At 66.3% G+C, this 57671-nt stretch carries 53 protein-coding genes and 1 pseudogene (1 of these 54 running past the window's edge); 22 read left to right on the top strand and 32 right to left on the bottom strand.

From position 1 onward, the window contains the following. Together GM1_RS10310 and GM1_RS10305 are read right to left on the bottom strand one after the other, a co-directional pair. A protein-coding gene (locus GM1_RS10310) for a PadR family transcriptional regulator (protein WP_008378562.1) crosses the window boundary here: on the bottom strand, positions 1-301 show its 5' end (the start). The gene continues 410 nt to the left of window position 1, outside the view; 301 of the gene's 711 nt are visible here — the first part of the coding sequence; it begins with the start codon at positions 299-301; its stop codon lies beyond the left edge, outside the window. Between the two features lie 151 nt (positions 302-452). Beyond that, positions 453-2063, bottom strand: a complete 1611-nt coding sequence (locus GM1_RS10305) for a flavin-containing monooxygenase (RefSeq protein ID WP_008378561.1) — start codon at positions 2061-2063, stop codon at positions 453-455. Between the two features lie 200 nt (positions 2064-2263). On the opposite strand from GM1_RS10305, the gene GM1_RS10300 reads away from it, so the two are divergent. The 6 genes and pseudogenes from GM1_RS10300 to GM1_RS10275 all read left to right on the top strand — a co-directional run bounded on the left by GM1_RS10300 (position 2264) and on the right by GM1_RS10275 (position 5787). Next, a complete protein-coding gene (locus GM1_RS10300) occupies positions 2264-3817 on the top strand; it encodes an FAD-binding protein (RefSeq protein ID WP_008378560.1) in 1554 nt (517 codons plus the stop codon). Then, positions 3814-4032 (top strand): annotated as a pseudogene (locus GM1_RS10295) (FAD-dependent oxidoreductase); the annotation flags it as partial. The gene GM1_RS10300 and the pseudogene GM1_RS10295, both read left to right, overlap by 4 nt. Positions 4033-4078: 46 nt before the next feature. Then, a complete protein-coding gene (locus tag GM1_RS10290; protein ID WP_174316872.1) occupies positions 4079-4228 on the top strand; it encodes a hypothetical protein in 150 nt (49 codons plus the stop codon). A 26-nt stretch (positions 4229-4254) separates the two neighbouring features. Continuing rightward, positions 4255-4623: an SgcJ/EcaC family oxidoreductase gene (locus GM1_RS10285; RefSeq protein WP_008378558.1), complete on the top strand. Its 369-nt coding sequence runs from the start codon at positions 4255-4257 to the stop codon at positions 4621-4623. 18 nt (positions 4624-4641) lie between these two features. Beyond that, a complete protein-coding gene (locus GM1_RS10280) occupies positions 4642-4899 on the top strand; it encodes a hypothetical protein (RefSeq protein WP_008378557.1) in 258 nt (85 codons plus the stop codon). 30 nt (positions 4900-4929) lie between these two features. Then, positions 4930-5787, top strand: a complete 858-nt coding sequence (locus tag GM1_RS10275) for an alpha/beta fold hydrolase (RefSeq protein WP_008378556.1) — start codon at positions 4930-4932, stop codon at positions 5785-5787. Positions 5788-5895: 108 nt separating this feature from the next. On the opposite strand, the gene GM1_RS10270 is transcribed toward GM1_RS10275, so the two are convergent. The 5 genes from GM1_RS10270 to GM1_RS10250 all read right to left on the bottom strand — a co-directional run bounded on the left by GM1_RS10270 (position 5896) and on the right by GM1_RS10250 (position 10725). Next, positions 5896-6729: a mycofactocin-coupled SDR family oxidoreductase gene (locus GM1_RS10270; RefSeq protein ID WP_008378555.1), complete on the bottom strand. Its 834-nt coding sequence runs from the start codon at positions 6727-6729 to the stop codon at positions 5896-5898. A 1-nt stretch (position 6730) separates the two neighbouring features. Then, complete coding sequence (locus GM1_RS10265; RefSeq protein ID WP_040519825.1) at positions 6731-7543, bottom strand: mycofactocin-coupled SDR family oxidoreductase; 813 nt, start codon at positions 7541-7543, stop codon at positions 6731-6733. 66 nt (positions 7544-7609) lie between these two features. After that, positions 7610-8557, bottom strand: coding sequence for an alpha/beta hydrolase (locus GM1_RS10260; protein ID WP_008378552.1), 948 nt, complete (start codon positions 8555-8557; stop codon positions 7610-7612). Between the two features lie 78 nt (positions 8558-8635). Continuing rightward, complete coding sequence (locus GM1_RS10255; RefSeq protein ID WP_157435939.1) at positions 8636-9628, bottom strand: hypothetical protein; 993 nt, start codon at positions 9626-9628, stop codon at positions 8636-8638. Positions 9629-9672: 44 nt separating this feature from the next. After that, positions 9673-10725, bottom strand: a complete 1053-nt coding sequence (locus GM1_RS10250; protein WP_008378550.1) for an alpha/beta hydrolase — start codon at positions 10723-10725, stop codon at positions 9673-9675. A gap of 180 nt (positions 10726-10905) precedes the next feature. On the opposite strand from GM1_RS10250, the gene GM1_RS10245 reads away from it, so the two are divergent. Then, entirely contained in the window at positions 10906-12438 is a 1533-nt protein-coding gene (locus tag GM1_RS10245) for an acyltransferase (RefSeq protein ID WP_008378549.1), read from the top strand. Positions 12439-12608: 170 nt separating this feature from the next. Then, entirely contained in the window at positions 12609-14117 is a 1509-nt protein-coding gene (locus GM1_RS10240) for an HNH endonuclease signature motif containing protein (protein WP_008378548.1), read from the top strand. Between the two features lie 52 nt (positions 14118-14169). Here the strand turns inward: GM1_RS10240 and GM1_RS10235 are convergent, their stop codons facing one another. The 4 genes from GM1_RS10235 to GM1_RS10220 form a co-directional block, all read right to left on the bottom strand. Beyond that, the gene (locus GM1_RS10235) at positions 14170-15048 is read right to left on the bottom strand and encodes an SGNH/GDSL hydrolase family protein (protein ID WP_075052080.1); all 879 of its coding nucleotides are present in this window, start codon (positions 15046-15048) and stop codon (positions 14170-14172) included. Positions 15049-15184: 136 nt separating this feature from the next. Beyond that, positions 15185-16108: a hypothetical protein gene (locus GM1_RS10230; RefSeq protein ID WP_040519824.1), complete on the bottom strand. Its 924-nt coding sequence runs from the start codon at positions 16106-16108 to the stop codon at positions 15185-15187. 192 nt (positions 16109-16300) lie between these two features. Continuing rightward, the gene (locus tag GM1_RS10225) at positions 16301-17374 is read right to left on the bottom strand and encodes a hypothetical protein (RefSeq protein WP_157435935.1); all 1074 of its coding nucleotides are present in this window, start codon (positions 17372-17374) and stop codon (positions 16301-16303) included. A 79-nt stretch (positions 17375-17453) separates the two neighbouring features. After that, positions 17454-20000, bottom strand: a complete 2547-nt coding sequence (locus tag GM1_RS10220; protein WP_008378542.1) for an ATP-dependent Clp protease ATP-binding subunit — start codon at positions 19998-20000, stop codon at positions 17454-17456. Positions 20001-20321: 321 nt separating this feature from the next. On the opposite strand from GM1_RS10220, the gene GM1_RS10215 reads away from it, so the two are divergent. Genes GM1_RS10215 through GM1_RS10205 form a run of 3 tightly spaced genes read left to right on the top strand, consistent with a single transcriptional unit; the run spans position 20322 to position 23842 of the window. Beyond that, entirely contained in the window at positions 20322-21881 is a 1560-nt protein-coding gene (locus GM1_RS10215; RefSeq protein ID WP_008378541.1) for an LVIVD repeat-containing protein, read from the top strand. Between the two features lie 11 nt (positions 21882-21892). Beyond that, positions 21893-22534 carry a DUF305 domain-containing protein gene (locus GM1_RS10210; protein ID WP_244874762.1) on the top strand — a complete coding sequence of 214 codons (642 nt, stop codon included), beginning with the start codon at positions 21893-21895 and terminating at the stop codon, positions 22532-22534. 12 nt (positions 22535-22546) lie between these two features. Next, positions 22547-23842, top strand: a complete 1296-nt coding sequence (locus GM1_RS10205; protein ID WP_008378539.1) for an outer membrane protein assembly factor BamB family protein — start codon at positions 22547-22549, stop codon at positions 23840-23842. Positions 23843-23847: 5 nt separating this feature from the next. Here the strand turns inward: GM1_RS10205 and GM1_RS10200 are convergent, their stop codons facing one another. Continuing rightward, on the bottom strand, positions 23848-24705 hold the full coding sequence (locus GM1_RS10200) for an NAD(P)H-binding protein (protein WP_008378538.1): 858 nt from the start codon (positions 24703-24705) through the stop codon (positions 23848-23850). 127 nt (positions 24706-24832) lie between these two features. On the opposite strand from GM1_RS10200, the gene GM1_RS10195 reads away from it, so the two are divergent. Further along, a complete protein-coding gene (locus GM1_RS10195) occupies positions 24833-25234 on the top strand; it encodes a winged helix-turn-helix transcriptional regulator (protein WP_008378537.1) in 402 nt (133 codons plus the stop codon). 1 nt (position 25235) lies between these two features. Here GM1_RS10195 and GM1_RS10190 read toward each other — a convergent pair whose 3' ends face one another. Beyond that, positions 25236-25892 (bottom strand): helix-turn-helix transcriptional regulator, encoded by a 657-nt coding sequence (locus tag GM1_RS10190; RefSeq protein ID WP_040519823.1) that lies wholly within the window; start codon positions 25890-25892, stop codon positions 25236-25238. Positions 25893-26093: 201 nt separating this feature from the next. Between GM1_RS10190 and GM1_RS10185 the strand changes: the two genes are divergently transcribed. Continuing rightward, a complete protein-coding gene (locus GM1_RS10185; protein ID WP_008378535.1) occupies positions 26094-26426 on the top strand; it encodes a hypothetical protein in 333 nt (110 codons plus the stop codon). A gap of 3 nt (positions 26427-26429) precedes the next feature. Continuing rightward, a complete protein-coding gene (locus GM1_RS10180; protein ID WP_008378533.1) occupies positions 26430-26627 on the top strand; it encodes a CsbD family protein in 198 nt (65 codons plus the stop codon). A gap of 53 nt (positions 26628-26680) precedes the next feature. Here GM1_RS10180 and GM1_RS10175 read toward each other — a convergent pair whose 3' ends face one another. From GM1_RS10175 to GM1_RS10160, 4 genes are all read right to left on the bottom strand, one after another. Beyond that, the gene (locus GM1_RS10175; RefSeq protein ID WP_008378532.1) at positions 26681-27985 is read right to left on the bottom strand and encodes a M18 family aminopeptidase; all 1305 of its coding nucleotides are present in this window, start codon (positions 27983-27985) and stop codon (positions 26681-26683) included. Continuing rightward, positions 27985-28665, bottom strand: coding sequence for a phosphoribosylformylglycinamidine synthase subunit PurQ (gene purQ / locus GM1_RS10170; RefSeq protein ID WP_008378530.1), 681 nt, complete (start codon positions 28663-28665; stop codon positions 27985-27987). Before purQ ends, GM1_RS10175 begins: the two co-directional genes overlap by 1 nt. 2 nt (positions 28666-28667) lie before the next feature. Continuing rightward, positions 28668-28907, bottom strand: coding sequence for a phosphoribosylformylglycinamidine synthase subunit PurS (gene purS, locus GM1_RS10165; RefSeq protein ID WP_008378528.1), 240 nt, complete (start codon positions 28905-28907; stop codon positions 28668-28670). Positions 28908-28990: 83 nt separating this feature from the next. Continuing rightward, positions 28991-29476 carry a glutathione peroxidase gene (locus GM1_RS10160; RefSeq protein ID WP_040519822.1) on the bottom strand — a complete coding sequence of 162 codons (486 nt, stop codon included), beginning with the start codon at positions 29474-29476 and terminating at the stop codon, positions 28991-28993. A gap of 80 nt (positions 29477-29556) precedes the next feature. Between GM1_RS10160 and GM1_RS10155 the strand changes: the two genes are divergently transcribed. The 4 genes from GM1_RS10155 to GM1_RS10140 all read left to right on the top strand — a co-directional run bounded on the left by GM1_RS10155 (position 29557) and on the right by GM1_RS10140 (position 35622). Then, positions 29557-30030: a MarR family winged helix-turn-helix transcriptional regulator gene (locus tag GM1_RS10155; RefSeq protein WP_008378522.1), complete on the top strand. Its 474-nt coding sequence runs from the start codon at positions 29557-29559 to the stop codon at positions 30028-30030. Continuing rightward, positions 30027-31586 (top strand): DHA2 family efflux MFS transporter permease subunit, encoded by a 1560-nt coding sequence (locus tag GM1_RS10150; protein WP_008378518.1) that lies wholly within the window; start codon positions 30027-30029, stop codon positions 31584-31586. The genes GM1_RS10155 and GM1_RS10150 overlap by 4 nt, the downstream gene beginning before the upstream one ends. A gap of 153 nt (positions 31587-31739) precedes the next feature. Beyond that, positions 31740-33116 carry a 3' terminal RNA ribose 2'-O-methyltransferase Hen1 gene (locus tag GM1_RS10145; protein ID WP_008378517.1) on the top strand — a complete coding sequence of 459 codons (1377 nt, stop codon included), beginning with the start codon at positions 31740-31742 and terminating at the stop codon, positions 33114-33116. After that, a complete protein-coding gene (locus GM1_RS10140; RefSeq protein WP_008378516.1) occupies positions 33109-35622 on the top strand; it encodes a polynucleotide kinase-phosphatase in 2514 nt (837 codons plus the stop codon). The genes GM1_RS10145 and GM1_RS10140 overlap by 8 nt, the downstream gene beginning before the upstream one ends. 61 nt (positions 35623-35683) lie before the next feature. Here GM1_RS10140 and GM1_RS10135 read toward each other — a convergent pair whose 3' ends face one another. From GM1_RS10135 to GM1_RS22285, 5 genes are all read right to left on the bottom strand, one after another. Next, positions 35684-37813: a S9 family peptidase gene (locus GM1_RS10135; RefSeq protein ID WP_008378515.1), complete on the bottom strand. Its 2130-nt coding sequence runs from the start codon at positions 37811-37813 to the stop codon at positions 35684-35686. Beyond that, on the bottom strand, positions 37806-38702 hold the full coding sequence (locus tag GM1_RS10130; protein WP_008378514.1) for a phosphoribosylaminoimidazolesuccinocarboxamide synthase: 897 nt from the start codon (positions 38700-38702) through the stop codon (positions 37806-37808). Before GM1_RS10130 ends, GM1_RS10135 begins: the two co-directional genes overlap by 8 nt. Positions 38703-38746: 44 nt before the next feature. Continuing rightward, entirely contained in the window at positions 38747-40174 is a 1428-nt protein-coding gene (purB, locus tag GM1_RS10125; protein WP_008378508.1) for an adenylosuccinate lyase, read from the bottom strand. Between the two features lie 42 nt (positions 40175-40216). Continuing rightward, positions 40217-40432, bottom strand: a complete 216-nt coding sequence (locus tag GM1_RS10120) for a hypothetical protein (RefSeq protein ID WP_008378507.1) — start codon at positions 40430-40432, stop codon at positions 40217-40219. Positions 40433-40726: 294 nt separating this feature from the next. Next, positions 40727-41125 (bottom strand): hypothetical protein, encoded by a 399-nt coding sequence (locus GM1_RS22285; RefSeq protein WP_157435933.1) that lies wholly within the window; start codon positions 41123-41125, stop codon positions 40727-40729. On the opposite strand from GM1_RS22285, the gene GM1_RS10110 reads away from it, so the two are divergent. The 3 genes from GM1_RS10110 to GM1_RS10105 are packed head-to-tail and all read left to right on the top strand — an operon-like array spanning position 41124 to position 43873. Continuing rightward, a complete protein-coding gene (locus GM1_RS10110; RefSeq protein WP_157435931.1) occupies positions 41124-42827 on the top strand; it encodes a helix-turn-helix transcriptional regulator in 1704 nt (567 codons plus the stop codon). The two genes, GM1_RS22285 and GM1_RS10110, sit on opposite strands and share 2 nt — an antisense overlap. Before the next feature lie 16 nt (positions 42828-42843). Next, positions 42844-42963 carry a DUF8730 family Cys-rich protein gene (locus GM1_RS23360; RefSeq protein ID WP_502907666.1) on the top strand — a complete coding sequence of 40 codons (120 nt, stop codon included), beginning with the start codon at positions 42844-42846 and terminating at the stop codon, positions 42961-42963. Between the two features lies 1 nt (position 42964). Next, complete coding sequence (locus tag GM1_RS10105) at positions 42965-43873, top strand: alpha/beta hydrolase-fold protein (RefSeq protein WP_008378500.1); 909 nt, start codon at positions 42965-42967, stop codon at positions 43871-43873. A 5-nt stretch (positions 43874-43878) separates the two neighbouring features. Here the strand turns inward: GM1_RS10105 and GM1_RS10100 are convergent, their stop codons facing one another. The 9 genes from GM1_RS10100 to GM1_RS10060 all read right to left on the bottom strand — a co-directional run bounded on the left by GM1_RS10100 (position 43879) and on the right by GM1_RS10060 (position 54326). Continuing rightward, entirely contained in the window at positions 43879-44532 is a 654-nt protein-coding gene (locus tag GM1_RS10100) for an LppP/LprE family lipoprotein (protein ID WP_008378498.1), read from the bottom strand. A 90-nt stretch (positions 44533-44622) separates the two neighbouring features. Then, a complete protein-coding gene (purD, locus tag GM1_RS10095) occupies positions 44623-45873 on the bottom strand; it encodes a phosphoribosylamine--glycine ligase (RefSeq protein WP_008378497.1) in 1251 nt (416 codons plus the stop codon). Positions 45874-45895: 22 nt separating this feature from the next. Continuing rightward, complete coding sequence (locus GM1_RS10090) at positions 45896-47107, bottom strand: low temperature requirement protein A (RefSeq protein ID WP_223291313.1); 1212 nt, start codon at positions 47105-47107, stop codon at positions 45896-45898. A 64-nt stretch (positions 47108-47171) separates the two neighbouring features. Beyond that, positions 47172-49283 (bottom strand): ArnT family glycosyltransferase, encoded by a 2112-nt coding sequence (locus GM1_RS10085; protein WP_008378495.1) that lies wholly within the window; start codon positions 49281-49283, stop codon positions 47172-47174. After that, complete coding sequence (locus GM1_RS10080) at positions 49280-50542, bottom strand: bifunctional glycosyltransferase family 2/GtrA family protein (RefSeq protein ID WP_008378494.1); 1263 nt, start codon at positions 50540-50542, stop codon at positions 49280-49282. The genes GM1_RS10085 and GM1_RS10080 overlap by 4 nt, the downstream gene beginning before the upstream one ends. Positions 50543-50607: 65 nt before the next feature. Then, complete coding sequence (locus tag GM1_RS10075) at positions 50608-50997, bottom strand: PPOX class F420-dependent oxidoreductase (RefSeq protein ID WP_008378491.1); 390 nt, start codon at positions 50995-50997, stop codon at positions 50608-50610. Positions 50998-51002: 5 nt separating this feature from the next. After that, positions 51003-52034: an aldo/keto reductase gene (locus GM1_RS10070; protein WP_008378488.1), complete on the bottom strand. Its 1032-nt coding sequence runs from the start codon at positions 52032-52034 to the stop codon at positions 51003-51005. A 43-nt stretch (positions 52035-52077) separates the two neighbouring features. Then, entirely contained in the window at positions 52078-52515 is a 438-nt protein-coding gene (locus tag GM1_RS10065; protein ID WP_008378487.1) for a MerR family transcriptional regulator, read from the bottom strand. Positions 52516-52559: 44 nt separating this feature from the next. Then, on the bottom strand, positions 52560-54326 hold the full coding sequence (locus tag GM1_RS10060; RefSeq protein ID WP_008378486.1) for a penicillin-binding transpeptidase domain-containing protein: 1767 nt from the start codon (positions 54324-54326) through the stop codon (positions 52560-52562). Positions 54327-54411: 85 nt separating this feature from the next. Here GM1_RS10060 and GM1_RS10055 point away from each other — a divergent pair, with 85 nt between their 5' ends. Continuing rightward, positions 54412-56511, top strand: coding sequence for a DEAD/DEAH box helicase (locus tag GM1_RS10055; RefSeq protein ID WP_008378485.1), 2100 nt, complete (start codon positions 54412-54414; stop codon positions 56509-56511). A 32-nt stretch (positions 56512-56543) separates the two neighbouring features. Here GM1_RS10055 and GM1_RS10050 read toward each other — a convergent pair. Beyond that, the coding region (locus GM1_RS10050; protein WP_008378482.1) for a hypothetical protein at positions 56544-57671 on the bottom strand (1128 nt) is incomplete at its 5' end.

Here is a 57671-nt window from a genome sequence, read left to right as displayed (position 1 = left end):
TCACCCATTCTTCGAGCGCGCGATGACCTTCCTCAGTGACCGCGTACAGTCGGCGCGACCGCTCGCCTGCACTCTTCTCCGTCCACGACTTCGCCAAGCCCAACTTCTCGAGGCGTTTCATCTCGCTGTACACCTGGCTGAACGACGGACTCCAGTAGAAATGGCCGATCGACCAGTCGGCCCACTTCTTCACGTCGTAGCCTGATCCGCTCTCGTTGGAGCTGAGCAGACCGAGGACCGCCCAGCCGGTCGGAGGGATGTCGGGGAGAGGCCGGCTCTCGCCGTCGGAATCATCCTGCACTTCCTGATCGTAACAACGCAGTGACGCGCGCTCGTGCCTGCAACCAGTCACCGGGAGGCACGTCGCCCCAGGTTGCAGACGACTTCGGCACCCGTCGACCGCATCGAGCGGCGGCGGGTGCCGAAATTGGGGACGAGCAGTCTCAAATAGGTCAGAGGAGTTGGAAGCCCTCGTAGTCGTTGGCTGCGACCTTCGCGATGATGTCGCCGTACGCTCCGAACCCGCCGACGAACGGCATGAACACTCGCGGACGACCGGGAATGTTGGCCCCGAGGTACCAGGAGTTGGCCTGAACCATGAGGGACCCCTCCGCCCGACGCCTGCACTCGTCGACCCACTCGTCGACTGCCTCGGCGCGAGCTTCGAAACCGACCGAGCCCGAGTCGTCGACATGAGCGATCGCATCGGAGATCCAGTCGACGTGCAGTTCCGAGTGCAACACCATGTTCGCCAGCACCGACGGGCTGCCGGGACCGGTCAAGTTGAACAGATTGGGGAACCCGGCGATGCCGAGCCCGAGGTACGTGCGTGGACCGGCCGCCCACTCGTCGTTCAGCGTCCGGCCGCCACGACCGACGATGTCGATCTTGGCCACAGAGCCGGTCATCGCGTCGAAGCCGGTCGCGAGCACCAGTACGTCGATGTCGTGATGGCGCCCGTCCGCGGTGACCACGCCAGTCGCGTCGATCCGCTCGATGGGGGCCTTCCGCAAGTTCACCAGTTCGACGTTGTCGCGGTTGTATGTCTCGAAGTATCCGCTGTCGGTGCAGATCCGCTTGGTGCCGATCGGGTGATCAGACGGGATCAGATCGGCCGCGACCTCGGGATCGTCGATCACCGCGCGTACCTTCGACTCCCAGAACTCACGGGCGGGGACGTTGGCGTCGAGTGACGTCAGCTGGTCGGGGAACGTCTTGCTGAACAGGACTCCGCCCAGTTCCCAGCGTTCCTCGTACGCCGCCTGACGTTCCTGTTCGGTCGCGTCGAGCGTGTTCTTCGGGTACGCCATGTGCGGTGAGCCTCCGCCGCTCGCCATCGACAGTCGTCGACGCTCCGCGTAGTCGGCCTTCTGCGCTGCGCGATCGGCGTCGGACAGAGGCCGGTTCCCGGCGGGAATGCTGTAGTTGGCGGTGCGCTGGAACACCGTGAGGTGATCGGCCTGCTTCGCGATCTCGGGAATCGACTGGATTCCGGACGACCCGGTTCCGATGACTCCGACACGCTGCCCGGTGAAGTCGACCTGCTCGTGCGGCCACTGTCCCGTGTGCAGCACGGGACCGGCGAAGTCGTTGATCCCGTCGATCGCCGGGATGTTCGAGTTCGACAGCGGCCCGAGCGCCAGGACGACCCACCGAGCGGTCACGGTCTCACCGGTGTCGGTCCTCACCGTCCACGTCAGTGTGTCCTCGTCGAGGGCGATCTGCTCCACCCTGGTGTTGAGGCTGATGTCGCGGTACAGGTCGAACCGTGTGGCGACGTGATCCACGTACCGGAGGATCTCGGGCTGGGTCGCGTACTTCTCGCTCCAATTCCACTCCTGCTGGAGGTCCTCGTCGAACGAGTACGAATAGTCGACGCTCTCGACGTCGCAGCGGGCGCCGGGGTAACGGTTCCAGTACCAGACACCGCCGATGCCGCCGCCGGCCTCGAACAACCGGACGCTCTTGCCGTCCGAACGCAGGCGGTGCAGAGCGTACAGCCCACCGAAACCTGCACCGACAACCACCACGTCGACGTCTACGGACTCCACAGTCTCACTCACGCTGCGCCTCTCGTCACTGTGCCGGGACCTCCCCGACCAACAGCAACGACGCTAAGACCATCGCAGCCGGGTAGACAGCGTGATTCCCGCTCACCGGTACGTCCCGGTCACCGGGAAGCCGCCGTCGCCAGTGTTGCCGCGCGGCTTACCGTCGGCGTCGAACGACATTTTCGTCATGAGTCAGGAGTGGACCGTTGAGCGTGGACTGGACGCAGGAGTACGACGTCGTCGTGGCCGGATCGGGAGGCGGCGGCATGTGCGGCGCCTACACGGCCGCGCGTGAGGGCCTGTCGGTCCTCCTGGTGGAGGCGTCCGACAAGTTCGGCGGAACCACCGCCTACTCGGGAGGCGGAGGCGTCTGGTTCCCGTGCAACCCGGTACTGATGCGGGCGGGCACCGACGACACGATCGAGGACGCCCTCACCTACTACCGCTCGGTGGTCGGCGACCGCACTCCGGCCGATTTGCAGGAGACCTACGTCCGGGGCGGCGCACCGCTCATCGAGTACCTCGAACAGGACGAGAACCTGAAGTTCGAGATGCTGCCGTGGCCCGACTACTTCGGCAAGGCGCCGAAGGCCCGGCTCGACGGACAGCGCCACACGATGCCGACGCCGTTTCCCGTCTCCGATGCGCCCGCCTACAAAGACGTGGTGCGCGGTCCTCTCGACGTCGACCGACTCGGTGCGCCGACTCCCGACTACTACATCGGCGGACGTGCTCTGGTCGCCCGCTTCCTGATGGCGCTCGAACCTCGTGACAATGCGACGTTGCAGCTCAACACGGCTCTCGTCGACCTGGTGACCGAAGACGGCGAAGTGACCGGCGTGATCGTCGAACGCGACGGAAAGCGCGAGGCGATCCGCGCTCGCCGCGGCGTGCTGCTCGCTACCGGCGGATTCGAAGGCAACGACACCATGCGCGCCGAATACGGTGTGCCCGGCGTGGCCCGAGACACGATGGGCCCGGCCACCAACACCGGACAGGCCCACAGGGCGGGCATCGCCGCGGGCGCAGCCACCGACCTGATGGATCAGGCATGGTGGTCCCCCGGTCTGACGCACCCGGACGGCCGGTCGGCGTTCGCTCTGTGGTTCACCGGCGGCATCTTCGTCAACCAGAACGGCGAACGTTTTGTGAACGAGTCCGCACCGTACGACCGCCTCGGCCGCGACGTCCTCGATCAGATGGCCGCAGGAGAGGTGACGCTCCCGTTCTGGATGATCTACGACGACAAGGAAGGCGAAGTGCCACCGTGCAAGGCGCCGAACGTGTCGTTCTCCCCCACTCAGGAGTACGTCGACGCAGGCCTCTGGCACACGGCGGACACACTTGAGGAACTCGCCGCAAAGATCGGCGTCCCGGCTGATGCACTCGTCGCCACCGTCGAGAAGTACAACGGCCACGTCCCGACCGGTGTCGATCCCGACTTCGGGCGCGGCGACGAGGCCTACGACCGCGCGTTCTCCGGCGGCGAGCCGCCGCTGGTGACCGTCGATCAGGGACCGTTCCACGCTGCGGCGTTCGGCGTCTCCGACCTCGGGACGAAGGGCGGACTCACCACCGACGTCACCGGCAACGTGCTCCGCGCCGACGGATCCGCGATCACGGGCCTGTACGCGGCGGGCAACACGATGGCCGCACCCAGCGGCACCGTCTACCCCGGTGGCGGCAACCCCATCGGCACGTCGATGCTGTTCAGCCACCTGGCAGTTCGCGCGATGGCCGACGCGAAGCAGGAGGCTTCGGCATGAAGACCGAATACGACGTCATCGTCGTCGGCAGTGGTGCAGGCGGACTGACTGCGGCCTTGGCGGCCGCCGATCGCGGCCTGTCGACGCTCATCATCGAGAAGGCCGACGTCTACGGAGGCAGCACGGCATTGTCGGGCGGCGGCGTGTGGATCCCGAACAGCCCGCAGCTGGAGCGCATCGGCATCGTCGACAGCCGAGAGAGCGTGCGCGGCTACCGCGGAACGCAACGGACTGTCCGTCCTGTTCCGCGCGGGCAACGAGATGACACGCGTCGCCTACCTGGAATCCGCTGACCAGCCGGGTCTGATCGTGGAGTACATCGAGGGCGGCATGATGCGTGAACTGATCGCCGCGGGCGTCGCCGCCGCCCGCCACTGGGACGGGACCGATCCCGTCCGTGAACTCGGCTGACCCCAGCCCGACTACAGGAGAGACCCATGTCCGAACCCGACATCAACGCCACCATCCGCACCTACCTGGACACCGTCGCCACCGGCGACGCCGCAGCTGTCGCCGCGCTCTACGCACCCGACGCGACTCTCGAAGACCCGGTCGGCTCCGACGTCCGGCGTGGCCGCGACGCGATCGCCGAGTTCTACGGCGGCCTCGCAGGCGCCGAGCTCACCACCGAGTTGCTGACCGCGCGCGTCTGCGGGCTGCAGGCGGCGTTCCATTTCCGCGTCGTCACCACCGCGGGCGATGCGAAGTACATCGTCGAACCCATCGACGTCATGACGTTCGACGCCGACGGCCTCATCACCTCGATGCGCGCCTTCTGGGCGCCGTCCGACATGACCGTCGCCTGAGAAGAGAAGGTGTGAAAGATGCACGAGATAAGTTGCGGGACCTGCACCAACCGTGTCTTGGTTGAGAAGTTCAGCCCGACGCACACGAGCGTGCAATGGCTCGACGATTCAGAGAACGCATGCCCCGAGTTCGCCGAGCGAGTCGCGCGCGGCGAGAAGACGCAGAACATCCCCACCTGCCTGGCCTTGCGCGACGCCATCGAGAAGGCCGTCCACGACGGCAAGCTCGGCACCGCTGACCTCCGTCGCGAGCCCGTTCCCGGACTCATCGGCTGACACCAGAACATCCACTTCAGGAGTAGAAACATGACGGACGTCGACTACGACGCCACGCTTCGAGAACTGCAGACGCCCCAGGGCGTTCTGCGCTATCACGAGTACGGCGACGGTCCTCCCCTCGTACTGCTGCACGGTTCGGGCCCCGGTGTGACCGGCTGGCGCAACTATCGCGGCAATCTCGGCCTGCTCGGCGAACACTTCCGGTGCCTCGTCCTCGAGTTCCCCGGCTTCGGCGTGAGCGACGACTGGGGCGGCCATCCCATGGTCACCGCCGGAGGCGCACTCGGCGCATTCGTCGACGCGCTCGGGTTGGACACGTTCGACGTCGTCGGCAACTCGATGGGCGGAGGCGTCGGCATCGGCTACGACATCGCGAACCCCGGCCGCATCCGTCGTCTCGTCACCATCGGCGGCATCGGGCGGAACATCTTCAGCCCGGGTCCGGGCGAAGGCATCAAACTCCTCCAGGAGTTCACCGAGAACCCCACCCGCGAGGGTCTGATCCAGTGGCTGCACTCGATGGTCTACGACCCTGCAGTCGTCACGGATCAACTCATCGAGGAACGCTGGGCGCTCGCCACCGAACCCGGCACGTTGGAGAGCGCGCGCCGCATGTACAGCAAGGCCGCATTCGCCGCGATGATTCAGGCGATGAACGCCTCCGACGCTCCGCCGCAGTGGGCGATGATGCACAAGGTGTCGGCGAAGACCCTGCTGACCTGGGGTCGAGACGATCGAGTGAGCCCGCTCGACATGGCTCTCGTGCCGATGCGCACCATCCCCGACGCCGAACTCCACGTGTTCCCGAACTGTGGCCACTGGGCGATGATCGAGGCCAAGGCGGCCTTCGAACGCACGGTGATGGGCTTCCTGCTCGAGTCCTGATTCTCGGGGCCTTTCGACTCAGAAGAGAACTCCGCTCGAGGAACACTGGTTCCTCGAGCGGAGTTCTCTTCTGCTCGCGTGAGCGCCGCGGGCCGAAAGGCCCTGACGCTACCGCTGAGTGCTGCCGGCGTCGACGGGGAGCGTCACCGCGGTGATGTAACGTGCCTCGTCCGACGCCAGGAACAGACACGCGTTGGCGACGTCGACCGGTTCGATCCACGGGATGTCGAGCATGTTCATAGTCCTGGCCGACGCCGCGAACTCCTCCTCGGTGGGGCTCCGATCGAGGTCGGGGCGGAACCCGCGAGCGACGACGTCGTTCCGGATCATCGGTGTGTTCACATTGGTCGGGTGGACGGTGTTGACTCGGATCCCGTACTCGGCCGTCTCCTGCGCGAGTGAGCGCATCAGACCGACCACACCGTGTTTGGCAGCCACGTAGTGCCCGACTCCGTACAGTCCGCGCAGCCCCGCGATGGAACTGATCAACGTGATCGAGCCGCTTCCGCGCGTGATCAGGTGCGGCACAGCGGCCTTCGTCGTCTGCCAGACACCGGTCAGGTTGACGTCGATCATGGTGCGCCATTGATCCTCGGTCATCTCCGACGTCATTCCGCGCGAGGTGATTCCCGCAGTGGCGCACACGGTGTCGAGCCCGCCGAGTTCGGCGACGCCTGCGTCGACGGCGGCGCGGAGGGCGGTGCCGTCGCGGACGTCGACGACGCCCTCGACGAACCGTCGCCCCTCTGCGCGGACTGCCGCCGCGGTCTCCGCGAGGTCGTCGCGCGTCGCGTGCGGGATGGAGACGGTGTCGACGGGACCGCACAGGTCGATGCCGATCACGTCGGCGCCCTCCTGTGCGAACCGCACCGCCTGAGCGCGTCCGATGCCGCGTGCCGCGCCGGTGATCAGCGCGACCTTTCCTTGTAGACGTCCACTCATGTCAGATCACTTTCTGGGTCAGGCCCGCGTCGACGACGATCTGGGTTCCCGTCACGTAGCGGGACTCGTCGCATGCGAGGAAGAGAACTGCGTTGCTCACGTCTTCGGCGTCCACCCACGGCACCGGCAGCAGGTTTCGGCCGCCGAGTTCACGTGCCGCGTCGTCGAGGGTGGGATTGTCGAGGTCGGGGCGCAGCTTGGCGAACACCTCGTCGTTGAGGATCATCGGCGTCGCGACGGAGCCGGGGTTCACCGTGTTGACGCGGATTCCGGAGGCGCCGAGTTCGTTGGCGAGCGTTCGCATGAGGCCGACGACGGCGTGTTTGCCTGCGGAGTAATGCGCCACCCGCGCGCCGCCCTTGTGTCCGTTGACCGAGCTGATGATGACGATCGACGCTCCCGACTTCAGGTGCGGCAACGTCGCCTTGACGGTGTTCCACACGCCGGTGAGGTTGACGTCGATAGGACGCTGCCAGTCCGCGTCGTCGAGTTCCCACGACAGGGCTGCCGACGGGTAGATCCCGGCATTCGCGACCACCGTGTGCAGCTGACCGTCGGCGCCGATGGCGTTCTCGACGGCCTCCCGGACGCTGTCCTGCGAGGTCACGTCCGCATGCCCAACGGTGCAGCGGCCTCCGACGCCTGCGATGAGACCGGCCGTCTCGGCAAGGCCCTCGTCAGCCGCGGGCAGGTCGAGCGCGATGATCTCCGCGCCCTCCTGCGCCAGCCGGACCGCGTGGGCTCTGCCCATGCCGCTCGCCGCGCCCGTCACGAGCACGGTCTTTCCGTCCATTCGTTTTGTTGATGAGGTCATTCGCCGAATGTAAATCGGGACGGGCACCCGAATGGGTGTCCGTCCCGATCAGCGGAACCTCTGGCCTCAGGCGAAGCCCGGCAAACCTCGGACAAGCGCCCACATCTGTGCGCGAGCGGCGGGAGTGAGCGAGAACTGGGCGAATGTCAGTACGCCGTGAAACAGTCCGTCGAAGCGGTGGAAGGTCACGGGGACTCCGGCCGCACGGAGTGTGTCCGCGTACGCCTCGGCGGAGTCGCACAATGCGTCGAGTTCGGCTGGAGCGATCACCGCGGGCGGCAGCCCCTCGTGCGAGGACGCCCGGGTCGGGTCCACCAGCGCCGAGTCGCGCCCGGTGGGAGCGTAGTTGTTCCAGTACCACTCGAGCGACGCCACATCGTTGTAGTACCCCTTGGCGTACTCCGTGTACGACGCGGTTCCCGAGCCCTCGCCGAGCACCGGGTAGATGAGGACCTGACCCGCAATCCGCGGTCCGCCGCGGTCCCGGGCCGCGATGCTGACTGTCGCCGACAGGTTTCCTCCGGCACTGTCCCCGGCGACGGCGATGCAGGTCGGATCGCCTCCGAACTCGCCGATCGACGCTGCCGCCCACTCGACGGCGGCATACATGTCCTCCATCGCGGCGGGGGCGGGGTTCTCCGGTGCGAGCCGATAGTCGACGGATACGACAATCGTCTCGGTGTTGTGCGCCATTGCCCGGCAGAACTCGTCGTGAGTGTCGAGGTTGCAGAACACGAAGCCGCCGCCGTGTGCGAACACGATGACGGGCAGCGCTCCGGTCCGCTCCTGCCGATGCGGGACGTAGACGCGGAGCGCGAGCGGTCCGCCCGGTCCGTCGATCGACAGGTCGGTCAGCGATGCGAGATCGGGTTCGGTGACGCGGGGCCCACGACGCGCTTCGATCGCGGCGCGGGCTTCGGCGCCCGTCATCTGCGACACCGTCGGAAACCCTTCGTCGAGTCGTGCGAGCATCTCCTCAACGTCGGGATGCAGGTCGGTTCGGCGTGTGCCCATGTCGTCTCCTCGTCGGCGGTCACCGCACGCTAGCGCGGCGGAAAGGCCGACCTCGACGCCCGCTCCCGCCCAGCGGGATCAGATCCGCGCGAAGCTCTCCCGCGACACCGTGAACCCTTTCCCATCAGGTGTGACGCACCGGAATCCGGCAGTGCTCGACGAGCACGTCAGTGTTCCGCCCGACACGGGCACGGTTACCTTCTCGCTGTACTGGAGGACACCGTGCGGCGTCGCCCATTGACCTTGCAGCGTGGTCGTGCAGGCCCCGGTGGGCCGCCACATGAACACGTTGGAGTTGGCGGTCTCATACTGAGCGGGATAGATCCCACAAACCAGATCCTTCGAGACCCGATGCGGCGCATTGGGCGTCTCACACCGAAACGACGTCTCGTGCGACACACAGACGATCGCACCGGTCGGCGACTGGAAAGCCGACTGATTTCCACTCCGGAACCGCTCGAGAGGGACCGTCGACCCGCTCGACGTCGACGTCGTCGGCACCGCGCCCGTCGAAACGAACGACGTGATGTAGGTGCGCGAACCCTGATCCGGGATGGACGCTTGCACGCTGGTCCCAGACTTTCGATAGGGCACGTCCGCCCACGACTCCGGATCGATCCCACGCTCTCGAAGGTCCAATTGGACGTCGAGTTGGTTGCCGGACCACTGCGTCACACGGATCGTCTGCATGACGTATGGACGCGGGTCGACGACTGGCGAACCGTTCACGAACACCACCAGAATCTGCCCCGTCGACGAGCCTGTGCCTGCAGGCCCGGAGGCATCGCCGAGAGATCCGTCGTAGACACGGAAACCGAAGCAGCTGTCGCCGCCACTCTGGGTCGGCTTCTCCGGATGGAAGTACGTTCCGGACTGGCTTGTCGTGAACGGCCCGGTGACCTCTGGAATGGCGTCAGTGCATGAAGTCGCCTGACTGCTCGCACCTGCAGTCACGGTGACCGTCGCGACGCCGTCGGGCGAGGTCTCGGTGGAATCACCGCATGCCGCCAAGATCATCATCAGGACGACCACGAGAACTGTCGCTGCCTGCCCACGCATTCGTCTCCCCATACACCGAACTGTATCGGTCGGGTACGACAAATCCCGTCGGGCTGTCAGCTCTGGGCCGCGAGATCCTTGGCGATCTCAGGCCAGGTGCTGTGGAGCTCACGCTCCCAGTACTCCCACGAGTGAGTTCCAGTCGGCCGGACGGTGAGGGTCGAGTCGACGCCGTTCGCGACGAGCGCCTGCTGCATCTGCTGGGTGCAGCTGTCGACGACCGCTTCGATGACTCCACCCATCAGCACCTGATCGAGCAGCGTCGCGGGGTTCCCGTCGATGAGGCGAGCGTTCGGGACGTCGTACCGACCGGGAAGGCCGGTTCCGGTGGTCATGTACACCTTGACGCCCTTCAGCTTGTCGGCGTGGAGGAACGGATCGTTGTCCTTCCAACCGGGGCCGTCGAGCGGTCCCCACATGTTGGTGATGTCGCCGCGCCCGCGGTCGCCGACGACGGTCCGGATGTACGCCTGTCCGAGCGGATCACTCGTTCGCGCGCAACCGCTGAACGCGGCGACGGAGCGGTACAGCTTCGGTGCCGCGATCGCGAGATTGAAGACCGACGTGCCCGCCATCGAGATGCCCGCGATCGCATCCGCGCCCGTGGTGTTGAACGCCTCGTCGACGAGCGGCGGGAGCTCCTGGGTGAGGAAGGTCTGCCACTTGTTCCGCCCGAGCACCGGGTCGTCCTTCTGCCAATCCGTGTAATAGGAGAAGGCGCCGCTGTTCGGGGTCACGACGTTCACATGCTTGTCGGCGAAGAACTTCTGGTAGTCGGTCTTCGCCTTCCACGTCGCTGAATCCTCGCCACCGCCTGCACCGTTCAAGAGGTAAAGGACCGGCGCGGGACGCGACGTGTCTTTCGGACGAAGAACGGTGAGCGGGATGACTCGCCCCATCGCCGCCGAGTACACCTCGAGGAGCGTCTCCTGCCCTGCGACGACGGCCTTCGTCACGATCCGCGACGGCAGTTGCGCGGTCGCGGGCGCAGTCGACGACGGCGTGGCCGCCGGATCCGCCGACGCGACGCCGGTTCCAGTGCAGGCCATTGCCAGCACCGTCAGTGCAACTGCCCCTCGGACAACAGATCGTCGCATCATCCACCCCATTAGTCTCATGCGAAACAACTGTCACAGATTCTAGCGCGACGACAGCCCCACGGGAAACGGCAGAACAGCGCTGGGCCGGTTTCGATGCGGGAGTTGGCGAAGGCAACTAGTAACGTTCCAACAAGCCAGAATCGCGCCCACGCCAGGCGCCCCGCCAGACGAGACGGACTTCAACGCGACATGTCAGACACCGAAACAGGCACTCCCGAGAAGAAGCCTGCGAAGAAGGACCGCCACCTCTATCAGATCGACTTCGTGCGACTGGTGACGTTCGCGGGAGTGATCCTCGACCACGTAATCCTGGGGATGGCGCCGTACACGGCGATCATCGCCGAAGGCGTCGGCCTGGTCCTGCGGTACACCCGGTACTGCTTCTTCGCGTTGACCGGCTTCGTTCTGACCTACCAGTACCGAAATCGCGATCTCCACGCGCCGACGTTCTGGCGCCGACGGTTCAAGCTGATCGGCCTGCCGTTTCTGGTGTGGTCGCTGTTCTACTGGCTGAAGGACCACTACGATCGCGGCGGAGTCTCCAACGTCTTCGGGATCTTCGACACGGTAGACACCATTCAGCTCGCACTGAAGAGCATCGCGTACGACCTTGTCACAGGTCGCGCTGAGTACCACCTGTACTTCCTGTCGGTCAGCATGCAGATCTACGTCGTGTTCCCGGCCGTCCTCTGGGTCATCAAGCGCACGTGGGGATACCATCGCTACCTCCTGGCGCTGAGCGCCGCAGTCCAGGCATGGTTCATGTTCCAGATGGTTCGCGACTACCCGACGTCGTTCCTTGGCATCCCGGTCGCGTCACTGTTCGAGGACACCTGGCTCGGCGTCCTGTGGCGCAATCTCGAGATCACGCTTCTCCCGTACCAGTTCTTCGTGTTCGCAGGCTGCATCGCCGCATATCACTTCGAAGCGTTCACCGGCTTCATGAAGAAGTACCGCTTCTACATCGTCGGACTCAGCGTCTCCGCGATCATCGCCACTCTTGCGTACTTCGCGGGCAAGGCGAACCAGGCCGTCGCCATGCAGCCCCCGGCAGCCGGCGCAGGCGAGATGTTCCGCGCCACGAACGTCTTCATGTTCCACAACGTGTTCCTCTTCCTCTCCGTGATCTGCCTGCTGTTCATCGGAGGCATGACGTGGCAGGCACGCCGACGACCCGGATCGCTCGCCGACACCGTCCTCCGCAAGGGATCGGACCGTTCGTTCGCGATCTACCTCGCGCACGCCGTTGTGCTGTCGGAGGTCATGTCGACCTCTCGACGATGGACCGATTTGTCGCTCGGAGTGAACATCGTCGTCACGTTCGTCCTGACGGTGGCCTTGACCGTCTTCCTCGCCGAGACTCTCCGGCGCAGCCCTGTCAGCCTCATCACGACGGGCCGCGAACGCGAAGACTGGCGCAAGCAGACACCGGCGAAGTCGGCAGTCGTCGCCATCGGCGCGATCGTCGTCGGAGGGGCACTCCGCGAGTGGGCCAACACCTCGATCGGTTCGCTCATCGCCGCGATCGGCGTGCTGCTCCTCTGGTCGGCCGCCGTTGTCGCCGCCCGACAGCTGTCAGAGACTCGCGAGGAGCGTGCCGCCGACCGCGCAGCCGCACTCGCCGAGCCTGAACCGTCACTGGTGGATGAGATCGAGGATCCCGTCACCGACATCCCCGTCGACGACGAGACCCCCGCAAGGGTCACCGACAAGAAAGACTGACAGCTCGACCCTCACGACAACGCCCGGCGAGATTACTCGCCGGGCGTTGATTTTGACATCTGATCGAACTATTTTGCGAGACTACTATGATTTGTCGCACACTAGGTCTACACTGGAGATAACAGCAAAACCGGACACAGTCCACGACTCGCCGAAGGGAGGCGGACACCATGACCAGCACCTTTGATCTCCCCGATTCGCCTCTCGAACTCGCTCGCCTGCAGGACGCGGTGGCCGCCAAGCTGTCATTGGTGTCACTGACCCCGATGACCGACGACGACGTGCTGCACATGTCCGAGGTGTTCGAGCGTTCCAATCGCCGGTCCGACGGCATCGGCGCCCGCCTGTACGCGGAGGTCTCCACCCGCGGCGCCTACCGCAAAGCCGGCGTCCAGACTCCGGGCAAGTACCTGACCTCCGCACTGCGCCTCGGTGCCGGTGCAAGTAAGCGCCGCGTAACCGCCGCGTTGGCGCTGGCCCCGATGTACAACTACTCGGGCGACCAGCTCGACCCCACCTTGCCGGCCACCGCAGCAGCTGTGGCCGATGGCGACCTCTCTGTTGATCACGTCAGTGAGATCGTCGCCGTGATCGACGAGATCCCCGCCGCGATCCCGGCAGAGGACAAGGCTCGTGCTGAGCGGGAGCTCGCCGAGTTGTCCCGCGAGTTGACGCCGGAGGGGACCCGGGAGGTCGGTCGCCGGATACTGGCCCACCTGGACCCCGACGGGTCGCTGACCGATGATGCCGACCGCGCCCGGACGCGGGGATTTGCGATCCAACCGCAAGACAAGCGGCTCATGTCCAAGATCCGGGCGCAACTGTCGCCGTCGCTTCGAGCCAAGCTCGAAGCGATCCTCACCCTCTGGGCAGAGCCCGGGATGAATAATCCCGACGACCCTGAATCCCCGCGCGGCGCTGCTTACGGTGCAGACGCGGAGGCCCTTTCCGCGGCTCGTGAGCGCGATACGCGGTCGCAGTCGCAGCGCAATCACGATGCGTTGGAGGCGATGCTCGACCATCTGCTCGCCAACGGTGCCCTCGGCGACTCCGTCGCACTGCCCGCCCACCTGGTCGTGACGGCCTCGCTCGAGGACCTCGAGAACCGGGCAGGTGTTGCGGTCACCGCCACCGGCACGCGCCTGCCGGTCACCGACCTTGTCGACATCGCCGCCGACGCCACCCCGTGGCTCGAAGTGTTCGAAGGCCAGTCGTCGCAGATTCTGTACTTCGGGCGGGGCCGCCGGTTGGCGTCGCTGGCTCAGCGGCTGGCGCTGTTCGGTCGGGACCGCGGATGCACCGCGCCCGGCTGCACCACCCCGTGGTCACGGACCCAAGCCCACCACATGCCCGACTGGCAAGACGGCGGACCCACCGACATCGACCACCTCGGCGGGGCGTGCGGGGGACATAACCGCAGTGTCTCCGCCAAGCCTGGCGGATGGGAGACCACCATCCTCACCTCCGGCCCGTTCAAAGGCCGGGTCGGATGGCGACCCACCGGCTCGAACCAGCCGTGGAAAGTCAACCACTCGCTCCAGCCGGAAAAGCTCCTCCCCGCCATCCGGGCAACCCAGTCCGGATCGGCTGTCGAGAAATGGCTCTCCTGCCGGATCCCGGCACCACCACCGGGACCACCGGCCCCACCCGGGGTCGACGTGGTGCGGAACCCCGCCTGAGCTGCTCAGGCGGGGACACCGCCATGCTCAAAAGCGTTGAGAACACGTGACACTAGCGCGGGCGGAGAACGTCCTCGACAAGCTTCGCGACTCCGGCCTTGCCTGCGGTTGTCGGATGGTACGGCGGGCGGCCAGGGAAGCCCTGCAGCCACGGCTCGGGCGAGCAGACAGTGTGCGCCTTGCCTGCTTGCGACGCCTGGACGAGTGTCGAACCAGTCGCACGCGCAGCGCGAGCGGTCGCGCCGGCGAGCGTATCTGCCACGACGCTGGCCTCGAGAACCTCCCACGGGGCCAGCGGGAGTCCAGGACAGACGATGTCGGCAGCCGACACAACAGGCAGGTAGTCGACGAACACGATCCGCGCCTTGGGTGCACGCTTGTGAACTTCTCGCGCGATCGCGATCAGGTTCTGTTCCACCTTCACGAAGTCTGCGGGTGTCGGTGCCGGCGCGGGGATTCGTGACGCATTGCAATGCACGGGCGTCAGACCCGACATCGCCAGGTTCACGCAGCTCTGCACGCCAAGCCGGCCGATGTAGCCGACATCGTTGCCGCCGCTCGTGATCGTGACAAGCGAGGTGTCTGCGGTGACGGCGTTGATCTGGGCCGGCTTGTGATAGCGCTTGGACGGTGCCAGGATCTCGGACGTCGTCGATCCGGCGCAGGTCACGTCCATCAACCGGTAGTGCATGGTCTCGGCGACACGGCTCGGGTAGTTGTCGTCGCTGCGTCCGCAGTTGTTCACGCCACGCTTGTTGGACGACGGCCCCGAAGCGAACGAACTCCCCATCGCCACGTACTTCGGCAACTCTGCCTTCGGGTGTGCAGCGGCCATCGTCGGTGTTGTCGACGCGCCGCTGTGAGCGTCCCGCGAAGTCGCGATCGCCACGCCGAGACCCGCCACAAGCGCCATCGCAATGATGACGATCATGACGCGCGACAGTTGGAATCGAGACGAGGGCATGACGGCTAGTTTCCCATGAGAACCTGTGAAGTTGCCGAACGTCGACACGACCGAGCGTGTGATGTTTGCCGCGTATCAACGCAGCCGTCCCGCACGATGACTGTTACCGCCCCTGCCCGTAGCCGTAACCCTGCGGCGGCCGAACGCCGGCCTGCGTCTGCTCGTAGTCTCCCGGCTGCTGAACTGGCCTCGGCTGCGGCGGCGGAGGCATCGGCTGCCAGCCCTGCATCTGCGGTTGGTTGTGAGGCGCGGGACCGGACGCAGGCACCTGGCCGTACTGCGGAGGCCCACCCGGCTGGTATCGCTGCGCAGGGTGCGGAGCAGTCGGGAACGGCTGCTGCATTCCGAACTGGGTCGGAAGCGGCCCGTGGAAGCCGCGCGGGGCCTCGGGACGGAACTTCTCCGGAAGCAGGACCAACGCCAGTGCCGCCACACCGGCCAGGAGCGCGACGATACTGCCGAGGAACACGAACCAGATGCCGTACGCGCGGTCGAAGTACGCACCCGCGTCGGACGTGTCCACCCAACTCTCGAACACCGCCGATACCGGGTCGGAGAAGAACACTGTGGCGGTAATGAAGGATGCAAACCCTACGAGCACTGCGACGAACGCAGCCATCGGTTGAAACCTTCGCGCGACAAGAGCTGTCGCGGCCAGACCGAGAACGATGCCGAAAACGATCGTCCAGGCGCCCGGCGCATCTGTGTCTTGCTCTTGCTCACGCTCGGCGTCGCGCAGGTCGCGGCGCGAGAAGTAGTCGGTGTCGTCTCCGGACACCGATTTCGAGATGCCGCCCAGACCTGAATGTGACGTGGATACGGTCACATCCGCACTCTTCAGTTCCACCTCTGAGACCGTCCACGACAAGCAGCTGAACACGACCATCACCACGGAAACGACAGCGAGCACGATCCCCACAATGAACAACTTCTGCGGGTGCTGCGCCGTTGACGCGGTGAGCAGGCTGCCTCGTCCCGGCCGTCGCGGCGGATACGGGTACGCCCCGACCGGCTGTCCGTACATCATCGTTCTCCCCTGGGGCACCTCGTCGGCCGGAGTCCTTCACTCGACCCAATGGCACCTGAGTGTAGGCGTCCACCACCGCGGATCGGACATTGACGCCATTCTCAATGTAGTTCATCTCATCAGACGACCCTGCGTCGGAATGAGCGAAGAGGGCCCGACCGATACGGTCGGACCCTCCTCTGGGAGATGACGTCAGTGCTGCGGCGGCGGGCCGTAGCCCTGCGGCGGCTGCTGTCCCGGGTACTGCTGCCCCGGAGCGCCCTGCGGCGGCACAGGCGGGAAGCCGCCCTGCTGCTGCCCGTAGTTCGGCGCGGCCGGCGGCTGCTGACCGTAATTCGGCTGTGCAGGCTGCTGGCCGTAGTTGGCCGTGCCCGGCGCGAAGCCAGGAGCACCACCGGGCACGGTAGGTCCGGCAGGTAGAGCACCAGCGCGCGATCCACCCAGTTTCTCGGGCGCAACCGTCATCAGCACTGCCAGCGCGCCACCGACGAGAGCAACGAACGACAAGATCAATGTCAGCCACAGGCCGTAGCCTGCGCTCGTATCGGCGGTTCCGCCCTCCATGTCGCCCATGTTCCCGCCGAAGGCGCCCAGTGGGTCCGCGACAAACACGATCGCCGCAATCGTCGATGCCAGACCTGCCACAGCCACCACGACCGCGCCGATGCCGGGGAACCGCCGGACAGCGATCATTGCGCCACCGATCACGAGGAGTACTCCGAAGATGATCGTCCACACAGCCGGTGATCCGGGCCCGTCGCCATCCTGGGACTCCGAGTCGAACTCCTTCGCGGCGTTCGCCTCGATCTGGTCCTTGGTCGAACTCGGGATGCTGTCGGGAAGATTCATGTCGATGCTGGCCGAATGGCTGCCGACACCATTTATCGACATCTCGACCTTCATCGACATTTCACCGGCACCTGGGATTGACTCCGAGAACGACGCGGTCAACGACAACCAGTTCAAGAAGCTGCACACAATGATGAGCAGTCCGACCACGGCTGTCACTGCACCGATGATAAGACTCTTCTGATTCGGTGCGGCGGTCGGCGCAAGGATCGCCTGGGCCGCCGAAGCCTTCGCTGGTGCAGCTCCGAAGGGCGGAGGTCCAGGCTGCTGCGGATTCGGACCCGAAGGATATTGCGGGTTGGGCGGACCGTAGGTCATGAAATCTCCCCGACGTAGTGATGGGTCATGCACCCCGGCAGGGGTGCGCTGACCCTTCACTCTAGGAGACGCCTGCCACTCCCGCTCGAACGAGGTCATTCGTTCACACGACCGCGACACACGACGACGGCCGGTGGGAGTGTCCCACCGGCCGCCGTACTGCTGGATCTATTGCAGATCAGGCCACGTCGTCGCCCGAACCTGCAGTCTTGGTCAGTTCCACAGCGTCATCGGGGATGTTCCGCGGACGCTCCGAACCGGTGAAGGTGAAGTGCGCGTCTTCGCCGTCGCCTTCGCCGTCCCAGCCCTCGACGTCCACGAGGATGATCTGGCCGCCCTTGATCTCCTCGAAGAGGATCTTCTCGGACAGCTGGTCCTCGATCTCGCGCTGGATGGTGCGACGCAGCGGACGAGCACCGAGCACCGGATCGAAACCGCGCTTGGCGAGCAGGTTCTTCGCCTTCTCGGTCAGCTCGATCTCCATGTCCTTGTTCTTGAGCTGCTTCTCGACACGACCGATCATGAGGTCGACCATCTCCAGGATCTCGTCCTGCTTGAGCTGGTGGAACACGATGACATCGTCGATGCGGTTCAGGAACTCGGGGCGGAAGTGCTTCTTCAGCTCGTCGTTGACCTTCTGCTTCATCCGGTCGTAATTCGATCCGCGACCGTCGTCCTTGCTGAAGCCCATGCCGACAGCCTTGGAGATGTCGGACGTGCCCAGGTTGGACGTGAAGATCAGAACGGTGTTCTTGAAGTCGACCGTGCGCCCCTGGCCATCGGTGAGGCGGCCATCCTCCAACACCTGCAGCAGCGTGTTGTAGATCTCCGGGTGCGCCTTCTCGATCTCGTCGAACAGGACGACGGAGAACGGCTTGCGACGAACCTTTTCGGTGAGCTGGCCGCCCTCGTCGTAACCGACGTAGCCGGGAGGCGCACCGAAGAGACGCGACGCGGTGAAGCGGTCGTGGAACTCGCCCATGTCGATCTGGATGAGCGCGTCGTCCTCGCCGAACAGGAAGTTCGCGAGCGCCTTCGACAGCTCCGTCTTACCGACGCCGGACGGACCGGCGAAGATGAACGAGCCCGACGGACGCTTCGGGTCCTTCAGACCCGCACGGGTACGACGGATCGCCTTCGAGACGGCCTTGACCGCGTCCTCCTGGCCGATGATCCGCTTGTGCAGTTCGTCCTCCATGCGGAGCAGACGCTTGGTCTCCTCCTCGGTGAGCTTGAAGACGGGGATCCCGGTCCAGTTGCCGAGGACCTCGGCGATCTGCTCGTCGTCGACCTCGGAGACGATGTCGAGGTCGCCTGCACGCCACTGCTTCTCGCGCTCAGCGCGCTCGGAGACCAGCTTCTTCTCCTTGTCGCGGAGGCTCGCCGCCTTCTCGAAGTCCTGCGCGTCGATCGCGGACTCCTTCTCCTTGCGGGCGTCGGCGATGCGATCGTCGAACTCGCGGAGGTCTGGCGGAGCGGTCATACGACGAATGCGCATGCGGGCACCGGCCTCGTCGATGAGGTCGATCGCCTTGTCCGGAAGGAAGCGGTCGTTGATGTAGCGGTCGGCCAGCGACGCGGCAGCCGCGAGCGCACCGTCGGTGATGGACACCTTGTGGTGCTGTTCGTAGCGGTCGCGCAGACCCTTGAGGATCTCGATGGTGTGCTCCACCGACGGCTCACCGACCTGGACCGGCTGGAAACGTCGTTCCAGCGCGGCGTCCTTCTCGATGTACTTGCGGTACTCGTCGAGTGTCGTGGCGCCGATGGTCTGCAGCTCACCGCGGGCCAACTTCGGCTTCAGGATGCTGGCAGCGTCGATCGCGCCCTCGGCGGCACCTGCGCCGACGAGCTGGTGCAGCTCGTCGATGAACAGGATGATGTCGCCGCGGGTGTTGATCTCCTTGAGGACCTTCTTGAGGCGTTCCTCGAAGTCACCGCGGTAGCGGCTGCCCGCGACCAGGGAACCCAGGTCGAGGGTGTACAGCTGCTTGTCCTTCAGCGTCTCGGGGACATTGCCAGAGACGATGGCCTGCGCGAGGCCTTCGACGACGGCGGTCTTGCCGACGCCGGGCTCGCCGATGAGGACCGGGTTGTTCTTGGTGCGGCGCGAGAGGACCTGCATGATCCGCTCGACTTCCTTCTCACGGCCGATCACCGGGTCGAGCTTGCCCTCGGACGCCGCTGTGGTCAGGTTGCGACCGAACTGGTCGAGCACGAGTGACGTCGACGGGGTGCCGGAGTCGTTGGAGCGGCCGCCGGTGCCTGCCGTCTCCGGCTCCTTGCCCTGGTAGCCGGACAGCAGCTGAATGACCTGCTGGCGGACCCGATTGAGGTCGGCGCCCAGCTTCACGAGGACCTGGGCGGCGACGCCCTCGCCCTCGCGGATCAGGCCGAGCAGGATGTGCTCGGTGCCGATGTAGTTGTGACCGAGCTGCAGCGCCTCGCGGAGGCTGAGCTCGAGGACCTTCTTCGCACGCGGCGTGAACGGGATGTGCCCGGACGGAGCCTGCTGGCCCTGGCCGATGATCTCCTCGACCTGACTACGGACGGCCTCGAGCGAGATGCCGAGCGACTCGAGAGCCTTCGCCGCCACGCCTTCACCCTCGTGGATGAGGCCCAGCAGGATGTGCTCCGTGCCGATGTAGTTGTGGTTGAGCATCCGCGCTTCTTCCTGCGCCAGGACGACAACCCGGCGTGCGCGGTCGGTGAACCGTTCGAACATTGTTCTCCCTCGATTGCTTGCGCCCCGGTCGCTGCCACGTCAGCCGTGGCTGTAGATACGACCAGCCCTGCCTTCACTCTAGTGCTCTGGCCGAACTGTGCCTGCATTACGGATGCCCCTGGCGGATGCCAAGGCCCGCGATGGGGGTCTGAGGTTGACAACGTCGCACGCAGGCACGATGTTCCCGACTGTGTACGCCGTGAGCGAACGACGCTCAAGGCGGGCATCGGATCCCTCGAATTGGCCCGAACGGGCCACAGAGTGCAGGTCGAGAGTGTTAGCGTCCGAGACGATCACGACTTCTCAGACGGGGTGGACGGAATGCGGATCGATCATGCTCGGAGACGGGCGCGGACACGGTTCGCGCCGATCACACTCGCAGTGATTCTGGCCCTCATCGGCTCGATGATCTCCGCGCCACCCGCCGACGCTGCCAATCACTTGTTCCCCGACATCTCCGATGTCGCCGTCGACCGCGCGGACTGCGGTCCGGGGTCCCTTCCCGAGAAGGGGATGCAGGGCCTGGTGAGCGCAGAGGACCGGAACTCAGGCCGGTCACGTCTCGGCTACCGCTGCAACGTCACGAAGGTCGGCGGGGTCCGCGGCGCCGGCGGCGGCATCGTGTCGGCCACCTACGACCACTGCAGCTACACCGGCAGTCTGTTCCCCGGCAACAACCTCGTCCGGCAGCCCGGCGTGCAGGTGGTGAACGTCGCCGACCCGGCGAACCCGAAGGTCGTCGGATCGCTGACGTCACCCGCCATGCGCGGCGGCACGTGGGAGACGTTGAAGGTCAACCGGAAGCGCAAGCTCCTCGCGGCGACGGCGGTCCCGCTCCTGTGGGGCGGCGGATTCTTCGCTGTGTACGACATCTCCGACTGCGAGCACCCGAAGCTCCTCAACTCCGGTCCCGGAACCGCCACGCCGCTTCCGTTCACCTCGCACGAGGGCGGATTCTCGCCGGACGGCAGGACGTACTGGGCGTCTGGCGTCTTCCCCGGTCACCTCAGCGCCATCGACATCTCGAACCCGCGGTCGCCGCGTGTGATCTGGCAGGGTCTGCACAGTTTCCTCGGACACGGATTCGGCATCTCCCCCGACGGCAACCGCATGTACCTGTCGAACATGGCCGGGATCACCGTCCTCGACATCAGCTCGGTTCAGCGGCGCGCTCGGTTCCCGCAGGTCAGGCACCTCGCCGCGTACCTGTGGCCGGACGGGCAGCTCAATCAGCACTCGATTCCGGTGATGATCGGCGACCGTCCGCACATCATCACCGCCGATGAGGGCGGCTCCGGCGGCGTCAAGGTGTTCGATGTGACGAAGGTGAACAGCCCGAAGTACGTCGCGCAGATCAGACTCGAGGTCAACCTTCCGGAGAACCTCGACACCAATCTCCGCTCCTCGATGGGCGGCAGCCTGTTCTCGTCGAACCCGCACTACTGCGCGGTCGACCGGCCGAACGAGCCGACGACCCTCGCCTGCTCGTGGGAGTCGTCGGGCATCAGAGTCTTCGACATCAGAGATCTGAAGAAGATCTCTGAGATCGGCTACTACAACCCGCCCGCCCAGAAGAACGCGACGATCGCCGACCTGCCGAATTCGCCGCACGTCCTCGGTTCGATCATCGGGGTGCCCGCCATCGAGTTCCTCAGCCTCGGAATGTCCATCGTCAACGGCAAAGTGAAGCTCAACGATGCGCTGGGCCCACGCTCGGGCATGGTCGTCGGCGGCGACATGTCGACCGACTGGTGCTTCTCGCCTCCGGAGTTCCACGGCCAGCAGGTGTGGACGACGTGCGCCGACGGCGGCTTCTACGCGTTGGAGCTGAGTCCACGGATCTACACGCCGCCCGCCGACCAGGAGTCGACCATCGGATGACTCGACGTGCGATGACTGCCGTATGCGCAGTCGGCGTCGCCGTGCTGCTCGTCATCGCGGGCCTGCTCGCGGGTGTCGCCTGGGAGAACCACCGCGCCGAGGCACGCTCTCACGAACCACGGCCCGTCGATGTCGGGTTCGCGCAGGACATGAGCGTCCACCACGATCAGGCGATACTGATGGCGCAGACACTGGCCCGCGACGTCGCACCAGAGGTCCGCGGACTCGCCGATCGGATCGTGGCGACGCAGACCGCCGAGGCGGCGACCATGCGCGGCTGGCTCGACTGGTTCGGTGAGCCGCTGACGTCCAGCGAGCCGATGTCGTGGATGCATCCGTCCGAGCACGATGACCACGGCCCGACGCCACAGGTGGACGACAACACACCTCCGATGCCGGGTTTCGCGAGCTCCGACGATCTCGCGCGCCTCGCCTCCGCTCACGGCGTGGACGCCGAGGTCTGGTTTCTCCAGCTGATGATCCGACACCACGAGGGAGGCGTTGAGATGGCGACCGCAGCACAGAACTCGGACGAGGCGTCGGGTGCCACCCGACGCCTGGCACTCGCCATGATCACCGAACAGGGCGACGAGATCGGCCAGATGACCCTGATGCTGAAGGCGCGGGACGCCGAGCCCCTTCCGCCCGCGTGATGTACTGATCGCATGTCGATCCGGAGCACCCTCGCACGTCTGCCGTTCGGGATGGGAACGGTGGCCGCGGTCGGCGCCGTGGCCCTGGTCGCGACGGCAGGCGTCGTGCTGATGCCAGGCGACTCCGTGTCGTCGGACGACGCCGCGCACGGTGTGCTCGAGGAGTACACGTCGGCCCCGACCGAACAGTGGACTCTCGACGACACGTCGCTGCCCGGCCTCACCGGCGACGGAGACGTCACCATCGCCGACGTCCACCGCGGGGACTGGCTCGTGTCGTACACCGCGGGCATCCGGCGCCAGTATGTGCTGGTCGACGCGAACACCGGGTCGCTTCGATGGGACGCGCCGGTCAACGCGGGCTTCGGTGCGTGCGCGTTCAACACTGCCGGACAGGTGGGCTGCGCCGTCCGCACCCGCACCGACGGGCCGGACAACGGCTTCTACCTCGTCTCCGACTCCGGGTCCCTCGAACGCCAGACCAACGAGTCCGACACGTCGGCGCTTGTCGGCCTCGCAACCGACTTCGTGCACGTCAACAGCACTCGCTACCAGGTGTCACGTCGCACGATCGACGGCGAGGTCCGGTGGAGTCGGACGTTCGCGTCGGCGGCGACCCCGTCGTACACCGACGGCGTGCTGGTCGTCCAGAACACCGACGGCAGCGCACAGGTCCTCGATCCCCTGACCGGCGACGACGTCCTCGCCTGCCGGACGTGCACGGTGCAGACCTACCCGACGGGAGTGCTCGTCTCCCACGACCCGCTCGGACGAGCGTCCGTCGACTTCCACCCCGTGGTGAACGGTGTCGTCGACGCCGATTCCGTACACACCGCGCGAAGCCAGTCGCTCGTGTCCGGACCGTCCACGCTGCCGGTGCTCGGCGCGGCAGGCGATCAGTCCATGGAGACTCACGGCCGCTACCAGGTCGTCGACCCGGCGACCGGCGACGCCCTGTGGCAGGTGAACGACAAGGAACTGTCGAAGGTCCACACCCGCCCGTGCGGTCCACTCGTCACCGTCGCCCGCAAGGACCGCTCACGCGTGTTCCTGTCGCTCGCGGAGGGAACCGTGATCGGTGAGCTTCCACCTCCGGCATTCGGCGACCCGTCCGCGGACATCGACAAACTCGCCTGCGTCGGGGCGTCCGACGACATCGCCGTCTTCACCGACGGCAACCAGCTCACCGCGTATCGCCCGTCGACCGGCTCAGTGGCGTGGACCTACCCCATCGGCGGCGCCGCATACGACATCGACGGTCGGATCGCCCTCCAACAGGGCTCCACCCTGACCGTCCTCGCGCCATAGGAGAATCAGCGCAGCGCTGCCCCGATGACCTCGGCGAACGTGGTTCCGGCAGCACCGCGAAGGTCCGCGAGGTCCGTGGACTCCGAGTCGAGCGCACCCTGTGCGGCTCCGCCGTCGGAGTCGGAGAACACGTGCGCCGCACCCTCCGGCAGGCCCGCCTGAATGAGGGCGGCGGAGTAGTCGGCGACCGGAAGGTCCTGGTACACGACATCCGTGCCCGACACCGCGGCGAAGGTGGCGGCGATGTCCGCGTAGGTCAGGTGCTCAGCCCCTGCGAGTTCATAGACCGACCCGGCCGCCGAGCCGATGAGTGCCGCCGCAGCGGCGTCGGCGTAGTCGGCGCGTGCCGCAGGCGCGACCGTCGCTGCCCCGGCCGATCCGTAGAAGACGCCGCCGTCGATCGCGGCCTGCGCCGAGGCAGCGTAATTCTCGGAGTACCAGCCGTTGCGGAGCAGGATCACGTCGAGGCCGCTGTCGGCTAGCAGTTTCTCGGTCTCCCGATGCTCGGCCGCCAGCATCAGCGGCGAGGTCGGCGCGCCCAGCAGGCTCGTGTAGGCGACCAGACCGACACCGGCGTTCTTCGCGGCCTCGATCACGTTGGTGTGCTGTGCGGTACGACGCCCCACCTCTGATCCGGACACGAACAACAGCTTGTCGACGCCTGCGAGTGCACCCGCGAGGGTCTCCGGCTTCTCGTAGTCTCCGGTGCGGACCACGACACCCGACTCGGCGAGCGTTCCCGCTTTCGTGGTGTCCCGCACGATCGCGACGATGTCGGAGGCCGCCACGCCTCGTCGGATGAGCGCGGCCACTGCCGCCCCACCGAGTCCACCAGTTGCTCCGGTCACTGCGTACGTCGTCATGGTTTCCCCTTTGAGAGTTCTCGTCCGGCGATCGACTGATCGCTACCCCACGATCATGCACTTACTTTTCGTACAGTGCAACACCAGAAGTCAGCACCAGCACTCTCGTGGGGCTAGAATGTGAGGCATGACCGAGAACCCGACTGCCTCCGACGTCGACCCGACGCTGGAGGCCGACGTGTTCTCACGCAACTGTTCGTCGCGCGCCGTTCTGCAGAACGCCACGAGCCGATGGGGTCTGCTCGCCCTTGTCGCGCTGCGCGACGGCGACCTCCGGTTCAGCGCCCTGCGTCGCCGCGTCGACGGGGTCAGTGAGCGCATGCTGTCCCAGACCCTGCAGTCGCTCGAACGCGACGGATTCGTCAATCGGGAAGTGCTGCAGGCGATCCCGCCACGCGTCGAGTACTCGCTGACGGAGCTCGGAGCCGCAGCGGCCGAGCGGCTGGCGGACCTTATCGACCTCGTCGAAGGGCACATCGCCGAGGTTCACGAGTCCCAGGAAGCACACGACGCGCGACGCAACGGCTGAGTCAGTCCGCGAGTTCGGTCCCCGGGTCGTCGACCCGGATCCGGTCGGGCAGAAAGCCGTGACCCGCGCCCCAGATGACGGCCTGCGCGCGCGTCGAGACGCCGATGCGCCGGTACCCGCTGCGGATGTACGTCTTCACGGAATTGATCGACAAGCCGGCCCGTTCCGCGATCTCCACATTGCTCAACCCCTGAGTGATCAACGCGAGAACTTCCGATTCACGCTGGGTCAGCCCCTCCTCGCGACCCGGCCAGTCGCCTGCCGCGACCTTCGTGCGGGAGCCTCCGAGGTGGATCGTCTCCGTCCCGTCGTGGACCGCGCGGAGCGCGGCGACCAGCTTCGCGGCCGGCAACCCTTTCGCGATGTATCCACCCGCACCGTTCGCGAGCGCGGAGCGCACCAGACGACTCTCGACGTTCCATGAATAGACCACAACGCGTCCGACCGCCGGGTTCGCGGCCAGTTCACGAACCTGATCCTTGTCACCCTGCGGATTGGCGAAAGAGTCGTACAGCGCTATGTCGACCCTGTCGTCGACTGTCGTGTTCGCGTTCAGCTCGACGATCTCGACATCGTCGCCATAGGCGCGCAGCATCGCGGCGAGACCACGCACGACGACTTCGTAATCGTCGACGATCGCAATTCGAATCGCATTCACGTGCCACACAATACTCAGTCGAATCTTTCACCCCTGGGGGTGAAGACAAGCGCCATTCATTCTCCGTAATGTTCGGTCCAGCGCCGAGAAGGAGGATCTCGGCGCACTGTGCGCTCACTCGAGGAGTGCGAACAGTCGACGCGTCACAGGAGGTCGGGCGGAGTCCCGACCGGGTCGTGCACCATCACGAGAAGGACTGCGATGACGGCGGCCTTGGGTCTTGCGATCGGTTGGGGCGCCGTGGGAGGCGCCGTCGGGTGGCTTGCCGGCCGACTACTCCAGGAGTCGACTCACCGAGACCGGCGAGCATACCTGCTGGTGGGGGCGACGGGCGGAGTGTCCGGCGGTTCTGTCATCCGCACGATCGGCGTCGACGCCGCCGAAGGGGGATGGCTGTTCAGCATCCTCGGGGCCCTCGCCGGAGGGTGCGCCCTGCTGCTCGCAGCCGGCCTGTGCGCGGCGATCGTTCGCAGTGGAACGGAAGTCGACTCCACTCGCACTGATGACAATCGATCCATCACGAAAGAGGAATGATCAATGGGCATCAACGACAAATTCGAGAACAAGGCCGAGGAACTGAAGGGCCGCGCGAAAGAGGCCGCAGGCGCCGCGACCGGAGACGACGATCTGAAGAACGAGGGAAAGGCCGATCAGGCCTCGTCGGCCGTCAAGAAGGGCATCGAAGAGGTCAAGGACAAGGCCAATGAGGTGATCGGAAAGATCACCGGTTCCTGACTTTCATCTGCCACGATGGGCCTCGATCACAGATCGGGGCCCATCGTCTGTTTTCAGCGCAGGAACGCTGCCAGTGCGGCGGAGTACATGGCTACGTCGTCGGCGCCCATGAGTTCACGACAACTGTGCATGGCGAGCTGCGGCGCGCCCACGTCGACGGTCAGCAGACCGGTGCGGGTCGCGGTCAGCGGACCGATCGTCGAACCGCACGGCAGGTCGGCTCGATGGATGTACCGCTGCAACGGGACTCCGGCGTCGCGGCACGCCAGCGCGAACTCGGCCTCGCCGATCGCGTCCGACGCGTACCGCAGGTTCTGATTCACCTTCAGCACCGGGCCGCCGTTCACCGCGATATGGTGACTCGGCTCGTGCCGCTCGGAGTAGTTGGGATGGGTGGCGTGGGCCATGTCGCCCGATGCGCAGATGCTCGACGCCATGATCCGCAGGAACTCGTCGCGGTCGCCGCCGAGCCCGCCGACGATCCGTTCGCAGACGGTGACCAGGAAGTCGGACGACGCTCCACGTTCGGACCCCGACCCGACTTCTTCGTGGTCGAAGAGAGCGAGCATCGCGATCCCGCGCGGCTGTCCGTCCTCGCCTCCCGAGCGCAGTCGAGGGACATCCAGCAACGCCCGGAGACCGGCGTAGCAGGTCCCCTGATTGTCCAGGCGCGGCGCGCTGAGGAGGTCACCCGCAGATCCGATGATGCGTGACGGCGTGACGTCGTGGGTCATCAGCTCCCAGCCGAGGACCGCGTCGGGGTCGACACCTGCCCGGTCGGCGACGTATTCGAGCAGCGGTTGAGACTCTCCGACTCCGCGGATCCCGTCGACATGACGCTGCGGGTCGAGATGAACGCCCTTCCGGTCGTCGGACAGGTGGATCGCGAGCTGCGGCACGCGCAGCACGGGTTCGTCGATGCGGACCAACGTGTGCGCCACGCGGCCGCCGTCGTTGTACGCGAGTCGGCCCGAGAGGCCGAGGTCCCGGTCGAGCCACGAGTTGAGCCAGGCGCCGCCGTACGGTTCGAGCGCCACCGTCGACAGGCCGGCGGCCGTTCGGTCCGGGTTCTGCTTGACCCGCAGGTTCGGACTGTCCGTGTGGCCGCCGACGATGCGGAATGGTTGCGGCGCATACGAACTGAGTCCTTCCAGCACCGACGCGTCCCACGCGATGATCGAGCCGCCGCGGATCACATAGCCGCGGACTGTCGTCGACCAGGGGCGATCCTCGAACACGCGCACGTAGCCCGCGGCATCGAGTTCCGCGGCGACCGTGGCACAGACATGAAACGGCGACGGCGAGGCGTCGATGAAGTCACCGAGCCCCGCCGCCGTCGCAGACGTGTTCACCGCCATCAGACTGCCGACAGCACCGAGTCCAGCGCCGAGTAGAACAGGCCGAGACCGTCGTCGGACGGGCCAGTCAAAGCCTCGGTCGCGTGCTCCGGGTGCGGCATCAGACCGACGACGCGGCCGTTGGCACTCGAGATGCCTGCGATGTCGAGTTGGGAGCCGTTCGGGTTGTCGCCCGCGTACGTGAACGCGATGCGACCTTCGCCCTTGAGCTCTTCGAGCGTCTCGTCGGACGCGACGTAGCGGCCTTCACCCGACTTGAGCGGGATCAGGATCTCGGCGCCGACCTCGTAACGGCTAGTCCAGGCGGTCGTGTTCGACTCGACGCGCAGCCACTCGTCGCGACAGATGAAGTGCAGACCCTCGTTGCGGATCAGCGCGCCCGGCAGCAGTCCGGCCTCGCAGATGATCTGGAAGCCGTTGCAGATGCCGAGTACGGGCATGCCTCCCTCGGCGGCCTTGACGACCTCGCCCATGACCGGCGCGAACTTCGCGATGGCGCCTGCACGCAGGTAGTCGCCGTACGAGAAGCCGCCGGGCACGACGATCGCGTCGACGCCCTTCAGGTCGGCGTCGCCGTGCCAGAGGGACACGGCTTCGCCGCCTGCTGCGGTCACGGCGCGTGCGGCGTCGACGTCGTCGAGGGTTCCGGGGAACGTGATGACTCCGATGCGGGCGGTCATGCTCACTCCGCCACGCGCGACACGTTGAAGTTCTCGATGACCGTGTTGGTCAGGAGCTCTTCCGCGATGCGCTCGAGCGCAGCGTCGTCGACGGTGCCGTCGACTTCGAGTTCGAACCGCTTGCCCTGCCGGACGTCGGCGATTCCGGAGAATCCGAGACGGCCCAGAGCACCGACGATGGCCTGTCCCTGCGGATCCAGAATCTCGGCCTTGGGCATCACATCGACAACTACACGCGCCATCGCGGCATCGCTCCTTCTGTGGTGAAGTCCTTCGGACGTATCCTACCTGCCGTGACGGCGGCGTCGTGCCACCGGTTAAGCCGCTACAGCGCGGCTTCGATCGCGGCGATCACCTCGGGTGCGTCGGGTTCGGTGCGGGGCCGAAAACGCGCGATCACGCCACCGTCGGATCCGACGAGGAACTTCTCGAAGTTCCACTGGATGTCGCCTGCCTCTCCGTCTGCGTCGGCCGTCTGGGTGAGCACGTCGTAGAGAGGATGGCGATCGTCGCCGTTCACGTCGGCCTTCTCGAGCAGCGGAAAACTGACTCCGTACGTCGTGGAGCAGAATGTCGCGATCTCTTCGGCGGTGCCGGGTTCCTGGCCCATGAACTGGTTGCACGGCATGCCGACGACGGTCAGGCCGCGTGGACCGTACGTCTCCTGCAGCTTCTCCAGGCCTGCGTACTGCGGGGTGAGGCCGCACTTGGAGGCGACGTTGACCACGAGGAGCGGCCCTTCGAAGGAGGAGAGGTCGAGGGCCGACCCGTCCAGGGCGGCAACGGGCACGGTTTTCACAGAGTGACTCATGTCGCTCAGCGTAGTGGTCGGTGAGCAACCTCACCACTAATTGTGTTGCAGCAATAGTTGCGTGGACGTAACTTAATTCAGTGCCTTCAATCGAACGAGTCGACGAATCCGTCCGCAGCACCTCCGCGGTGCTCCGGACGTTTCTGGAGCACCTCGCCGAGATGCACGGACGGTGCACCGCGGACACCATCGCGACCACGGAGCTCACGCTCTCGCAGGTCAGGATGCTGCTCGTACTACGCCAGAAGTGCGAAGCGATCTCAGTGAACTGCCTCGCCGACGAGGTGGGCCTGTCGCTCGCCGCGGCCGGACGAGGCGTCGACCGACTGGTCGGCATCGAACTCGTCGATCGCCGCGAGGACGCCACTGACCGGAGGGTCAAGCGCCTCTCGCTGACCGACAAGGGCACCGAACTTCTCGACAAGCAGTTCGCACTCAAGGACGACGACCTGAAAGACATGGTCACGCGCCTGCCAACCGAAGTCCGGGCCCGTCTGCACGACGCCCTGTCCGACGCTCTGATCCATCTCTCACCAGAGAAAGTGACCTCATGACCTCACCTGCTTCGGCGTCCGCGCCGGACAAGCTCGGCCGCGACGTCTTCGTCGTCGCCGGCGTCATCGTGCTCGGCGCGATCATGTCGATTCTCGACGTGACCGTCGTCTCGGTCGCGCAGCCCACGTTCATCACCGAGTTCGGCACCACGTCGGCAGGCGCCGCGTGGTCGATGACCGGCTACACGCTGGCACTCGCCGCCGTCATCCCCACCGCCAGCTGGGCCGCGTCCCGCTTCGGCACCAAGCGCGTCTACATGGCATCGCTCGTCCTGTTCCTCATCGGATCGATTCTCTGTGCGCTCGCCTGGAACATCGGCTCGCTCGTCGCGTTCCGTGTGATCCAGGGCTTCGGCGGCGGTCTGCTCATGCCCATCGGCATGATGATCATGACTCGCGCCGCAGGTCCGGAGCGTGTCGGCTCGGTCATGGCCGTGCTCGGCATCCCGATGCTGCTCGGCCCGATCATGGGCCCGATCCTCGGCGGCTGGCTCATCGAGATCGCGTCGTGGCACTGGGTGTTCCTGATCAACATCCCGATCGGCATCATCGCCCTCGTCTACGCATGGTTCGCGCTGCCGGCCAACGACCAGGAGCCGGGTAAGAAGATCGACGTCCCGGGCCTGCTCATGCTGTCGCCGGGTCTGGCACTGTTCCTGTTCGGCGTCTCGTCGAGCGCCGAGGAGCGCACGTTCAACGCACCGCGCGTCTACATCCCGATGATCATCGGCGCGATCCTGATCGCACTGTTCATCCGGCACGCGTTCCGCACGACCAACCCGCTGCTCGATCTCCGACTCTTCCGGAACTCGACGCTGCGGATCTCCGTCATCACGATGTCGCTGTTCGCGGTCGCCTTCTTCGGCGCATCGCTGCTGTACCCGCAGTACTTCATCATCGTGCGCGGCGAGTCCACCCTGATGGCCGGACTGCTGCTCGCGCCCCAGGGTCTCGGCGCGATGCTGACCATGCCGATCGCGGGCAAGATGACCGACAAGATCGGTCCCGGCAAGTTCGTTCTCGGCGGCCTGTTCCTGATCGGAATCGGCGTCGCCGCGTTCATCACGCTCGGCACCGACACGTCGTACTGGTTCCTGTGCGCCGCCCTGTTCATCCAGGGTCTCGGCATGGGCATGACGATGATGCCGATCATGTCCGCCGCGCTGGCCACCCTGCGCGGCTCGGAGATCGCCGACGGCTCGACGCTGATGAACGCCATCCAGCAGACTGCTTCGTCGATCGGCACCGGCGTCATCACCGTCATCTTCACGACCATGCTGATGCCGCTGTCGCAGGCGGTCATGCAGGCCGGCGGCGACAAGGCGAAGGTCGGCGAGGCGATGGTCGCGAACGGCGTCGACGTCAAGGATCCGGCAGCGGTCGCCGATGCAGGCGGCAGTGTCATCTCGGACATCGCGTCCACTTATGGCGACACGTTCATCGTGGCCACGGTGCTCGTCGCTCTGACGCTGATCCCGGCGTTCTTCCTCCCCCGCCGCAAGCTGGTGGCAGAGGGCTCGGACAACGAGCAGAAGGTCCCCGTCGCGATGCACTGATCGCACCGGGCTTTCAAAACTTCGGCACTCTCCGCCGCGCTGTGCGCGGCAGGGAGTGCCGAAGTCGTTCCGGCGGAAATGGTGTTGCCCGAGAGTTGCAGCCGGGATAGACATGAGTGTCCGTATCCGCACTATTCAGGGGAATGTTCTCCGGTGATCCTGACCATCTCGACAACGCATCAGCCCGCCACCGACCTCGGGTTCCTCCTGCACAAGCACCCGGATAGGGTTCAGCGGTTCTCGGAATCGTTCGGTTCGGCGACTGTCTTCTACCCGGATGCCGATGAAGATCGCTGCACGGTGGCCTTGATGCTGGACGTCGATCCCATCGCGTTGGCTCGTTCACGCGGTCGGCGATCACCTGATTTCACTCTTGCGCAGTACGTGAACGACCGACCGTACGCCGCGACGTCGCTCCTCGCGGTCGCGCTCGGCCGTGTCTTCCGCACCGCCCGGACGGGGCGCTGCGATTCGCGGCAAGCACTCGCCGACTCGGTGATCCCGCTCGAGATCACGGTCCCTGTACTCCCCTGCCGTGGAGGGCCGGACTTCGCGCGAAGGATCTTCTCGCCGCTGGGCTGGGAGGTCGACGCCGACCCGATCGCTCTCGATCCCGCGTTTCCGGATTGGGGAGACTCGAAGTACATCCGCCTGCAGTTGAAGGGTCACGTCCGGCTCGCGGATGCAGTGAATCAGCTGTACGTGCTGCTGCCCGCGTTCGACTCGTCGAAGCACTACTGGCAGGACTCGACCGAGGTCGACAAACTCCTGAGCGCCGGAGGCGATTGGCTCGCATCCCACCCTGCGCGCGACACGATCGTCTCCCGGTATCTGGCCCGCACCGGCGGACTCACCGGCATCGCACGCGCGCGCCTCGCCGAGCTCGACGGCGCCCCAGACGAGCCCGCGGACGATCTGCCCGTGGCTCCGCGCTCGGTTCCGCTCAACATGCGGCGGCACGAAGCGGTGCTCGCGGAGATCGATCGCCTCCGGCCCGACTCCGTGATCGACTTCGGTTGCGGGTCCGGGCGGCTCCTGTCGAAGATTCTGCGGACGAACGTCTCGCGCGTCGCCGGCTGTGATGTGTCCACACGCGAACTCGCCCGAGCGGCCGAGCACTTGCACGTGGAGAACATGACCGAGCGCCAGTCCGCGCGCCTGAACCTCTTCCAGGCCGCGCTGACCTACGTCGACGAGAGGTTCGCCGGGTACGACGTCGCCGTCCTCATGGAGGTGATCGAGCACCTCGACGTCCCCCGACTCGGCGCTCTCGAACATGTCGTCTTCGGCGTCGCCCGACCCGGTGCGGTCCTCGTGACCACCCCCAATGTCGAGTACAACGCCCGCTACGAAGATCTTGTCGGCGCCCGCCATCCGGATCACCGGTTCGAGTGGTCGCGCGCGGAGTTCTCGGCGTGGGCCGACCGCGTCGCGGCCGACAACGGCTACCGGGTCGACTACCGCGGGATCGGCGACACCGACCCCGCTCTTGGATCCCCTACTCAGATGGCGGTGTTCACTCGTGACTGACGTTTCCGACCCGACGGTGATCGGTGTGCCGATCGCGGGTCTTGTGCTGCTCGTCGGCACGTCAGGATCCGGCAAGAGCACGTTCGCCGCCCGGCACTTCCTCCCCACCGAGGTCGTGTCGAGCGACGTCTGCCGAGGCCTGGTCTCCGACGACGAGAACGATCTGGCCGCGACGGCCGACGCATTCGATCTGCTGCATCACCTCGTCGGCATCCGGCTCCGCCGCGGTCTGCTCACCGTCGTCGACGCGACCAACACCCAGCCCAAGTCACGGGCGTCGTTGATCCGCCTCGCACGCGACCACGACGTCCTGGTGGACGCGGTGGTCCTCGACGTTCCGGAGTCTGTCGCGGTGGCCCGCAACGATGCACGGTCCGACCGTGATTTCGGCGCACATGTGATCCGACGCCAGAGGGCCGACCTCAAGCGATCGCTGTCCAAGATGCGGAAGGAGGGATTCCGTAGAGTCCACCAGTTGCGCGGGGTCGAGGAGATCGACAACGTGAGCATCCGGCGTGACCGCCCGTGGAACGACCGATCGGACCTGACAGGTCCTTTCGACGTGATCGGAGACGTCCACGGGTGTGCTTCCGAACTCGTGTCGCTGCTCACGACTCTCGGCTGGGTTGTCGAGCACACCGACGGCATCGCTGTCGGCGCTCACCACCCGGAAGGCCGTACGGCGGTCTTCGTGGGCGACCTCGTCGACCGTGGCCCCGACACTCCGGGTGTGCTTCGACTTGTCATGGCGATGATCGACGCGGGGGCCGCACTGTGCGTCGCGGGCAATCACGACGACAAGCTCGCTCGTGCGCTTCGCGGACGAAAGGTGACGGTCTCGCACGGCCTCGCCGAGTCTCTTACACAGCTCGACGCCGAGACCGACGGCTTCCGCACGATGTGCGCCGAATTCCTCGACGGACTGATCAGCCACTTCGTTCTCGACGGCGGCCGTCTTGTCGTCGCTCATGCGGGACTGAAGGAGGCCTACCACGGGCGGTCGTCCCGACGGGTACGCGCTTTTGCACTGTACGGCGACACGTCTGGCGAGACGGATGAGTTCGGCCTTCCGGTTCGCTACCCGTGGGCCGACGAGTACCGCGGCTCGGCCACCGTCGTCTACGGGCACACGCCCACCCCGGCTCCGGAGTGGGTCAACAACACGATCTGCATAGACACCGGCGCAGTGTTCGGCGGTTCGCTGACCGCGCTGCGCTACCCGGAGCGAGATCTGGTGTCCGTCTCTGCCGACCGCGAGTGGTATCCACCGTCGCGGCCGCCGGCACCGGTGGAGCCTCCTCGGGATCCCGCGGTGCTTCGTGTCGACGACGTCGCGGGTACCCGCTGGGTCGAGAGCCCGCGCGTGGGCAAGATCAAGATCCCACAGGAGAACGCCGCTGCGGCGTTGGAGGTGATGAGCCGCTTCGCTGTGGACCCCAGGTGGCTGGTGTATCTGCCGCCGACGATGTCACCCGCGGCCACGTCGACGATCGACGGCTTCCTCGAGCATCCACAGCAGGCGTTCGACGACTACCTCGGGTGGGGTGTGCAGCGCGTGGTCTGCGAGGAGAAGCACATGGGTTCGCGCGCCATCGCAGTGATAGCTCGAGATCCCGCGGTGGCGGCCCGACGTTTCGGGGTCACCGACGGCAGCTCCGGCGCCGTGTACACGCGGACGGGTCGTTCGTTCTTCGATGACACCTCGGCGCTGGTCGACGAGTTGCGTGATGCTGTCGCGCCGCTGTTCAGTTCGCTGGAGTCCGACTGGTTGGTCCTCGACTGCGAGGTGCTTCCGTGGTCGGCGAAGGCTCTCGGGTTGATCACCTCGCAGTACGCGTCGGTGGGAGCTGCGGCGACCAACGCACTGCCCGCTGTCGGTGATCTGCTCGGTCGAGCGGCCGCTCGAGGTCTCGACGTCGCGGAACCGACCGAACGGGTCTCGACGCGCCTCGACAACGCGCGGGCGTTTCGTGACGCCTACGCCGCATACTGCGAGTCCGGCGAGCAGACGATCCGCGTCGCGCCCTTCCAGATCCTCGCCGCCGACGGCCGCCTGCTCGCCGAGACTCAGTCACACGAGTGGCACATGGCCGAGCTGGGACGCCTCGATCATCCGTTGATCGTGCCGACGCGCCACCGGACCGTCGACCTCACGTCGCAATCCGACCGTGAGGAGGCCGTGCGGTGGTGGACGGAGCTGACGAGCGCCGGAGGCGAGGGCATGGTGGTCAAACCCGCCGATCTCGTGTCGCCGAGGGTGCAGCCGGGACTGAAGGTCCGTGGTCGGGAGTACCTGCGGATCATCTACGGCCCGGACTACACCGATTCGCTCGACGTGCTGCGATCGCGTGGGCTCGGCCGGAAGCGTTCACTGGCGACCCGCGAGCACGGACTCGGGTTGGACGCGTTGAGCGCGTTCGTCGACGGACGTCCCCTGTGGGAGGTCCATCAGAACGTGTTCGGTGTCCTCGCCTTGGAGTCTGAGCCGGTCGATCCACGGCTGTGACGAACGTCGGCACTCTCCGCCGCGCTATGCGCGGCGGAGAGTGCCGACGTTGTTTGAGAGGTCAGACTGCGCCGGAGGCCCGCAGGATCCAGGAGTGCTCGAAGGCGATCTCCGCCCACTGCTTGTACCGCCCGGTCACACCGCCGTGGCCTGCGGACATCTCGGTCTTGAGCAGAATCGGGCGGTCGGAGGTGGTCGCGGCCTGCAGCGCGGCGACCCATTTCGCGGCCTCGGTGTAGAGCACGCGGGTGTCGTTGAACGACGCGAGCGCCAGGACCGCGGGATAGGCGCGGGGCGCCACGTTCTCGTACGGCGAGTACTGCTTCATGTAGGCGTACACGTCGGGGTCGTGGAACGGATCGCCCCACTCGTCCCACTCGGTGACCGTCAACGGAAGCTCCGGGTCGAGCATCGACGTCAGGGCGTCGACGAACGGCACAGCGGCGAGCACACCGGTGAACAACTCCGGCGCCATGTTCATCACCGCGCCCATGAGCAGTCCGCCCGCCGATCCGCCGTCGGCGACGAGACGCTCCGCCGAGGTACGTCCCGAGTCGATCAGGTGCCGCGCGACGGCGATGTAGTCGGTGAAGGTGTTCTGCTTGTGTTGCAGCCTCCCGTTCTCGTACCACTTCCGGCCCAGCTCACCACCGCCCCGGACGTGCGCATACGCGAGGACGACACCGCGGTCCAGCAGCGACAGCCGCGGAATGGAGAAGCCCGGATCCATCGACATCTCGTAGGCGCCGTACCCGACGAGCAGCACCGGCGCCGGGCCGTCGGCGAGGTCGCGGCGTCGGACCAAGGACACCGGAACCCGGGTCCCGTCGTCGGCGATCGCCCAGTCGCGGGTCGCGACGTACTCGGACGGGTCGTAGTCGCCGAGCACCGTCTGCCTGCGCAGAAGTGTCCGCTCACCGGTCGCGACGTTCAGGTCGAGAGCCTCGACAGGGTCGACGAAGCTCGAGTACACCAGACGCAGGCGCGGTGTGGTCCACTCCGGATTCGATCCGAGCGCGGGTGCGGACAGCTCCTGGTCGAAGACGATCTCGTGGAAGTCGTCAACAGTCGGGATGCCGTCCACGGCCCGCAGGTCGGCGACGGCCAAGCGGGGGACGGCACCGGAGCGGTACGACAGCACGAGGTAGTCGCGGAAGCACTCGACGTCTTCGATGCGGCGGGACTGATCGTGCGGGACCAGAGTCCGGCGAGCCTCGATGTCGCCGACGGGAGCGATGTCGACGGCGTACTCGACTGACCTTCCGCCGGCGCCGTCATCACCGTTGTGGACGATCACGAAGTAGTCGTCGCCGTCGATGACGGCGTGGTCGACGCTGTACTCCACACCCGGCGTGCGTCCGGCGACGCTGACGAACTCACCTGTCGGGTCATCCGCTGGGAGGACGTAGACCTCCGACGTGACCTTCGAGTCCGCACCGATCATCAAGTAGGCGTCACTGGCGGTGGCTCCGACACCGACCCAGAAATGCTCGTCCGCCTCGTGGAAGACGAGGACGTCGTCAGTGCCCGCCCCGACTTCGTGGCGCCACACCTTGTCGGGACGCCACGACTCGTCGACGGTCAAGTAAAAGACGAAGCGTCCGTCCTTCGACCATGTCGCACTGCCCGCGGTTCCGGCGACGGCACCGGGCAGGTCCTCCCCGGTGTCCAGGTCGCGGACTCGCAGCGTGTAGCGCTCGTCGCCTTCGAGGTCGACGCTGTACGCGAGACGACGACCGTCGTGGCTCACCGAGACCGCGCCCGCACTGAAGAACTCGTGCCCCTGGGCCTCTGCGTCCATGTCGAAGTACACCTGCTCACCGGGGAGCGTCTTGTCTGCCGACACCTCGGGCGGCGTCCAGTCGTCGTCGCCGGAGATCGGGCATCGGCAGAACCGCGGGTAGGCGTGACCCTCGGTGGTCCGGGCGAAATACCAGTAGCCCTCGCTCCGAGTGGCCAGACCCATGTCTGTTTCCTTGGTGCGGGCCTTGATCTCGCCGAAGATCGACTCGCGAAGCTCCGCCAGGTCGGCGGTCTGGGCGTCGACGAACGCGTTCTGGCCGTCGAGGTACGAGATCACCTCGGGGTCGGACTTGTCGCCCAGCCATGCGTAATGGTCGACGAAGACGTCACCGTGGTGAACTCGTTCGCTCGGAACTCGTTTGGCGACGGGTGGGGTGACCTCAGACATCCAGGCGGTCCGGCCAGTCGGCGAAGGAGAGCGACGAGATGCGTTCGTAGGCCTCGATGTAGCGGGCACGGGTGCGCTCGACGATGTCGGAGGGCAGTGCCGGAGGCTCATCGCCCGATGCCTTGTCCCAACCGGAGTCGGGACCGGTGAGCCAGTTCCGCACGATCTGCTTGTCGAAGCTCGGCTGGACGCGTCCCGGCGCGTAGCCGTCGGCATCCCAGTAGCGCGACGAGTCGGGGGTGAGCACTTCGTCGGCGAGCACCAGCGATCCGTCCTCAGCCCGCCCGAACTCGAACTTGGTGTCGGCCAAGATGATTCCGCGTGCGGCGGCCAGTTCGGAGCCTCGGCGGTAGATGTCGAGGGTGGTGTCGCGAAGCAGTTCGGCGAGTTCGCGCCCAACGGTCTCCGCGACCTGGTCGATCGACACGTTCTCGTCGTGGTCACCGAGGTCCGCTTTGGTGGCGGGGGTGAAGATCGGCTCGGGGAGCTTGTCGGCCTCGCCCAGACCGGCGGGCAGTTCCACCCCGCACACGGATCCGGTCGCGGTGTAGTCGACGAGGCCGGATCCAGTGAGGTATCCGCGGGCGACGCACTCGACCGGCACCATCGGCAGCTTCTTCACGACCATGGACCGTCCGACCAACTCGGCCGGGATCCGCTCGTCGGTCGGCCCGCCCGCCAGATGGTTCGGGACGGCCAGTGCGTCGAACCAGAAGAAGCTGGCGGCCGTCAGGATCCGCCCCTTGTCCGGGATCGGCGTCGACAGGATGTAGTCGTAGGCCGAGATCCGGTCGGAGGTGACCAACAGCAGCGTCTGCTCGTCGATCTCGTAGATGTCGCGGACCTTGCCGGACGCGACGTGACGGTAGTCGGAGAGTGCGGGACGCATGTGAGTTGCTGAGACCTTCGAGTCAGGGCGGATGGGTCGGGGAACTACAGGATCGGGGCCGGCGCGTAGGCGACAGCGTCCGGGTAGGCGTCGAACCACGTCTGCGCGGCGGCAACGACACCCGCGACCTGGGCGTCGGCGGCACCGGTGAATGCGGACTTGTCCGCGATCAGTTCGTCGAGCTGTGCGCGATCGAGCGGGATGCGGTCGTCGGCGGCGAGGCGATCCAGGAGGTCGGGCTCGCGGCCCTCCTCGCGCATCGCGAGGGCGACGGCCACCGCGTGCTCCTTGATCGCCTCGTGGGCCGTCTCGCGTCCGACACCCGCGCGAACCGACGCCATCAACACCTTGGTCGTGGCGAGGAACGGCAGGTATCGGTCCAGTTCGTTGGCGATCACGGCCGGGTAGGCGCCGAACTCGGCGAGCACCGTCAGGAACGTCTCCATGAGGCCGTCGATGGCGAAGAACGCGTCGGGCAGCGCCACGCGGCGCACGACCGAGCAGAACACGTCTCCCTCGTTCCACTGCGCGCCCGCGAGTTCACCGGTCATCGACGCGTAGCCGCGGAGGATCACGGCGAGTCCGTTGACTCGCTCGCAGCTGCGCGTGTTCATCTTGTGCGGCATCGCCGAGCTGCCGACCTGACCGGGCTGGAAGCCCTCGGTGACGAGCTCATGACCCGCCATGAGCCGGATCGTGGTGGCGAGCGACGACGGTCCGGCGGCGACCTGAACCAGGCCCGACACGACGTCGAAGTCGAGCGACCGCGGGTACACCTGACCGACGGAGGTCAGTGCATTGGCGAAGCCGAGGTGTGCGGCGACCTTGCCTTCGAGCTCGTCGAGCTTGGCGGCGTCGCCGTCGAGCAGGTCGAGCATGTCCTGGCTGGTGCCCATCGGGCCCTTGATGCCGCGCAGCGGGTATCGGTTGATCAACTCGTCGATGCGGGTCAGCGCGATCATCAGCTCGTCGGCGGCCGACGCGAATCGCTTGCCGAGCGTGGTCGACTGCGCCGCGACGTTGTGGCTGCGGCCCGCCATGACGACGCTCGCGTACTGGGCGGCGCGCTCGGTGATGCGTGCGAGAACCGCGACGCCGCCTGCGCGGACGTGCTGCAGCGACAGCAGCACCTGAAGCTGCTCGACGTTCTCCGTGAGGTCGCGGCTCGTCATGCCCTTGTGAATGTGCTCGTGGCCTGCGAGGGCGTTGAACTCCTCGATACGCGCCTTGACGTCGTGTCGAGTGACCCGCTCGCGGTCGGCGATCGAGTCGAGGTCGATCTGGTCGACCACTCGCTCGTAATCGGCGATCGCATCGGCCGGGACGTCGATCCCCAGGTCGCGCTGCGCCTTCATCACGGCGATCCAGAGCTGACGCTCCAGGACGATCTTGTGCTGCGGCGACCAGATGCCGGCGAGATCGGCGGACGCGTAGCGGTTGGCGAGGACGTTGCTGATAGCCGGTTTACCCACGTCGGACAGTCTACGGCGGCCGTGGCCGACGACGAAAACTCGTCAAATGGTGAACAGGGTGAACGCAGTCCCATCTCGCCGGTTGCGCACTCGGACACCGACCACCGCGAGGACCGCGACAATTCCCGACACCACAGCAACGAGGGAGGCTGCGAGCGTGGAGACGTTGGGCGACGACGCGAGTGCCAGTCCGGTGGCGGTCAAACAGGTCAGCGTGGCGGCGGACGCAAGCAGCATGAGAAGACGAATTGCGATCATGGCGAGAGCCTCTCGCCTCGGCGAGGAGATCACCTGAGTATGAAATACTCAGACATGGCCAACGAGCGGAAAGTCCCAGGCCAACAGGTGGCGGCAGGGTACGTCACGAGACCTCGGCTCGATCTGATCGACTCTGAACACAACCGCATCCATCTGCGCCCCACAGTCCGCAGAGCACTGACAGCCCTCCTCCGTGCCCCTGACGGACTGACCACCGACGCACTGCTAGGTGCGACGTGGCCGCATGAGATGCCTGCACACCCGCGCCGGGCGTTGGAGACGACGTTGTCTCGACTACGCGCCGTCCTCCCGCCCGCATGCCTCCACCGTGACGACGACCGGTACCGGCTCGTGGGGCTGCCTGGCCCCGGCCATGTACCTGCTCCATTCATCGGTCGTGACCCGGATCTGCATCTGATTCGGCGCCTTCTCCGCACTCACGACGGTGTTCTCGTCACCGGTCCGGCCGGGATCGGACGCAGTCGCCTCATCGCTGAAGCAGCAGCCGCAGGCATTTTCGGCCACTCGTTGCGATCGGCCAATCACGATGTCGCGGAGATCGTCGATGCCCTCGTGTCGGCTCCGGTCGCCCCCCTTTCGCGTCGTCCTGGTCGACGACGTCCACCTCTTTCCGTCCGCTGCACTCGACCGTCTGCGCGCCGTCGCCGACGTGTCGCCCACTCGTTTTGTCATGACTGTCCCCGACGGTGTGAAGATCCCGGGCAGCGTCCACGATGCGCTGATCGACGGTTCGTGGACTCGCGTGGCGCTCGGTGCGCTCGCAGACTCGGACGCTGACGCCCTCGCCGAAGCGGTCGGTCTCCGTTCTGCAGCGGGAGAAGGCAACCCCGGGCTCATCGTCGCGACAACCGATCGGCTCATCGACGTCGTCGAACGGCGACTGCCGGATGAGGCGTCGCGTGACGTCCTGGTTGCGATCTGTGCGACGGGAGCGCTCACCTGGAGCGAGATCGACCGTCTCGGTGCGACATCGACCGTTGACCATCTCGTGGTCGCGGATCTCGTCGACGTCGATGTCGTCGGCGTGCGTCCGACCTCGGAAGCGGTCGCTGCGTCCGTCCTGTCGGACGAGATCGCTCGTCGACGTGTTCTCGTCGACCTCGTGGCCGTGGCCGACACGTCAGCCAGACGTGCACGTTGGGCACTCGCCGCCGGAGCCGCCACGACGGCGGCCGATCACAGCGCGGCAGCGGCAGAACTCCTCGCTCAGGGGGATCCCGACGGAGCCGAAGTGCATGCGGCACTCGCGTTCTCCTCAGATCCGGGTCCTTCTACAGCCATCGGTTGGCTTCCGCCCCTTCTCATGGGGTCCGCACGCTCTGCGGCGATCGCACCAAAGGTGCGCCGGATCGTCGCTTCCCTCTCCGAGTCCGGCGTGATTCGAGACCTCCCAGCAGAGGCGTTTCTGGCGACTTTGGCGTTCATGAAGGACGGCGACGCCGACCGCGCCGTCCGCGAACTGGCCTCGGCTCCGGAGCACGAGTTGGTGGTCGTTGCCCGTTGCCTACTCGGCACGTACACCGGGACGCCGAACACTGCCGAACCGCTCCGAATCGCGGAGAACGGATCCGGCCATTTCACCAGGCAGTCCGCTTGGGCGGCGTGGTTTCTCGCCGCATCGCTGACTGAATCCCCTGATCTTGACGCGGTGCTCGACCGTGTGGACTGTGGGTCCGGAGAGATCGTGCCCGCGCTGTTCGCTGCGATGCGGGCGCGCGGAGCAATCCTGCGTCGGGACTGGGCGTCGGCCCACGCACACCTCGACTCATCAGCCGAGCAGACGTCGCCGTCGGATCTTCGGATGCGAGCACTTCTGCACATGTATCGCTCGGAGATCGCGTGGTACTCCTCGGACGCGGCCCAGGCGATTCCTTCGGCGCGGCGAGCGGCCGACCTGCTGCAACGCAGCGGTCACCTCAGTGACCAACGGGTCGCGCTCCAATGGTTGGCACTGGCCTTGGCGTCCGCGGGCCGCTTCACGGACGCCCGCACCGCACTCGACGAAGCAGCCGGACTGCCACGCGCAGCCGTGATCGGCGACCATCTCGCAGTCCTCGCCGAAGCGGCGACCGCCGCGGCCACGTCCACTGCTGAGTATCTTCGACTAGTCGCTGACGCCCGTGCGATCGCGAGTTCTCACGGCGTATTCGCGGAAACGGTGGTCGGCGGGCTGGTCAGACATGTCCGGCCTAGAGCCGTCGATTCGTTGACAGCACGCGAACTCGAAATCGGACGTCTTGTGGCACGCAGGTTGACAAGCAGAGAGATCGCCGACCGTCTGAACCTGTCGCGTCGCACAGTCGAGAATCACACGGCCAACGCGTGCCGGAAGCTCGGCATCAACTCTCGGCGCGATCTTCCGAACGAACTCTGACGAGTAGACTGGCCACATGTGTTTTCCGGTCACCTGTAACCGTTGCGGCAAGATCACCTGGGACGGATGCGGTTCGCACGTCGACGAGGTCATGAGTCAGGTCGCGCCTGAGCAGCGCTGCACGTGCCCACGCTGAAGTGCGCTCCACTGAACTGACACGACGCGGCCTGCTGACGGCGGCCGTCGGCGCGGCCGCTCTCGGCGTCGCCGCGTGCACGTCACACGATCCGATCGAGGCCGACGAAGCAGTCCACGTCGGACCCGACGACGAACTGCCAGTCGAGACCTCGCCCGCCGACATCCCGACCGACCCGCCCGTGGTGACCGGCGAGTTCGCATCGGCGAAGATGGCAGGCCGGAACACCCGGTGGGCGGTTGCGCGCCCTCGAGGCGTCACCGGCGAACTCCCCGTGGTGATCGTCGCGCACGCCCTCAACACCAACGAGAAGTCGCTGTTCCGTCCGTCGATGAACATGCAGGGCGCACTCCAGAAGTACGTCGACGCGGGGAATCCGCCGTTCGCGCTCGCCGCAGCCGATGTCGGACGCAACTACTTCCATCTGCGCACCGACGGGTCGGACGGCGCAGCGATGATCATCGACGAGTTCATGCCGATGCTCGACGAGAACCCCGAACTCAACCTTCGCATCGATCGCATCGGCCTCTACGGATGGTCGATGGGCGGCTACGGTGCGCTGCGCATCGCGTCGATCCTCGGTCCACAGCGTGTCGCGTCGATCGCGGTCAGCTCACCGGCGATGTGGGCCGACCCGCTGATGTTCCCGCCGAGGGCCTTCGATTCGTTCGCCGACTACCAGGCGAACTCGTTGTTCGGGCAGCAGCACGTGTTCAAGAAGATCCCGCTGATGATCAGCATCGGATCGTCCGACCAGTTCTACACCTACACGCGACAGTGGGCGGCCGACCTGCATCCGCCTGCAGCGTTCGCGACCACACCCGGCGGCCACACCAATCGCTTCTGGCGGTCGGTGATGGACGACCAGCTCGAGTTCCTCGGTCGCGAACTCGCCCACCGAACGGACTGAACGGGCTACTTCACCGGCGGCGGGAACTGGCCGTCACGCACGATCGAGCCGTTCGACACGGATGCAGTGACCGTCGTCGGCCCGCCCTGCGGGCAGCAGAACGGATCGTCCGACCGCAGCCAGCGGTACTTCACCGTCACCGACTCCAGCGTGTCGCCTGCAATGGACGTGTACGAGTATTCGTGCGGTTCCACGGTGCCGACGAACGCACCGCCCTGGAAGAGCAGCACGCGTGAGGTGTAGGTCGCGTCGCCGAATCCGGAACCGTCCACCTTGAGCCAGTCGAGGCCGCATCCGCCGGAGAGGGGATGGTTGCTGGCGCCGTCGACCTGCCACTGCCCACCGTTCGAGTCGACTCCGAGCGATTCCATCGAGTCTTTGGCCAGGCGTGAGTTCAGGTCGAAGCAGAGCCCGTGCCCGCTGCCGTACGGCGCGGCTGGTTGTGTCGTCGTGGTGACCGCGGTGGGATTCGGCGTCGGTTCGCCGGAGGCGATCTGCGGCGCAGTGTCGACCCCCGTGGCAGTCGTCGAGATGGTGGCGGTGGGCTCGTTCACCTCAGACGACGGCGTTGCGGTGTGCGGCTGTGCAGTGTTGCACGCGGCCAGACTGCATGCCATCGCCGCGGCGGTGATCGATACGTACAGCGCTCGTCGGTTCATGACGCCTCCCCCTGGTGATCGGACGGTCTTGTCTCGATCATCGGGCGATGCCGCGCAGCCGTATCACCGGCGTCGTTCAAACAGAGGACACTACAGCGAGATGCGGCCCTCTTCGGCAGCCTTGCCGATGTCGGTGCGGAAGTGCGCGCCGTCCAACTCGACGCGGGCGAGGCGTTCGTACGCCTGCGCGCGTGCTTCGGCGAGATCCGCACCGCGACCGACGACGGACAGCACACGGCCGCCCGACGAGACAATCGTGCCGTCGACCAGCTTGGTCCCCGCGTGGAGGACGCCCTCGGTGTGGGAGCCGGAGATCGGGTCTCCGGTCCGCGGAGTGCCCGGGTAGTTGTCCGCGGCGAGCACCACCACGACGGCGCTTCCGTCGTGCCACTCCAGCGGAGGAAGGTCCGCCAGGGTTCCGTTGGCGACGGCGCCGAGCACCTCGCCGAGCGGAGTCTCGAGGAGATCGAGGACGGCTTGGGTCTCCGGATCACCGAAGCGGCAGTTGAACTCGACGACCGACGGGCCCTCCGCGCCGATGGCCAGTCCCGCGTAGAGAAGGCCGGAGAAGGGGTTTCCGCGCTTGACCATCTCCGCGGCGACAGGGCGGACCACGTCGTCGACGATGGTGTCGACCATGCCGTCAGGCAGCCACGGAAGCGGGGTGTACGCACCCATGCCCCCGGTGTTGGGGCCTTCGTCGTTGTCGCCGACCCGCTTGTGGTCCTGCGCGGGCAGGAGCGGAACAACGGTGTCGCCGTCGACCAGGCAGAACAGCGATACCTCGGGACCGTCGAGGAAGCTCTCGAGCAGCACTGGGTGACCGTTCTCGATCACGTCGACGGCGTGCGCACGCGCTGCGCCGCGGTCGGCTGTCACGACGACACCCTTGCCTGCGGCGAGACCGTCGTCCTTGACCACCCAGGTGGGACCGAAGCGGTCGAGGGCGGCGTCGACGTCGTCGACCGCGGTGACGCTCTCCGCGCGTGCGGTCGCGACGCCGGCTGCGGCCATGACGTCCTTGGCGTACGCCTTCGACCCTTCGATCTGAGCGGCTTCGGCGCTCGGTCCGAACGTCGGGAATCCCGCGGCGCGCAGCGCGTCGGCGACACCGTGGACCAGCGGCACTTCGGGGCCGATCACCACGAGGTCCGCTCCGATCTCGCGCGCCAGGGCGACGACGGCGTCGCCGGAGTTCGCGTCGACCGCATGGTTGGTCGCGACGGACGCGGTTCCGGCGTTGCCGGGAGCAGCGTGAAGTTCCGTCACCGACGGGTCGCGGTCGAGTCCGAGGAGGAGGGCGTGTTCGCGGCCGCCCGAGCCGATCACCAGTGCGCGCACGCGTATCAGCGTAGCGAGGACGTCACGCGCCTGCCGGAGCGACCTTGCTGTTGAACTCGATCACAAGCACCGGGAGCACGGGGGCGAGGGCTCCGACGACCACGCCTGCGATCAGCGGACCACCTGCGGCGAGGAGGAGAACGGCAGCCCCGATGGGCAGCATCGCTCCGATCAGCATCCACAGGGCGAGACGCGACGGACCGGTCAGGTAGAAGTGCAGACCGATGGCGACGACTGCAAAGATCAGCATCGGGATCGCCGACGTGAGCAGAACAGCCAGCTCGGAGATGTGGGCCTCGCCCTCGATCCACAGTGCGATCACGTGCATCCCTGCTCCGACAGCGGCACATCCCATGAACATCGGGATGCTTCCGTACCCCCACAGGAAGCATCGTTCACGCTTCTCGGCGAGAGCCTCACCGTTGGGCATGATCGTGTAGAGCCACCACATCGCGAAAGTGACGCTGAGCGCGGTGACACCCAGCACCGCTGCCTGGGTGCTCCAGCCGGTACGCGAGATCTGGGCTTGCAGGACGGCGACGGTCCCGACCACGCCCTCGCCGAGCGTGATCACGACGAGCGTCGCATAGCGCTCGGTGATGTGGAACGGGTTCCACGGCGTCCGTTTGACGAGCACCTCGGCAACGAACGGGCCGAGGAACTCGATGAAGGCGCAGACTGCGACCGCGATGAGCGTCACCGTCAGGTTCATCGGGGCCAGTGCGACGAACGTCCACCCGATCTGCGCGACGACGCATGCGGCGGCATAGGTGAGGCAGGTGCGCCGGTAGTCCCGGGCCTGCAGTGCGGCACGCACCCACTGCGGTACCAGTCCGATCCGCATCACCATGTAGCCGAAGACGATGATCTTCATGTCGATGTGTTCGTCGGCGTCGATCGACGAGAACACTGCCGGGATTCCGGTCGCCATGATCGAGACACCGATCATCTGGACGAACACGGACAGTCGGAACCACGGATCGTCCGTGTCGAAGGCCGACGCGAACCATGCGAAGTTGATCCACGCCCAGACGGCTCCGAACGTGACGATCAAGTAGCCGACGACAGCCGTGAAGAACTTGCCTTCGGCGAGGTACTCCGCCAATTGCACACCGGCGACCGCGAAAAGGACGACGAAGATCAGGTCGTAGAAGACTTCGAGCCCGCTTCCCGCGCGCTCCCCTTCGTCCGCATCGCGGCCGGTCATCCACTGCAACTCTGTTCTCACTGGCACGGGCCAACTCTAGACACGAACGCGCCCGCCGTCTGGACGACGGCGGGCGTGTCTGCGAGTGCGGTCAGCGCGGCGAGGTCAGGTCGTACAGGGTCACCCCGTCGACCGTGGTCGACGTGAAGGTGGCGGTGACCCACTCCTTGATCTGCGCCGATGCGCCCGACGAATCGCCGCCCATCATGCCTCGCCCGCTGTTGACGAAGTAGTGGATTCGGCCGTCGGCGACGTACTGCTTGAACTGCTCCAACGTGGGCGACGGGTCGGTTCCGTTGAATCCGCCGATCGGCATCACCGAGTACCCGGACGCGATCTGGTAGCCGGACGCCTCATTGGAACCGATGGCCGCGGCGACCCAGGTGTACTCGGACGCGTTGTCTCGAAGCAGTGCGATCATCTCGTCACTCGGAGTGGAACCGTTCAGCAGTCCTCCCGGTCCGCCTGCCATGCCATCTGCGCCGTTCATTCCGGGGAAGCCGCCGTTCATGCCTGGGAATCCAGCTTGTCGGCTGCCGGGGCTCATTCCCGGCGGCATCATTCCACCGGGGCCGCCCGGGCCGCCGCGGTGCCGACCACCGGGCCCGAACATTCCGCCCTCCGTCCGCGGTCCGGCCGTGATGATGGATCCCTGCTTGCCCGTGTTGACGGTGTCGATCGTGTACGCGGCGGGACCGGCGAGCGCAGCGATGATCGCGCCTGCCGCGGCGACTGCGGCCGTCCGATTCCGCCAGCCAGCGCCGGGTGCCACGAGCAGTGCGACGCCTGAAGCCACTCCGACGATCAGGACCAGCCAACGCAGCCACGGCACGAAGTCGGGTGTACGAGCCAGCAACGCGAAGCCCCATCCCGCCGTTGTCCACACCGCACCGGCGAGGACCAGCCTCACCCACAGTCGGTGACGCGCGGGCCAGACGATCGCCGCCGATCCGGCGATCACCGCCGCGATCGCCGGTGCCATCGCCGCCGTGTAGTAGCTGTGGAAGATGCCCGCCATGAAGCTGAACGTCAACGTCATGACGGCGAGCCAGCCGCCGAACAGCAGCAGGTACGCGCGCCGACGGTCGGTGCGCGGCGCACGACCGATGAGGACGAGCGCCGCCGTCCCGAGAACGATCGCCGCCGGAATGAGCCAGGCGATCTGGCCGCCCTGTTCGGCGTCGAACATCCGCGTGATGCCGGTCTGGCCCCACATGCCGCCACCGGCGCCCGGACCTCCGCCGGGGCCCTGCAGGCCGGCCATCTCCGCGAACTGGCTGCGCCGACCACCGCCGCCGACGCTGCCCTCCTCATTGCCGTTCAGTCTGCCGAAGCCGTTGTAGCCGAGGGTCAGCTCGAGAATCGAATTGTTCTGCGACCCGCCGATGTACGGACGGCTGGACGCGGGCCACAGTTCGACGGTGAGGATCCACCAACCCGCACTGACGATCAACGCCCCCAGAGCGGCGAACAGGTGGCCGACACGTCGCACCCACCCACCGGAACCGGCGACGAAGTACACGATCACCATCGGCGGAACGATCAGCATCACCTCGAGTTGCTTGGTGAGGAAGCCGAAGCCGACTGCCGCGCCCGCCGCGATCATCCACCGCAGCCTGCCCGTGTCGACAGCCTTGAGCAGTGCGCCCATCGCCGCGATCATCAGCAGGATGAGCAGCGCTTCGGGGTTGTCGAATCGGAACATCAGTGCGGCGACCGGAGTCAGCGCCAGGACCGTTCCAGCCCCGATCCCTGCCCAGTGACCGAATCGGCTGCGCGTGATGACGTACAGCAGAGCCACGGAGGCGACGCCCATCAGCACCTCGGGGACCAGCACCGACCACGAGTTGAGGCCGAACACCCGCACGAACAGCGCAGGGATCCACAGGGAGGCGGGCGGTTTGTCGACGGTGATCGAGTTCGCCATGTCGGACGACCCGAAGAACCAGGCCTTCCACGATTGTGAACCCGCCTGGATGGCCGCGGTGTAGAACGAATTGCCCCATCCGTTTGCGGACAGATTCCAGAGGTAGAGGACAGTGGTCGCGACGAGCAACGCCCCCAGCGACCAGATCGTCGTGCGCCGGGACGGCTGCGGACCGTCGACGGGCTGATGGGCCGAACGGTCGAGGGTCGCGGGCGGTTCCCCGCTGCCGTCCACCCCGTTTCGATCCGCGCTGTCAACGATGTCGATGGCGGTCATGCGGTTGCTCCTTCCGAGCGGGTGCTCCGTGAGGAGAAGAGCCGGCGCAGTCCGACGAACCGGGTGGCGGTCGCCACCAGGTTGGCTGCCACCAGGACGGCGAGCTCGGCGACTCGACCCACGTCAGGAGCGAAGCTGTGCAGGGTCGCGAGCGAACCTGCGGTGACGAGCCAGCCGAACATGAACACCGCGAGGCCCGTCAGGTGGTCACGCATCGCACGTTCGGTGCCTCGGACGCCGAATGTGAACCGCCTGTTGACCGCAGTGTTGGCGATCGCGGTGATGCCAAGCGCAAGGAAGTTCGCGGCCTGTGCTCCGGTGACAGAGTGCAGCATCAAGTACAGGAGTGCGTACGCGACGGTCGATGTGACGCCGACCGCGCAGAACCGGACGAGCTGACCGACCATGCCGACCGGCACTCCGTCGACGGCGGGGCCAGGCCTGCGATCTCGTCCGAGCGTCGCCCGCAGTTCCGCGATCGGGAGGCGGCCCCGCGCGAGTGCCCATCCCACCCTCGTGCATCCGCGCAGGTCGGCGACCGCGGTGGACACGATGTCGACCGAGCTGTTCGGGTCGTCGGTCCAGTCCACGGGGACTTCGGCGATCCGGAGTCCGACCCGTTCGGCGAGTACGAGGAGTTCGGTGTCGAAGAACCATCCGGTGTCCTCGACGTAGGGCAGCAGGCGCCGTGCGATATCGGTGCGCATCGCTTTGAATCCGCATTGCGCATCCGAGAACCGCGCGTGCATCGTGGTGCGCAACAGCAGGTTGTACGAACGGGAGATCATTTCGCGTTTCGGGCCGCGGACCACGCGCGACGACCGCGACAGCCGGGTCCCGATCGCGATGTCGGAGTGACCGGAGATCAGCGGCGCGATCAGCGGCATCAACGCGTTGAGGTCGGTCGAGAGGTCGACGTCGCAGTAGGCGACGATCTCCGCGTCACTGTCTCGCCATACTCGATTGAGTGCTCCGCCGCGTCCCTTCCTCGACAAATGCACCACCCGAACGTCGTCGAACTGCGCGGCGAGCTCCTTGGCCACCTGCAGTGTCGTGTCGGTGCTCGCGTTGTCGGCGATTGTGATTCGGGCGGGGTACGGGACTGCCTGATGCAGGTGATCGCGAAGGGCGAGAACGGCTGCGTCCAGGTCGTCTTCTTCATTGAACACCGGGATCACGATGTCCAGGACTGGTGGCGGGGGCGCCCCGGCGGCCGCGCCGGAGCGCGCCGCTGGGTCGGGGTCGAGTGTTGTCGTCATGGGAGCAAGACTCGCTCCCCCACCTCCCGCCCCACTGCGATCGACCTGTCAGATCCCTGTGGGCGTCACTGACTGCTGGTGGACACCGGCGTGACCCGATAGACGACTCTGTCGGCGACGTCGCCGGGCGGTCCGTCCATCGGTAGGCCGTAACGTTCGGCGAGAGCGGCGAACACGATTCCGTCGGAGTCGTCGTCGATCCGTTCGACCACACCGCGGACTTCGAGGTAGCGGTACGGCTGGTCGGGATCGTTCACTGAGATCGCGACTTCGGGGTGGGACGTCACGTTCTTGTACTTCTGGCGGGTCGTCGTGTTCGTGAAGAGCAGGTGCTCACCGTCCCAGGAGAACCACATCGGGTTCACCTGCGGGCGGCCGTCCGGCCGGATCGTTGCGAGATGGGCGTACAGCGGCCGTTCGAGCAGGTCGCGGTGACTGTCCGGGATCACGGTCATGTCGGTCACTCCCGACCCGATGAGATCCACGCGGGATCGGCCACGATGTTGCGTGTCCCGTGGATGAGCGATGACACGTCGTCGAGTGCGGTCATCGCGTCATCGTCGAGGACCAGGTCGACGGCGGCCGCGTTCTCGGCGATCCGCGACGGCGACCGGGTCCCCGGGATAGGGACCGTCGGCAGACCGGCCCGGCGTCCCGATTCGTACAGCCAGGCAAGCGCCACCTGTGCGTTCGTCGCGTCGAGCCGCCGGGCCACGTCTGCGACGACGGCGAGGGCTCGCTGGTTCGCGTCCCAGTTGTCGTCGCCGAAACGTGCGGTGGATCCGCGCATGTCGGACGCCACCTGATCGCGGGTGAGCGTCCCGGTGAGGAAACCACGCCCCAGCGGCGAGTACGGAACGAATCCGACGCCCGACTCCACGCACGCCGGGATCACGTTCGCTTCGACGTCACGCGACCACAGGCTCCACTCGCTCTGCACGGCGGCGATCGGGTGGACCGCTTGTGCTGCGCGCAGTTCTGCGGCGGTGACCTCCGACAGTCCGAGGTGGCGGACCTTGCCTGCGGCGACGGCCTCCGCCATCGCAGCGACGGTCTCCTCGATCGGCACGTCGGGATCGCGGCGGTGCAGGTACCAGAGGTCGATGACGTCGGTGTCGAGACGAGTCAGCGACTTCTCGAGAGCTTCCCGCACATATGCGGCGTCACCGCGTGTCGGCTTGGCGCTCTCCTGACCTGCCAGCGGCACCTTGCCGGTGATCCCGAACTTGGTCGCGAGAGTCACGTCGTCGCGTCGGTCTGCCAGAAGCCGCGCGACGAGGCGTTCGTTTGCGCCCGATGGGCCGTCGACCCCGGGCTGCGGCTGTCCGTACACGTCAGCGGTGTCGATGAACGTGACGCCTGCATCGACCGCGCTGTTCAGAACGCCGAGCGCCGCGTCGTCGTCGGTGCCGCCGTACACGTGTGTGAGCGCCATGCCGCCGAATCCGAGGGCCGAGGTCTGAAGGGAGTCGCCGAGAACTGTGGTGTGCATAGATCCTCCTGGTGAGGTTGTCGTTATGAGGTCGTCCGCGCTGTCAGTCGCCGAGCAGGCGTTGTTGTTCGATGACGGCAGGATCGTTGATGGGCTGCTCACTGCAGTCCAGACCTGCATCGATGAGGCGCCGGTAGTGCGCGATCTTGTCGTCGACGGATTCGAGGTCGTCGATCAGCTCTCGGATGCGTGACTCGATCTCCTCGCGGTGATCCTCGAGGAGTCGCATCCGTCTGCCGTGCGTCCGGGCGCCTTGATCGACCATCGTGACGAAATCCCGCATGTGCGCCACCGACATCCCCGTTCGACGCAGCCGCACCAGCAGGTCGATCATGCGGATGGTCGTGTCGTCGTACCTTCGGACGCCTGCCGACGAGCGCGGGACCGCGGGGATCAGTCCCTCGGCTTCGTACCAGCGCAGCGTGTCCCGGGAGAGTCCGGTGCGGGCGGACACATCGGCGATGCTCATGTCTTCAGGCATGACACCAACGGTAGAACCTGGAGTGCACTCCAGGGCAAGAGCTTTCAGCCCCGAGGGCGGGAACCTTCACTGGACCGCAGAAAGTCCCCGCTCACCGTCAGCGCCGGTGCGGAACTGTCACCGCCGACCACAAGGGTCGCGAAAGCGAGGTCGCCGACGATGCCTGCGAACCAGCCGTGGGCATGCTTGTTGTCGCCGTACTCGGCGGTGCCCGTCTTTCCGCCGAGGCCGCTGATGTCGCGGAGGCTGCCCGCGGTTCCCGACGTGACGGCCTCACGCATCGCCGACCGGATGGCGGTGGCGACCGGGGACCCGATCGCCGACGGGTCGCTGTCGGCAGTCGTCGCCATGCCCTGGATCAGGACCGGAGTCACTGTCTTCCGGGCGGCGAGGGATGCCTCAACGAGTGCCATACCGAACGGCGACGCCGTCACCCGTCCCTGTCCGATTCCGCTCTCGACCTTGTGTGCATCGGAGTCTGCGGACGGGACCTTTCCTGTGATCGTTGTCAGTCCGGGCACCGAATAGTCGACGCCGAGACCGAATGTGCGCGCCGTGTCGGTGAGCGCGTCATCGTCGAGCTTGGTGGACAGCCCTGCCATCGTGGTGTTGCACGACTGGGCGAACGCGGTGTGCAACGGCACCACACCGAGGTCGAACTCGTCCTCGTTGGGGATGGTCCGATCCCCGAACCGCTGCTTCCCCGGGCACGGCAGGCGGCTGTCGATGGTGGCGACTCCGGATTTCAGGGCCGCTGCGGTCGTCACTGTCTTGAACGTCGAGCCGGGCGCGTAGAGACCGGTGAGGGCGATCGGGCCCTGCCGGTCTGCGGCGTCGTTCTGTGCTACGGCCAGGATTCCGCCGGTCGACGGTCGGATCGCGACGAGCATCGTCGGACGCTTCTCCTTCGCCACTGCGGCGTTCGCGGCCTGCTGCAGTGCGACGTCCATCCAGGTGCGGACCGGATCGGGAGTGGTGCCCTCGAAACGTTGAACACGTGTGACGGCCTCTCCCGCAGCGTCGACGACGTTCACGTCTGCGCCGGCAGCAGCGTCGATCACTTCGCGCCAGCGGTCCTCGAGCCCCGCTGTCGCAGGCGACTTCACATTCTTCGAAGCCGTGATCAACCGTCCTTCCCGACGGACGGAGACACCACCGATCCGGGTCAGATCGCCCACTGCTGCGGCATCGTCCGGCCGCAGTGCGACGACGGTCTGCGGCCGGATCTTGCCTGCGAGATCCTTGCGGATCGACACTGCCGTCACATCGGGCGCCACCCTGTTCAACCGCTGCGCGAGTCTGGCGGCCGAGTCGGCTCGTGCAGGGTCGAGCGACACGACGGACACCTCCTGCCACGTGAGCAGTGGACGCCCCTGCCGGTCCGTGACCTGTGTGTCATACGCCTTGAGCTCGCTGTAGAGAAGCCTGCCGCCCTCGGGTGCGTTCGGATGAATGATCGTCGGCGCCCACGTCACGCGGTCGCCAGACGTTTCAACACGCGCCGTGTACGTCGCGGTCCGATCGCGTGGAAGGCTCCACGTCCACGTGAGTTCGGTCCCGTCGTCGTTCGCCGCCACGTTCACGGTCGCGTCGCCCATACCGTCGAACGTGTCGGTGAACGTCTTCCGCGCGTCGTCGGGGGCGGACGTCAGATCGGCAGACGCGTCCGGATCATGCCTGGTCAGCGCGTTTGCCAGCTTCTGGGCGGGCGACTCGTCAGCCCCGCAGGCGACGACGAACCCCGCGCCCATCACCAAGGAGAGAAGGGCCGCGGCCGGAGCACGCATCGTTCGAACGGATGACAGTTCCATGATTTCGACAGTATCCGGACCGCGCGTGCGACTGGCTGTGCACAACCTGTTCGACCATGTCGGACTGCGCCGATAGGTTGGTGGCATGTCATCCACGACGGTTCTCACCGACGCTCAGCGGCTCGTCGCCGATCGTGTCATCACCTCACTCGCAGGCCCCGACGCCGCACTCCGCGCCGATCAGGAGACTGCCGTCGCGACGCTGTCGACTCCCGGCTCACGCGCTCTGGTCGTCCAGGCGACAGGTTGGGGCAAGTCCGCGGTCTACTGGGCTGCGACCGCAGTCATCCGGGCGGCGGGAGGAGGGCCGACGCTCATCGTGTCGCCGTTGTTGTCGTTGATGCGCGACCAGGTCGCCGCGGCCGGACGGGCGGGGCTCGCCGCCGCCACCGTGAACTCGGCGAACATCGACGAGTGGGCTGCAGTCGAAGGCGATCTGCTCTCGGGCCGGTTGGACGTGCTGCTGGTGTCGCCCGAGCGTCTCGCCAATCCGGGATTCGGCGCCAGGGTCCTCAGCGCTCTCGCGGGGAAGCTCGGTCTTGTCGTGATCGATGAGGCCCACGCGATCTCCGACTGGGGGCACGACTTCCGGCCCGATTATCGCCGGGTGTCCGATGTCCTCCAGAACCTGAACCCGCAGACTTCGGTGCTCGCCACCACGGCGACCGCCAACGAGCGGGTCACGGACGACGTCGCCGCCCAACTCGGCGAGGCGACCTTGGTTCTTCGCGGACCGCTTGCCCGAAAGTCGTTGCACCTGAACGTTGTCGATGGACTGTCTCCGATTCAGAGGTACGGCTGGGTGACCCAGGAGATGCCGTTCCTTCCGGGCTCCGGCATCGTCTACGTCCTCACCGTCGCCGACGCGGACCGTCTCGTGACGGCTATCCGCTCGGTGTGGGGCGACGAGTACCCGGTCGCCGCCTACACGGGTCAATTGCCCGCCAACGAACGTCACGGTCTCGAGGACGCACTCCTGAGCAATAAGGTCAAGGCGCTCGTCGCGACGTCAGCCCTCGGCATGGGCTTCGACAAGCCCGACCTCGGTTTTGTCGTTCACGTCGGAGCTCCGCCGTCGCCGGTCTCCTACTATCAGCAGGTCGGTCGTGCCGGCCGAGCGCTCGACGAGGCCGTCGTCGTGCTCCTGGCGTCAGCCCTCGACGACGCGATCTGGGAGCATTTCGCCACTGCCACGATCCCCGACCCGAAGCGGATGTCCCGTCTGCTGGACGCGATGAACGATGCGGGAGGGCCGCTCAGTGTGATCAGCCTCGAATCGGAGACGGGGATCAGGCGCGGCAAGGTCGAGTTGATGCTCAAGCAGTTGGCCGTGGACGGAGTTGTGGAGCGCACGGCCGAGGGATGGCTCGCTACCGGAAAACCCTGGACGTACGACGCCGCACATTACGGCGGAGTCCTCGAGGTCCGGCGGCGCGAGGCGGACATCATGCGGGCATTCGTGCGCGGTGAGAAGTGTCTGATGAGACTGCTCACCGAATCGTTGGACGACCCGGCGGCCGCGGATTGCGGTCGGTGCTCAGTGTGCCGAGGCGAACTGACTCCCGGACTCAACGCCCGGCCGAATGTCGAGACGGTCGCGACCATCTCGGCAGTGCTGAGGACAGATGCTCAGGCGTACGCACCGCGCAAGATGTGGCCTCCCAAGGGGACGTTCTCTCGTGGTGGACGGATCTCCGCGGAACTCGCCGCCGAACCCGGTCGGGTACTGGCGTTTGCGGACGCTCCCCAGTGGGGCGACGTCTTGACCGGGGCCAAGCGTGGGGACACAGCGGCACGCGAGCGACTCGCCGAGTCGGCTGTCGCTGTTCTCGGCGACTGGGGACGCCGTGGAGGGATGCGCCCGGATTCGATCGTCTCGCTCGACTTGCAGGGCGGAACCATCGCGGCCGATCTGGCCGAGCGTCTCCGCACAGTTGGACGCCGTCCCGGTTCGCAGTTCGGTGTCGTGCCCGGGCCCATTCCGGGGAGGGAGGCGACAAGCGGTGTGGAGGCTACCTACTGGAGTGATCACCTCGGCCCGACTCCGTCGGACGTCGCGGGCCGATCCGTACTCCTCGTGGTCGACGAGACCACGACAGGGTGGGCGGTGACTCTGGCCGCTGCAGCTCTGCGGGACGTCGGAGCGTCAGCGGTTCTTCCCCTCGTGATCCATCAGACCGTCTGACTCGCCGGCGCGTGACTCCTGGCCGGAGCCGGTCAGGACAGGTAGTGCTGGACGAAGGTGATCCAGCCGCCACGCCACACCGGGATCCGAGCCATTCCGAACAGCGCGTGCTGAACACCCCAGCCGAGCAGGTAGACGATCACGAAGCCGACGGGCGGTTCCCGTCGCTCCTCGTCGCGTCCCAGCGCCAGGAACGCCGTTGCGATGGCCGCCATGTGAATCCAGCGTCCATAGTCTGCAGCTATGAGGAACAGCGGGAAGACGGCGGCCATCTGCAGCGGCCACAACCATCGTCGTTCGCAGAATCGACCGAGCCAGCAGACAGGTAGCAGCGCAAGCGCGGCCAGTGGAATGAAGTAGGCGTTCTGGGGCCAGAATCCGATCGTGTAGTCGAACCCGTACTGCATGGTGTACTCGAGCCAGCGAACCGACCCATTGCAGAGTTGTGGTTGATATCCGCGGGCGATGAGGTCGTCGCAGATCGCTGTCGCGGCGCGAGCGCCGCCGGGCGCCAGCATGCTGGCGCCGACGATGGCTGCCGATGTCAGGACGATTCCTCCTGCTGCGGTCCACCATTGTCGTCGGACATCCGACAGAGCTCGCCAGCAGAGGGTGAGGAGTGTCGGCAGCAGGACGACTGTCGCTTCCCACGACAGAAGCGATACTGCCCAGACGATCGTCGATGCCGCCACCAGAGCGATCCTCGCGCGTGCAGTTCTGTCGGCCGCCATGCTCATGAGTGCGAGCGCGAGGAAAGCGATGATCTCCTTGCGGAGTCCACCCGCCGGGTCCCATCCGGCGAACGGGACTGCCGCTGGCCCGCACCAGAGGAGGATCGACGTCGTCGACCACTCGTCGCGCCGTAGTCGGTAGATCACAAAGACTACGAACAGCGACCACAAGACCATCTGGAGTACCGCTGTCGCAACGAGCAGGTCGTCTGGATAGGCGATGCGTAGAAGTTCACCGGTGAATCCGCGCCGGACGAATCCGCCGGCGTAATTGATCAGCCAGTCACCGGTCTGGTGATCGTTTCCGCCTGCTCTGATCACGGCGGCGTACTTGCTGAACGCAATGAACGTCGAGAAGCCGAGGACGGTGAGTGCGAGTACAGGGCGCCACGTGCGTTCGATCGCTGTGCGTGCACTCGTCATGGGGGT

The sequence above is a fragment of the Gordonia malaquae NBRC 108250 genome (genome assembly GCF_000344135.1).
In the GTDB taxonomy this organism is placed as follows: domain Bacteria; phylum Actinomycetota; class Actinomycetes; order Mycobacteriales; family Mycobacteriaceae; genus Gordonia; species Gordonia malaquae.
The sequence above is the reverse complement of the archived record's forward strand: the minus strand, read 5'-3'. Positions and strand labels throughout refer to the sequence as shown.

What these genes read in the sequence shown, in the direction of transcription:
- GM1_RS10290 (WP_174316872.1), top strand. Translation starts at nt 4,079, where the DNA reads ATGACACGCGTCGCCTACCTGGAATCCGCTGACCAGCCGGGTCTGATC.
- GM1_RS10285 (WP_008378558.1), top strand. Translation starts at nt 4,255, where the DNA reads ATGTCCGAACCCGACATCAACGCCACCATCCGCACCTACCTGGACACC.
- GM1_RS10280 (WP_008378557.1), top strand. Translation starts at nt 4,642, where the DNA reads ATGCACGAGATAAGTTGCGGGACCTGCACCAACCGTGTCTTGGTTGAG.
- GM1_RS10275 (WP_008378556.1), top strand. Translation starts at nt 4,930, where the DNA reads ATGACGGACGTCGACTACGACGCCACGCTTCGAGAACTGCAGACGCCC.
- GM1_RS10270 (WP_008378555.1), bottom strand. Translation starts at nt 6,729, where the DNA reads ATGAGTGGACGTCTACAAGGAAAGGTCGCGCTGATCACCGGCGCGGCA.
- GM1_RS10265 (WP_040519825.1), bottom strand. Translation starts at nt 7,543, where the DNA reads ATGACCTCATCAACAAAACGAATGGACGGAAAGACCGTGCTCGTGACG.
- GM1_RS10260 (WP_008378552.1), bottom strand. Translation starts at nt 8,557, where the DNA reads ATGGGCACACGCCGAACCGACCTGCATCCCGACGTTGAGGAGATGCTC.
- GM1_RS10255 (WP_157435939.1), bottom strand. Translation starts at nt 9,628, where the DNA reads ATGGGGAGACGAATGCGTGGGCAGGCAGCGACAGTTCTCGTGGTCGTC.
- GM1_RS10250 (WP_008378550.1), bottom strand. Translation starts at nt 10,725, where the DNA reads ATGGGGTGGATGATGCGACGATCTGTTGTCCGAGGGGCAGTTGCACTG.
- GM1_RS10245 (WP_008378549.1), top strand. Translation starts at nt 10,906, where the DNA reads ATGTCAGACACCGAAACAGGCACTCCCGAGAAGAAGCCTGCGAAGAAG.
- GM1_RS10240 (WP_008378548.1), top strand. Translation starts at nt 12,609, where the DNA reads ATGACCAGCACCTTTGATCTCCCCGATTCGCCTCTCGAACTCGCTCGC.
- GM1_RS10235 (WP_075052080.1), bottom strand. Translation starts at nt 15,048, where the DNA reads ATGATCGTCATCATTGCGATGGCGCTTGTGGCGGGTCTCGGCGTGGCG.
- GM1_RS10230 (WP_040519824.1), bottom strand. Translation starts at nt 16,108, where the DNA reads ATGATGTACGGACAGCCGGTCGGGGCGTACCCGTATCCGCCGCGACGG.
- GM1_RS10225 (WP_157435935.1), bottom strand. Translation starts at nt 17,374, where the DNA reads ATGACCTCGTTCGAGCGGGAGTGGCAGGCGTCTCCTAGAGTGAAGGGT.
- GM1_RS10220 (WP_008378542.1), bottom strand. Translation starts at nt 20,000, where the DNA reads ATGTTCGAACGGTTCACCGACCGCGCACGCCGGGTTGTCGTCCTGGCG.
- GM1_RS10215 (WP_008378541.1), top strand. Translation starts at nt 20,322, where the DNA reads ATGCGGATCGATCATGCTCGGAGACGGGCGCGGACACGGTTCGCGCCG.
- GM1_RS10210 (WP_244874762.1), top strand. Translation starts at nt 21,893, where the DNA reads ATGACTGCCGTATGCGCAGTCGGCGTCGCCGTGCTGCTCGTCATCGCG.
- GM1_RS10205 (WP_008378539.1), top strand. Translation starts at nt 22,547, where the DNA reads ATGTCGATCCGGAGCACCCTCGCACGTCTGCCGTTCGGGATGGGAACG.
- GM1_RS10200 (WP_008378538.1), bottom strand. Translation starts at nt 24,705, where the DNA reads ATGACGACGTACGCAGTGACCGGAGCAACTGGTGGACTCGGTGGGGCG.
- GM1_RS10195 (WP_008378537.1), top strand. Translation starts at nt 24,833, where the DNA reads ATGACCGAGAACCCGACTGCCTCCGACGTCGACCCGACGCTGGAGGCC.
- GM1_RS10185 (WP_008378535.1), top strand. Translation starts at nt 26,094, where the DNA reads ATGACGGCGGCCTTGGGTCTTGCGATCGGTTGGGGCGCCGTGGGAGGC.
- GM1_RS10180 (WP_008378533.1), top strand. Translation starts at nt 26,430, where the DNA reads ATGGGCATCAACGACAAATTCGAGAACAAGGCCGAGGAACTGAAGGGC.
- GM1_RS10175 (WP_008378532.1), bottom strand. Translation starts at nt 27,985, where the DNA reads ATGGCGGTGAACACGTCTGCGACGGCGGCGGGGCTCGGTGACTTCATC.
- purQ (WP_008378530.1), bottom strand. Translation starts at nt 28,665, where the DNA reads ATGACCGCCCGCATCGGAGTCATCACGTTCCCCGGAACCCTCGACGAC.
- purS (WP_008378528.1), bottom strand. Translation starts at nt 28,907, where the DNA reads ATGGCGCGTGTAGTTGTCGATGTGATGCCCAAGGCCGAGATTCTGGAT.
- GM1_RS10160 (WP_040519822.1), bottom strand. Translation starts at nt 29,476, where the DNA reads ATGAGTCACTCTGTGAAAACCGTGCCCGTTGCCGCCCTGGACGGGTCG.
- GM1_RS10150 (WP_008378518.1), top strand. Translation starts at nt 30,027, where the DNA reads ATGACCTCACCTGCTTCGGCGTCCGCGCCGGACAAGCTCGGCCGCGAC.
- GM1_RS10135 (WP_008378515.1), bottom strand. Translation starts at nt 37,813, where the DNA reads ATGTCTGAGGTCACCCCACCCGTCGCCAAACGAGTTCCGAGCGAACGA.
- GM1_RS10130 (WP_008378514.1), bottom strand. Translation starts at nt 38,702, where the DNA reads ATGCGTCCCGCACTCTCCGACTACCGTCACGTCGCGTCCGGCAAGGTC.
- GM1_RS10120 (WP_008378507.1), bottom strand. Translation starts at nt 40,432, where the DNA reads ATGATCGCAATTCGTCTTCTCATGCTGCTTGCGTCCGCCGCCACGCTG.
- GM1_RS10110 (WP_157435931.1), top strand. Translation starts at nt 41,124, where the DNA reads ATGACTGTCCCCGACGGTGTGAAGATCCCGGGCAGCGTCCACGATGCG.
- GM1_RS22285 (WP_157435933.1), bottom strand. Translation starts at nt 41,125, where the DNA reads ATGACAAAACGAGTGGGCGACACGTCGGCGACGGCGCGCAGACGGTCG.
- GM1_RS23360 (WP_502907666.1), top strand. Translation starts at nt 42,844, where the DNA reads ATGTGTTTTCCGGTCACCTGTAACCGTTGCGGCAAGATCACCTGGGAC.
- GM1_RS10100 (WP_008378498.1), bottom strand. Translation starts at nt 44,532, where the DNA reads ATGAACCGACGAGCGCTGTACGTATCGATCACCGCCGCGGCGATGGCA.
- GM1_RS10085 (WP_008378495.1), bottom strand. Translation starts at nt 49,283, where the DNA reads ATGACCGCCATCGACATCGTTGACAGCGCGGATCGAAACGGGGTGGAC.
- GM1_RS10080 (WP_008378494.1), bottom strand. Translation starts at nt 50,542, where the DNA reads ATGACGACAACACTCGACCCCGACCCAGCGGCGCGCTCCGGCGCGGCC.
- GM1_RS10075 (WP_008378491.1), bottom strand. Translation starts at nt 50,997, where the DNA reads ATGACCGTGATCCCGGACAGTCACCGCGACCTGCTCGAACGGCCGCTG.
- GM1_RS10070 (WP_008378488.1), bottom strand. Translation starts at nt 52,034, where the DNA reads ATGCACACCACAGTTCTCGGCGACTCCCTTCAGACCTCGGCCCTCGGA.
- GM1_RS10065 (WP_008378487.1), bottom strand. Translation starts at nt 52,515, where the DNA reads ATGCCTGAAGACATGAGCATCGCCGATGTGTCCGCCCGCACCGGACTC.
- GM1_RS10060 (WP_008378486.1), bottom strand. Translation starts at nt 54,326, where the DNA reads ATGGAACTGTCATCCGTTCGAACGATGCGTGCTCCGGCCGCGGCCCTT.
- GM1_RS10055 (WP_008378485.1), top strand. Translation starts at nt 54,412, where the DNA reads ATGTCATCCACGACGGTTCTCACCGACGCTCAGCGGCTCGTCGCCGAT.